Consider the following 56,144-nt stretch of genomic DNA (forward strand, 5'->3'; position numbering starts at 1 on the left):
AATCCCGCAGCCCAGGCAGCCCGCGTGTCCGAGTACGACGCGCAGTTCGGCGATTATTTCGCCCTGCTCAAGCCGCGCGTCATGACGCTGGTGGTCTTCACCGCCTTCGTCGGCCTGTTGGCCGCTCCGGTTCCGGTTCACCCCTTCATCGGCTTCTGCGCGATCCTCTTCATCGCCGTGGGTGGCGGCGCCTCGGGCGCGCTGAACATGTGGTGGGACGCCGACATCGACGCGGTGATGAAGCGCACCGCCAAGCGTCCGATCCCCTCGGGCCGCGTGCAGGCCGGCGAGGCACTGGCCATCGGGCTCGCGCTCTCGGGCTTCTCCTGCGTCTTCCTGGCGCTCGCCACCAACGTGCTCGCGGGGGGGCTGCTGGCTTTCACCATCTTCTTCTACGTGGTGATCTACACCATGTGGCTGAAGCGCTCGACGCCGCAGAACATCGTCATTGGCGGCGCCGCGGGCGCCTTCCCTCCGATGATCGGCTGGGCCGCCGCGACCGGGTCGGTCAGCGTCGAGGCCGTGCTGATGTTCTGCCTGACCTTCATGTGGACCCCGCCGCACTTCTGGGCGCTGGCGCTGTTCATGCGCTCCGATTACGACGACGCGAAGGTGCCGATGCTGACCGTGACCCATGGCCGCCGCTCGACCCGCATGCATATCCTCGTCTACACCATCTTGCTGGCCGCGCTGGCCATCGGCACCGGCTTCACCTCGGTGGGCGGACCGATCTACCTTGCGGTGGCGCTGGTGCTGAACGTACTCTTCCTCAAGGGTGCCTGGGACATCTTCCGCCGCGACGAGACCATGTCCGAGGCGGACAACTTCAAAACCGAAAAGAGCTTCTTCAAACTCTCGCTGCTCTACCTCTTCGCGCATTTCGGCGCGATCCTGGTCGAGGCGGGGCTGGCCCGTTTCGGCATCGATCTTCTGGGGGCTTTCTGATGGGCATTGCGCACGAACACGAGCTGCACCAGCGCCGCCGCGGGCGCAATATCGGCGTCGGGCTGACCCTGGCTGCCTTCATCGCGATCGTCTTTGGGCTGACCATGGTGAAGATCGGCTCGGGGGACTTCGGCGCCGCCAACGCCCCGCAGCAGGAAGAGGTCCAGAATGGCAACTAAGGGGACCACAAAAACCCTCTGGTCGCTGATCGGCGTGGTGGTCTTCATGGGCGCCATGGCCTGGGCAGCGGTGCCCTTTTACAACTGGTTCTGCCGGGTCACCGGGTATGGCGGCACCACCAACGTGGCCACCGGGGAATCCTCGCAGATCCTCGACCAGACCATCAAGATCCGCTTCGATGCCTCCAAGGATCGCGGCTTCCCCTGGGAGTTCAAGCCGCTGCAGACCGAGATGACGCTGCGCATCGGCGAGGACGGGCTGGCCTTCTACGAGGCCTACAACCCCACCGACCGCCCGATTGCCGGACAGGCCGCCTACAACGTGGCCCCCTATGACGCGGGCGCCTATTTCAGCAAGATCGAGTGCTTCTGCTTCACCGAGCAGGTGCTCATGCCCGGCGAGCGGGTGGAAATGCCGGTGAGCTTCTACGTCGACCCGGAGATCGTCAACGATCCCGACGCGAAGTTCGCCAAGCACATCACGCTCAGCTACACATTCTACGAGATCGACCTGCCAGAGGAGACGCAGGCCGCTCTCGCCAAAGAGGAAGCGGACACCAGTTCCGTGAACTGACCGCCTGACCAACGAGGGAATCGAGATGGCGCATGCAAAGAACCACGACTACCACATCCTGCCTCCATCAGCCTGGCCGCTGATCGGCTCGGCCTCTGCCTTCGTCATGCTCTTCGGCGCGGTGCTGTGGATGCACGACCACGGGCCGTGGATTTTCCTCGCGGGCTTCGTCGGCGTGCTCTACACCATGTTCGGCTGGTGGTCGGACGTGATCGCGGAAAGCCGGGTGGGCGACCATACCCCGGTGGTGCAGATCGGCCTGAAGTACGGCTTCATCCTCTTCATCATGTCCGAGGTGATGTTCTTCTTCGCCTGGTTCTGGTCGTTCTTCAAACACGCGCTCTACCCGATGGGTCCCAACTCGCCGGCCGTCGACGGCGTCTGGCCGCCCGCGGGGATCGAGACCTTTGATCCTTGGCACCTGCCGCTGATCAACACGCTGATCCTGCTCTGCTCTGGCGCCGCGGTGACCTGGGCGCACCACGCGCTGGTGCATGAGAACAACCGCCAGGACATGAAGTGGGGCCTGATCATCGGCATCGCGCTCGGCGTACTCTTCACCGTCTTCCAGGCCTATGAGTACACCCACGCGGCCTTCGGCTTCTCGGGCAACATCTACGGCGCCAACTTCTTCATGGCGACGGGCTTCCACGGCACCCATGTGATCATCGGCACGATCTTCCTCTTCGTCTGCCTGCTGAGGCTAATGAAGGGCGACTTCACCCCGACCAAGCACATCGGCTTCGAGGCCGCCGCCTGGTATTGGCACTTCGTCGACGTCGTGTGGCTCTTCCTCTTCGCCTCGGTCTACATCTGGGGCGGCTGAGCCAGGCCCCCACGCTTCGTCCTTCGGGACCGCAGACGCCCGCCCCTTTCGGCGGGCGTTTCGCATCTGCCCGACGCCGCGCGCGACGGCAGGGCTTCGGCAAACGTGCTTGCAGAAGAGAAGACGCAGCGGCAGCGCGCGTCTTCTCTTTCCAGATATGCCGGGGTGACTGCGGCGCATCCGCAGAAGAGCGGACGCCCTGCTCTTTGGCTGCAGTTCCCGCCCCTCTTGCAAGGCCGCTCAATCGCGCCTTGATGTGCCCCGCGCAGAGGCGCTAAAGCAGGCGGGACGCACAGGCGCCCCGACCCTCGACTGAAAGCTGGACCCGGACCTACGTGACCCGCTACCTCGCTCCTCTCCTCTTTGGCCTGATCGGCGCCGGGATCCTGGTCTCCCTGGGCAGTTGGCAGCTGCGCCGGCTCGAATGGAAAGAGGCCGTGCTGGCCGAGATCGACAGCCGCATCTCCGGCCCGGCCGAGCCCCTGCCGCAAATGATCTCGCCCGACGAACAGCGCTACCAGCCGGTCGCCCTGCAGGGCGAAATCCTGCCCGGCGAAATCCGCGTGCTGGTCAGCCAAAAGCAGGTCGGCGCGGGCTATCGGATCATCTCGCCCTTTCGGGTCGAGGGGGCGCCGAGCGGGCCGCGGCGGCTGCTGCTCGACCGCGGCTTCACCGCCGATGCCGACAAGGACGCCGCGCGCAGCACCGGTCCGGTCACTGTGACCGGCAACCTGCACTGGCCGGACGACCGCAACAGCGCGACTCCGGAGAATGACCTCAAGGCGAACATCTGGTTCGCCAGGGACATCGGCGCCATGGCCGAGGTGCTGCAGACTGAGCCGCTGCTCGTCGTCGCGCGCGAGATCGACCCCGCCGACCCCAAGATAGAGCCGCTGCCGGTCAGCCCCAGCGGTATTCCAAACGATCACCTGCAATATGCCATCACCTGGTTCTCGCTGGCCGTGGTGTGGCTGATCATGACCGGCTATTACATCCGTCGGCAGTCTAAGACAGGAAAGGCCTGAGCCCTCATGCGCTACATCTCGACCCGCGGCAAAGCCCCGGCGCTCAGCTTCGAAGAGGCCATGCTCTCTGGCCTTGCCCGTGACGGCGGCCTCTATGTGCCCGAGACGGTGCCGGTGATGACCCCTGGCGACATCCGCGCGCTGAACGGGCTATCCTACGAGGAAGTCGCCTTTCGCGTCATGCGCCCCTTCGTCGGCGACACGTTCAGCGACGAGACCTTCGGCGATCTGATCTCCAGGGCCTATGCCGGTTTCGGCCACAACGCCCGCGCGCCGATGGTGCAGCTGGCACCGAACCACTTCCTGCTGGAGCTGTTCCACGGCCCGACGCTGGCGTTCAAGGACTTCGCCATGCAGCTCATCGGCCAGCTCTTCCAGGAAGCGCTGACCCGTCGCGGCGAGCGCGTCACCATCGTCGGCGCAACCTCGGGTGACACCGGCTCGGCGGCGATCGAGGCCTTCAAGGGGCTCGACGCGGTGGATGTGTTCATCCTCTTCCCGCATGGCCGCGTCTCGGAGGTCCAGCGCCGCCAGATGACCACGCCGCCCGAGGCCAATGTCCACGCCCTCGCGCTCGACGGGCATTTCGACGACTGCCAGGCCAAGCTCAAGGACATGTTCAACGACTTCACCTTCCGCGACGACGTGCGGCTGGCGGGGGTCAACTCGATCAACTGGGCCCGGGTGCTGGCGCAGGTGGTCTACTATTTCTCGTCGGCGGTCTCGCTCGGCGCGCCGGACCGCAAGGTCAGCTTCACCGTGCCCACCGGCAACTTCGGCGACATCTTCGCCGGCTACATCGCCAAGAAGATGGGTCTGCCCATCGACCGGCTGGTGGTGGCGACCAACCAGAACGACATCCTGCACCGCTGCCTGTCGACCGGCGACTACCAGACCTCGGAAGTGCACCCGTCGATCAGCCCCTCGATGGACATCCAGGTGAGCAGCAACTTCGAGCGCGCGCTCTTCGATGCCTACGGCCGCGACGGTGCGGCCGTGGCGCAGCTGATGGACGAGCTGAAAGCGGGCGGCTTCCACGTCAGCCAGGGCGCGCTGCAGGCGCTGCGCGAGCATTTCGAGAGCGGCCGCGGCTCGGAAGACGAAACCCTGGCCACCATCGCGCAGGCGCGCGAGACCATGGGCGAGCTGCTGTGCCCGCATTCCGCCATCGGCGTGAAGGTCGCCGAGGAGCATCGCACCCCCTCGGTGCCGATGATCACCCTCGCCACCGCGCATCCCGCCAAGTTCCCCGACGCCGTCGAGAAGGCCAGCGGCATCCGCCCGCCCCTGCCCGCGCGCATGGCCGACCTCTTTGACCGCCCCGAGCGTGTCACCCGCGTGCCCAATGACCTTGCGGCACTCGAAACCCTCATCCGGGAGCGTATCTCCAAGTGACCGTGCAACTCACCACCCTTACGAACGGCTTTCGCGTCGTCTCGGAAAACGTCCCCGGCCTGCAGTCGGCCTCGCTTGGCATCTGGGTCACCGCCGGGGGCCGCAACGAGCGGCTCGAGCAAAACGGCATTGCCCATTTCCTCGAGCACATGGCGTTCAAGGGCACCAAGACCCGCAGCGCGCTGCAGATCGCCGAGGCGATCGAGGACGTGGGCGGCTACATCAATGCCTATACCTCGCGCGAGGTGACGGCCTATTACGCCCGCGTGCTGGAGAACGACACCAAGCTCGCCATGGACGTGATCGGGGACATCCTGCTCAACCCGATCTTCGAGCCCAAGGAGATCGAGACCGAACGGCACGTGATCCTGCAGGAAATCGGCCAGGCGCTCGACACGCCCGATGACGTGATCTTCGACTGGCTGCAAGAGCAGGCCTATGGTGGACAGGCGCTCGGGCGCACCATCCTCGGCGAGGCAGCCAACGTGAAGGGCTTCGGGCGCGACGATCTCGCCAACTTTGTCACCGAGCACTACGGGCCGGGCCAGATGATCCTTTCGGCCGCCGGTGCGGTCGATCACGAGGCGCTGGTGGCGCAGGCCGAGGCGCTCTTTGGCCACATGGCACCGCGCCTTGCGCCGATCGCCGAGAACGCGCGGTTCACCGGCGGAGAGTTCCGCCGCGAGAAGACGCTCGAGCAGGCGCATCTGGCGCTGGCCTTCGAGGGGCCGGGCTATCGCGACCCCGCCTTCTACACCGCGCAAATCTACTCGATCGCGCTGGGGGGAGGCATGTCCTCGCGGCTGTTCCAGGAGATCCGCGAAAAGCGCGGCCTGTGCTACACGATCTTCTCGCAGACCGGCGCCTATGCGGAAACCGGGCTCAACACGATCTACGCCGGAACCTCCGGCGAGGAAGTCGGCGAGCTTGCCCGGCTGACCATCGACGAGATGAAGCGCGCCGCTGACGACATGTCGCCCGAGGAGGTCGCCCGCGCCCGCGCGCAGATGAAGGCCGGGCTGCTGATGGGGCTGGAAAGCTCGTCCTCCCGCGCCGAGCGCATGGCGCGCATGGTGCAGATCTGGGGCGAGGTGCCGCCGATCGAGGAGACGGTCGAGAAGATCGACAATGTCACCACCGGCGACGTGCGCGACTTCGCCGAGACCGTCGCCGCCGAGGCGCCTGCGGCGCTGGCGCTCTACGGGCCGGTCTCGGGCGCGCCGGGGCTGGACGAACTGCAGGCGCAGCGGGCCGCGTGATGCTGGGACGGCGGCGGAAGTTCAGGCTCGACAGCGAGCGCCTGATCCTGCGCCCGCCGCTCCACGGCGATTTCAACGCCTGGGTCGCGCTGCGGTTGCAGAGCAAGGAATACCTCACCCCCTGGGAGCCGTCCTGGGCCGAGGATCACCTGTCGCGGCGCGCCTTCACCAACCGCGTGTACTGGGCGCAGCGCTCGATCAACGCGGGCTCAGCGGTGCCGCTCTTCATTGTCCGGCGCGAAGACCAGCTGCTGATCGGAGCGATCACCCTCGACAACATCCGGCGCGGCCCGGCGCAGTCGGGCACGCTCGGCTACTGGACCGGCCAGCCTTTCGCCCGTCACGGCTACATGCGCGAGGCGATCGCGGCGCTGGTACATCACGCCTTCACCGCGATGGACCTCAGCCGCATCGAAGCTGCCTGCCTGCCGGAGAACGTTCCCTCGCGAGGGTTGCTGGAAAGCTCGGGCTTCAAGTACGAGGGCGTGGCGCAGAGCTATCTGCAGATCAATGGCCGCTGGCGCACCCATGTGCTTTACAGCGCGCTGCGGCTGGACCGGCGCGGGCGGACACAGGTCGGCTGATGGCCCGCCCGGGAGGGGCGCTGCCGCGCGTTCGCGGAGCGCCCAAAGCTTACCCCACGTAAATTTTAACTTCGCGCGGGGCCATCCGGCTTAGGCTGCTTCCCGAAAGGAGCCCCGCCATGCCGCGTCCTGTTCTTGCCTCAGCCGCCGCGCTGATTCCTCTGCTGACCGCCCCCCTGCCCGCCGAGGCGCAGGAGCGCCGCGCGTCTCATTGCATCGCCATCGCCGACGCCGCACCCGGCATGCAGTATCTGCACAAGGCGGCCTGGACCGACCCGGTGCCCGAGTATTCGGTGCGCATCCAGTATCTCTCGCATGCTTCCTTCCTGATCCAGACCCGCGGTGGGCTGAACGTGGTGACCGATTTCACCGGCTACATCGGCAACGTGCCGATGATCCCCAACGTCGTCACCATGAACCACGCGCACACAAGCCACTGGACCCCCAATCCCGATCCGGCGATCCCGCACATCCTCGAGGGCTGGGGACCTTTCGGCGAGGGCATCGAACATCACCTCGACCTCGGCGAGATGCTGGTGCGCAATGTCTCCACGGACATCCGCTCGGTCTATGGCGGAACCGAGGAAAACGGCAATTCGATCTTTGTCTTCGAGGTCGAGGGGCTTTGCATCGGCCATCTCGGCCACCTTCACCACGAGCCGAGCGACGCGCAATACGCCGCGCTCGGCCGGATCGACGTGCTGATGGTCCCGGTGGACGGCGGCATGACGATGCCGCTCGAGGAAATGGAGCGCGTTGTCGAGAGGCTGCGCAGCTCGCTGATCCTGCCGATGCACTGGTTCTCCGGCGCCTCGCTGGAGCGCTTCATCGCGGATGTGTCGGACACCTTCGTGGTCCAGCGCCGCGACAGCTCCGAGCTGGTCATCGGCCTGAACACCCTGCCCCCGCAACCGACGGTCATGGTGCTGCCGCCCGAATGGCTCGGCGAATGAGATTCCAGTCGTGCTGGACGTCGTGCCCCGGCGGCGCCAGTATGGCCGCGCACCGCGCTCCCGCGGCGCCGATACAGGAGCCCCGCGCCATGCCCTTCTCTCACGCCCTTTTCGCCCAAGGCCGCGCAACATGCTGAAATCCGTGGTCTTCGATCTCGACGGCACGCTGATCGACAGCGCCCCGGACCTGCACCGCGCCGCCAATGTCGTTCTGCGCAGCGAGGGGCTGCCCGAAATCACCTTCGAACAGGCCCGCAGCTTCATCGGCAAGGGCGCCTCGGTGCTCATCGAGCGGATGGTCGAAGCCGTGGGGCTCAGCGATGATCCTAACGCCCACGCCCGGCTGCTGGGCAAGTTCATGCACGAATACGAGCGCGATCCGGCGCTGACGGTGCTCTACCCCGGGGTGATCGACGCGCTGGCGCGGCTCGAGCTGCTCGGCTGCGCCATGGGGCTGTGCACCAACAAGCCCGAGGCCCCCACCCACATCGCGCTGAAGCACTTCGGGCTCGACCACCACCTGCGCGCCGTCGCCAGCGCCGACACCCTGCCGGTGCGCAAGCCGGATCCCGCGCCTCTGATCAAGGTCATGCATGATCTGGGCGGGCCGGGGCTTTACGTCGGCGACAGCGAAGTCGACGCCGAGACCGCCGAGCGCGCTGGCCTGCCGTTTGTTCTCTTCACCGAGGGCTATCGCAAATCCCCGGTGGCGGAGCTGCCGCATGCCTATGCCTTCGACCACTGGGACCAGCTTCCCGGGATCGTGGCGCAGCACTTCGCCGCGCAAGAGGCGTGAGCCGCGCAGTGTTCAGCGCTTGACGGCGATCATGTCGATCAGCGCCGAGCGCCCGTTGTGGCCCCGACCCTCCTGGATATTGAGCTCATAGTCCTCGAGCACTTGCACCTGCATGTCGGCAAAGGCTTTGCGAAGCATGCCAGCGGTGTAGAGGTTCTCGGCCACGCCCGGGCCGCCGGTGCCGTAGCGCAGCTGCTGCGGCGTGTAGCCGTGCAGGAGCAAGACGCCTCCGGGCTTCAGCACCGCCTTCATCTTGTCGAACAGCATGGCGCGCCCGGCGGGGCCGACGAACTGGATGAAGATGCCGACAACGAGGTCGAATTCCGCCACCGGCCAGGACCAGTCGAAGACATCCTGCACCGCGTAGTCGACCTCGACTCCGCGCTCGGCGGCCAGCCGCCGCGCCTTCTCGACCGCGGGTGCCGCGCCATCAAATGCGGTAACCTTCAGACCCTGCCCCGCAAGGTAGACAGAGTTGCGCCCCTCGCCATCGGCAACGCAGAGCGCCCGCGCGCCCGGCTTCAGCCAGTGGTTTCGGCGGATCAAAACGCCCGAAGGCTCGGTTCCATACACGTAGTCCTCGACGGCATATCGTTCGTCCCACATGGGCGATGCTCCTCAAAAATACATATGGCTCAGATAGAAAGGCGCCCGAAGGCGACAAGCGCGCGGCAATCGTTCACAGCCTTTTGCCATTGACCCCGGGGCGGCGCACTTGCGAAAACATGACTCCCTATAGCACGAAATTGCCGCATCTTGCGGCACAGCAGGAAAGACCCGCGCGATGATCCGCCGTCCGATGCGCAACTGGCTGCCGTTCGGCCTTGCCGCTGCCCTCACTGTCACAGCTCCTACCCTTGCCTTTGCCGAGGCGGACCCCGCCGACTGGAACGCCGTCTTGGTCGAGGCCAAGGGGCAGACCGTCTACTGGAACGCCTGGGGCGGCGCCGAGAACGTCAATGCCTTCATCGACTGGATGGGCGAGCTCGCGCAGGAGAATTACGGCGTGACGCTGGAACACGTGAAGCTCTCGGACACCGCCGAGGCGGTGAGCCGTGTGCTGGCCGAAAAGAGCGCCGGGAAGGACGCGGGCGGGGCCATCGACCTCATCTGGATCAACGGGGAGAATTTCGCGGCGATGAAGCGGCAGGGGCTGCTCTTTGGCCCGTGGTCCGAGGCGCTGCCGAACTGGCAGCTCACCGACCCCGAGGCCAATGCCGCGCTCACCGCCGATTTCACCGTGCCGACAGAGGGCTTGGAAAGCCCTTGGGGCATGGCGCAGTTGGTGTTCTACCATGACACCGCCCGCCTGCCCCGGCCACCGCGCAGCATGGCGGCGCTGGCGGAGTGGGCAGAGCAGAACCCCGGCCGCTTCACCTATCCGCAGCCGCCGGACTTTCTCGGCTCGACCTTCCTCAAGCAGGCGCTGATCGAGCTGACCCCGGACACGGATGCCCTGTCGCAGCCGGTCGAAGAGGCCGATTACGCCTCTGCAACCGCCCCGCTCTGGGATTGGCTCGACGCGCTGACCCCGAATCTCTGGCGCCAGGGCAAGGCCTACCCGCAGAACGCCCAGCGGATGATCCAGCTTGTGGCCGACAGCGAGATCGACATCGGCTTCGAGTTCAACCCCAACGCCGCCTCCAACGCCATCGCGAACTTCCAGCTGCCGGACACGGTCCGCAGCTTCGTGCTCGAGGGCGGCTCGCTCGGCAATGCCAGCTTCGTCGCCATCCCCTACAACGCCAATGCCAAGGCGGGGGCGATGGTGATCGCCAACCTGCTGCTCTCTCCCCAGGCGCAGGCGCGCATGGCCAGCCCCGACGAGCTGGGCTTTGGCACGGTGCTGGCGATGGACCGGCTTTCGGACGATCAGGTGCGGCTCTTCGACGAGATCCCGGTCGGCATCGCGACGCTGACCCCCGAAGAGCTGGGGCCGACCCTGCCCGAGCCACATCCGTCGTGGATGGAAAAGCTCGAAGAAGATTGGACCTCGCGCTACGGCGTGGCCCCCTGAGTGGGCCTCTCGCCGACCCGCGCGGCGCCGGCCCTGACGCTCTTGGCGCTGCTCGGGCCGGTGGCGGCGGGCCTGGCGGGCACGCTCGCCCCGGCCTTTGGCCTGATGCCTGCCCTCAGCGGAACCGACGTCAGCCTTGAGCCCTTCCGCGACTTGCTGGGATGGCCGGGGCTGCCCCGCGCGGTGGCCCTCTCGCTTTTCACCGGCCTCGCGGCGACGCTGGTCTCGCTGGCACTGACGGTGCTGATCTGCGCCGGCTGGCAGGGCACCCACGCCTTCAGAGCCCTCGAACGCGCGCTCTCTCCGCTTTTGTCAGTTCCCCATGCCGCCGCCGCCTTCGGGCTGGCCTTCCTTATCGCTCCCTCGGGCTGGATCGCCCGGCTGATCGCGCAGCCTTTGGGGTGGGAGCGCCCGCCGGACCTCTTGATCCTGCAGGACCCTTTCGGCCTGTCGCTGATCGCCGGGCTGGTGGTGAAGGAGATGCCGTTCTTGTTGCTGATGACCCTCGCCGCCCTGCCCGCGCTGCGCCCGGCGCAGAGTCTCGCCACCGCGCAGGCCCTGGGGTACGGCCGCGTCGCCGCCTGGTTCAAGGTGATCCTGCCGCGCCTCTATCCACAGATCCGCCTGCCGGTCTACGCGGTGCTGGCCTTCTCGGTCTCGGTGGTTGACGTGGCGATGATCCTCGGGCCGGGCACGCCGCCGCCACTGGCGGTGCAGGTGCTGAGATGGATGAACGATCCCGACCTCGCGATGCGTTTCCGCGCCGCCGCCGGGGCATTGCTGCTGCTGGCGTTGACCTTGGCCGCATTGCTGCTCTGGCGCGGCGCAGAGATCACGCTCGCACGGCTCGCGGCGCGCTGGTTGGTGGCCGGAGGGCGCGGCCACTGCGAAGGGCTGCTGCGCGCATTGGGGCTCGGCTTCGGCGCGCTTTCGGCGGCGCTGGTGCTGCTGGGGCTCATCGGGCTGGCAGTCTGGTCCTTCGCCGGGCTGTGGCGCTTTCCCGAACTGCTGCCACAAGGCTGGAGCCTGCGCAGCTGGATGCGCCACGGACCCGAACTGCTGGCGCTTTTCGGACGGACCCTGCTGATCGCCGCCACGTCCTCTGGCATCGCCATGGTCCTGACAACCGCCTGCCTCGAGGCCGAGCAACGCCATGGGCTGCGGCCCGGCACGCGGGCGCTCTGGCTGCTCTATCTGCCGCTGCTGGTGCCGCAGATCGCCTTTCTGCCAGGGCTGCAGGTGGCCGGGCTGCTCACCGGGCTTGATGGCACGCTGGCGGCGGTGATCGCCGTGCATGTGGTCTTCGTGCTGCCTTATGCCTTCCTGTCGCTCTCTGACCCCTACCGCGCGCTCGATCCGCGCTACGCCGCCGTCGCCCACGCGCTGGGGCGCGGACCCGGTGCCACCTTCTGGCGCGTGCGCGTGCCGATGCTGCTGCGACCCTGGCTCACCGCCGCCGCGGTCAGCGCTGCCGTCAGTGTCGGGCAGTACCTGCCGACTTTGCTGATCGGCGGAGGCCGCGTGCCAACCCTGACCACCGAGGCGCTCGCCCTCGCGTCCGGCGGCGACCGGCGGGTCATCGGTGTGACCGCCCTGGCGCAGACCGCCGCGGCCTTCCTGCCCTTCGGTCTGGCATTGCTGATCCCGGCGCTGGCCTGGCGCAACCGGCGGGGAATGCGGCATGGATAGGGGGCTGGTCTTGGATCACCTGCGCATCCTCCATCACGGCGCCCCCCTGCTGGCGCTCGACGCCACCGTCGTGCCGGGCGAGGTGCTGACGGTCATGGGGTCCTCGGGCTCGGGCAAGTCCACGCTGCTCGCCGCGGTCATCGGAACATTGGCGCCCGGGTTCACGCTGGAGGGGCGCATCACGCTCGACGGCACCGAGATCACTTACCTGCCACCCGAGCAGCGGCGCGCCGGCATTCTCTTCCAGGACGAGCTGTTGTTTCCCCACCTTTCGGTCGGCGGCAACCTCGGCTTCGGCCTGCCGCCGCGGCTGCGCGGCAGGGCCCGGCGCGAAAAGATCGACACCGCGCTGCGCGACATCGGCCTCGAGGGCTATGCCAAGCGCGACCCCGCCACGCTTTCGGGCGGGCAGAAGGCCCGCGTCGCCCTGATGCGGATGCTGCTCGCCGAGCCCCGCGCGCTGCTGCTCGACGAGCCCTTCTCGAAGCTCGATGCGGCCCGCCGCGGGCAGATCCGCGCGCTGGTCTTCGAGCGGGCACGGGCGCAGGGCCTGCCAGTCCTTCTGGTGACCCACGACCCCGAGGATGCCAAGGCCGCTGGCGGACGGGTGATCACCCTCGGCTGAGCCCCCTTGCGGCCTGCGCCGATCCGCGAAAAGGTTGGGCGAAAAGGGGTTCATGGGAGGAGACGCAGCTTGGAAATCGGACTGGATCTCGGCACCAGCTCGGTGATCGGCCTGCTGTGCGAGGCAGGCAGGCCGCGCGCCGAAGCGCGCCGCACGCTCACCACCGCGTCGCCCACGCCCTACGCCTCCGAGCAGACGCCCGAGGACTGGTGGCAGGCGGCCCGCGCGGTTCTCGCCGAACTGATCGCGCCCCTGCCCGAGGCCAAGCGCCAGAGCATAAGAGCCATTGCCCTGTCGGGACAGATGCACGGTGCCGTGCTGCTCGATGCAGCGGGCGCAGTGCTGCGCCCGGCTATGCTGTGGAACGACGGCCGTGCCCATGCCGAATGCGCCGCGCTGCAGGAGGCGCTGCCTGGGATCGGCACCCTCGCGGGGGTTCCACCGCTGCCCGGCTTCACCGCTCCGAAGCTGCTCTGGCTGGCGCGGCACGAGCCCGAGATCCACGCCCGCATTGCCCATGTACTTCTGCCCAAGGACTACCTTGGCCTGCGCCTGCACGGCGGCTACGCCACCGATCCCTCGGATGCCGCCGGAACCCTTTGGTTCGACCAAGCGGAGAGGCGCTGGTCCGAGGCCCTCTGCGCCGCCTCCGCGACCGATCCGGACTGGCTGCCGCCGGTGCTCGAGGGCGCACAGGTCGCCGGAGAAATCCTCCCGCAGATGGCCGCCGAGCTTGGTCTCTCGCCCAAGGTGCAGATCGTCACCGGCGGCGGTGATGCGGCAACCGGTGCGGTTGCCGTGGGCGCGGTGGAGGATGGCACCGGGCTCATCTCTCTCGGCACGTCGGGGCAGTTCCTCTTGGCGGGGAGCGCCTATCGCCCCAACCCTGGGGCCTTCGTGCACGCCTTCGCCCACACGCTTCCGGAACGCTGGTACCAGATGGCGGCGATGCTCAACGGCGCACGTCCGATCGCCTGGTTCGCCGGGGTGTCCGGCGCCGAGATCGGCGCGCTGTTGCAGGAAGCGGCGGAGGTGCCCGAAACCCGCGTGCCGCTCTTCCTGCCCTATCTCACCGGCGAGCGCAGCCCGCATGGCGACCCGCACATCCGCGGCGGCTTCTTCGGACTCGAGGACAGCACCAGCCGCGCCGCGATGATGCGCGCGGTGGTCGAGGCAGTGGCCTTCTGCTTTGCCGACGCGGTGCGCAGCTTCGGGCCTGCCGCGCAGGGGCTGGCGCCTTTGCCCGCGCTCGGCGGCGGGGCCCAAAGCGACTTGCTGCTGCAAAGCGTCGCGGATGCCAGCGGACTGAGCCTCTTCCGTCCCGAAAGTGCCACCAGCGGGCCCTCTCTGGGCACCGCCAAGCTCGCGGCGCTGGCCACAGGCGCGCTGTCGCGCAGCGACCTGGCCCGGCGCCCCGAGGCGCGCGAGATCTTCGGCCCCCGCCCCACTGCCGCATTGCAGGATCGTCTCGAAGCCTGGCGCGCGCTCTACCGCGTGCTGAAGCCGCTCGCTGTCCCGCGCTGATCAGGCGCGATTCAGCCGGTCCTCGATCGCATGGGCGTAGTCCGCCATGCGCAGCCGGAACTTCTTTTCGAGATTGGCCCGCGCCAGCTTCAGCGACTGCACCATGAGCCGGGCCGAGAGCGTCTTCGGCTTCAGCTCGAGGTCCATCGCCACCCGCGTGCGGCTGCGCGACAGCGCCACGAACTCGATCCGCGTCATCACCTCGAGCCCATCCGTCAAGCTGCGATAGACCAGCAGGTTCGGCGCCGCCTCCTCGACCAGCGTGATATCGGCCGACCGCGCCTTGCCGCGGAAGTTGAACACCGCGTGCCAGGCATGGCTGCCCGCGCCCTCCGGGTTCACCCGCCGCAGCTCGACCCCGCGCCGCATGATTTGCCGCTCGAGATGATCGAAATTCGTCGCCTCCGCGTAGACCCGCTCGACCGGAACCGCGATGTCTTCCTTGGTGGAGATGTCCATTGCCTGCCTCGTTACCCAGTTCTCACCATTTGCCGCCGCATCTTGGCCTATTCAAGGCGGTCCGCAAGCCAGTTGCGCAGCAGGTGGTTGGCGATCGAGCCGCGTCGCGCCGGCACGATGCCCGGCTCGAGCCCGGCAAAGGCATCGGCGAGCCGCTCGCGGCTGACCCATTGCGCGGCCTCGATCTCGACCGGGTCGATGGTGATCGCCTCGCTCGTCGCCTCGCCGTGGCAGCCGAGCATCAGCGACGAGGGCCAGGGCCAGGGCTGGCTGGTGAGCAGCGAGACCGGACCGACCTCGACCCCTGTCTCCTCCATCACCTCGCGGCGCACCGCCGCCTCGACCGTCTCGCCGGGCTCGATGAAGCCGGCAAGGCAGGAGTACATTCCCTCGGGCCAACCCGGCGACCGGCCCAGAAGGCAGGCATTGCCGCGGGTGATCAGCATGATGACCACCGGATCGGTGCGCGGGAAATGCTGGCCGCCACAGGATCTGCAAACCCGCTGCCAGCCCGCCTGCGTCACGTCAGAGGCCGACCCGCAGCGCGCGCAGAACCCATGCGTATCGTGCCAGCCGAGGATCGCCTTGGCGGTGGCGGCGAGTTCGGCGTCGCGCGGGGTGAGCGCCATCAGCAGCGTGCGCAGCTCGACGAAACGCGCGCCCTCCGGCGCATCCGGGTGGACCTGCACGCTCGGGTCGACAAAGCCCTCTTCTTGCGGCGCGTCGGGCTCCCACGCAGAAATGTCGTAGGCCAGCACAACCTCGTCCGCCTCGCGCCCAAGGAGCACCGGCCGCGCCCGCGCCGCGCCGAGCAGCGGATGATCCACCGGCAGCCGGAGCAGCTCGGCACAGGACGTGCCGCGCGACGCGTCATCGGCAATGAGAGGTTTGCCGCGCCAAAACACCACGCCGCGCGCGCCGGGGCGCTGCATCAACGCCGCAAGGCCCGGGACGTCGCCGCGCAGCTCCGCCGCCCGATCGAGCCCCGAGCCGCCAAATGTCACCTCTTCCGCCTGCCGCATGCCGTGTCTCCTGCTGGGTCGGGCAAGGGATGGCACGCGGCGCGCGGACTGGCAACCGATGCGCCCTCCGAGCCGTGCCGGAGGCGCGATGCACAGCCCCCGGCGCATGTCGCAGCGTCATCTGCCAATACGCGATGCCGCGCGAGGCAATCGTTGCAAGACCGTCTTGAAGCTGCACTATTCCCGCAGCGACGAGACTCGAAGGAGAGCAAGATGCGCAAACTTCCCCAAACCCCGATCAGCCGCCGAGGCTTTCTTGCCGGCAGCGCCGCGAGTGGCGCGCTGATCGCGCTGCACCCCTATTCGGCCCGGGCCGCGGCCAATCAGGCGCACCTGCGCATTATGGAAACCACAGACCTGCACGTGCACGTCTTCCCCTACGACTATTACGCCGACAAGCCGGTCGACACCGTGGGTCTGTCACGCACCGCCTCGATCATCGAGAGCATCCGCGCCGAGGCCACCAACACGCTGCTCGTCGACAATGGCGACTTCCTTCAGGGCAACCCGCTGGGCGATTACATCGCCTACGAGCGCGGCATGAAGGACGGCGACATGCACCCGGTCATCACCGCGATGAACACGCTGGGCTATGACGCGGGCACCATCGGCAACCACGAGTTCAACTACGGGCTCGGCTTCCTCGAGAAATCCGCCGCGGGCGCGAATTTCCCCATCGTGCTTGCGAATATTGCCAAGAAGCAGGGCGCGAACCCGCGCGAGGACGAGACCCTGTTCAAGCCCTACGTGATCCTCGACCGCGAGGTCACCGACGGGGCCGGCACTACCCATCCGATCCGCGTCGGCATCATCGGCTTCACCCCGCCGCAGGTGATGAACTGGGACCGCAAGCACCTCGAGGGCAACGTCGAGGCGCGCGACATCGTCACTACCGCCGAGGCTTTCGTGCCGCAGATGAAGGAAGAGGGCGCCGAGATCATCATCGCGCTCTCGCACTCCGGTATCGGCGCGGCGCAGCACGAGGACGGGATGGAGAACGCCTCGGTGCCGCTGGCGGCCGTCGACGGGATCGACGCGCTGATGACCGGTCACAGCCACCTTGTCTTCCCCTCGGCGGATTACGACGGGCAGGACGCCATCGACCTTTCGGCCGGTACCATCCACGGCAAGCCCGCCGTCATGGGGGGGTTCTGGGGTTCGCACATGGGGCTCATCGACCTGCTGCTCGAGCGCGACGGCAACGCGTGGAAGGTGGTCTCGACCACTTCAGAAGCGCGCCCGATCTACGAGCGCGGCGAAGACCGCTCGATCACGGCGCTGGTCGAGGACGACGCGGAGGTGCTCGACTCGATCCGCCCCGAGCACGAGGCGACGCTGGACTACGTGCGCCGCGCGGTGGGCGAGACCTCGGCGCCGCTCTATTCCTACTTCGCGCTGGTGGCGGATGACCCCTCGGTGCAGATCGTCTCGATCGCGCAGAGCTGGTACATCGCGCAGATGCTGAAGGGCACCGAATACGAGGGCCTGCCGATCCTGTCGGCGGCAGCGCCGTTCAAGGCCGGTGGCCGCGGCGGGCCGGAGTATTACACCGACGTGCCCGCGGGCCCTGTGGCGATCAAGAACGTCGCTGATCTCTACCTCTATCCCAACACGGTGCGCGCGGTGAAGGTCACTGGCGCTCAGATCAAGGGCTGGCTGGAGCGGTCTGCGGGCATGTTCAACCAGATCGAGCCCGGCGCCAGCGATGCACCGCTGCTCAACGCCGACTTCCCGAGCTACAACTTCGACGTGATCGACGGGGTGACCTATCAGATCGACCTGTCGCAACCAGCAATGTTCGACCGCGATGGCAATGTGGTGAACGAGGAGACCAACCGGATCGTCAACCTCGCCTACGAGGGAAAGCCGATCGATCCCGAGGCCGAGTTCATCATCGCGACGAACAACTACCGCGCCTCGGGCGGTGGCAGCTTCCCGGGCACCGGCGACACCATCGTCTTCGAGGCGCCGGACACCAACCGCGACGTGATCGTTCGCTACATCGTCGAGCAGGGCACCATCAACCCGAGCGCGGACGACAACTGGAGCTTCGCCCCGATGGACGGCACCACGGTGCTCTTCGAGACCGGACCCAAGGCACGCGACTACATGGAAAGCGTCGCCCTCGACATCGAGGACGCGGGCGACACCGAGGAGGGCTACGCGCAGTTCCGCATCAAGCTCTGAGGATCACGCCGGGGGCGCCGCGCGGCGCCCCCGGCAGCACCTCGACGAGCCCCTCGGTGCGGCGCAGCAGCGGGATCGCGACGACCTGGAAGACACGCATAATCATCGAACCACCCTCCGTGGTGCACGAGGTTTCCGGGGCGCCTGCCTGACTCAAGCCTGATCCAAAGGCAGACAGCATGGCACGACACCGCGGCCTCGACATTCCCCCGCGCGATGGGTCACATGGCGGCGCCCGATGCAGAAAGGCCCGCCATGACCACCCCGCTCCCCTTCGCCGCCGTCATCTTCGATCTCGACGGAACGCTCGTGGACAGCGAGCGGGTCGCGCTCGAGGCCGGGCGGCGCGCCTTCCTGCGTTTCGGCGAGACCGTGGCGCCGGGGTTTCTCGAAGCGCTGATCGGCCGCGACCGAAACGCCGTGGCAAGCGCCCTGCGCGACGCCTACGGGCACCTCGACCAGCCGATGCTGCTGCAGGCGATCCGCGAGGAGAGTATCGCCCTGCGCGCGGCCGGCGGCTTGCCGCTAAAGCCCGGCGTGCAGCTGTTGGTCGAGGAGATCGCCGCACTCGGCCTGCCCATGGCGGTGGCCACCAGCTCGGGTGCGGAGGAGGCCGAGCGCAAGCTTACCCTCGCCGGGCTGCGCGCACATTTCACTGCGGTGATCGCCTTCGACCACGTCGAGAGCCCCAAGCCCGCGCCCGATCCCTACCTCCTGGCCGCCGAGGCGCTCGGCCATGCGCCGGAGCTCTGCCTCGCCTTCGAGGACAGCGACACCGGTGCCGCCAGCGCCCGCGCTGCGGGCATGCGCGTGGTGCAGGTGCCCGACATGCTGCCCAGCGACGGGCTCCATGCGCACCACCTCGCGGCTTCGCTGATCGAGGGCGCGCTGGCCGCCGGCCTGCCACTGCGCAAGAGCGCCGAGGACCTCTCTGCCTAACTTTTGATCATTCGATCAAAAATCAGCAGGGCCGGCGCGCAACTTCTTCCGATCAGGTCTTCCCACCGCCGCATTTCCGGGCAAGCTCGCCGCAAGACGTGACGAACACGCCGAAAATCCTGGCGGCCCGACCGCCGCAACACGGAGGAAGACACCCATGACCCCCCGCGCCTTCGCGCTGGCCGCCACCCTCGTGGCCGCCGCCACCGCCGCTTCGGCCCAGACCGCCCTGCCCTTCGCACTCGACTGGAAATTCGAAGGCCCTTCGGCCCCCTATTTCGTCGCTATCGACAAGGGCTATTTCGCCGATGCCGGTCTCGAGGTGGAGATCTCCGCAGGGTCCGGCTCGCTTGACGCCATCCCCAAAGTGGCCACCGGTGCCTTCCCCGTGGGCTTTGCCGACATCAACTCGCTGATCAAGTTCCTCGACCAGAACCCCGGTGCGCCGGTGACCGGCGTCATGATGGTCTACGACAAGCCGCCCTTTGCCATCATCGGCCGCAAGTCGCTGGGCGTCGAGGCCCCCAAGGACCTCGAGGGCAAGGTGCTGGGTGCGCCGCCGCCGGATGGCGCATGGGCGCAGTTCCCGATCTTCGCCGCCGAGAACAATCTCGACACCTCGAAGATCACCATCGAGCCCGTCGGCTTCCCGACCCGCGAGCCGATGCTGGCCGAGGGCAAGGTGGCCGCCATCACCGGCTTTTCCTTCACCTCCTATCTCAACACCGCCCGTCTCGGCGTGGATGAGGCCGACATCTCGACCCTCCTGATGGCCGATTACGGCGTCGACCTCTACGGCAACGCGATCATCGTCAACACCGACTGGGCCGCCGAGAACAGCGACCTGCTCAAGGGCTTCCTCGCCGCCGTCGCCACGGGCTGGAAAGATGCGGTGGCCGATCCCGCCGCCGCGGTGGAAAGCCTCGTCTCGCGCAACCCCGCTGCGGATGCTGAGCTGGAAACCCGCCGGCTCGAGTTGGCGCTCGACGCCAATGTGGTCACCGACTGGACGAAGGCGAACGGTTTCGGACCGATCGACGACACCCGCATGCAGAGCGCGCTCGAGCAGATCAAGCTGACCTACGAGTTCCAGCACGAGCCCGATGCCGCGCTCTACTTCACCGGCGACTACCTTCCCGAGGGCGGCTTCCCGCTCGAGTGAGACCCTGACGAAGACCGTGCCGGGACGGCTCTACCGCCCCGGCGCACCCATGCAAGGCAAGACATGACCAACCTCATCGAGATCAAGGGCGTGCGCCACGCCTACAAGACCGCCAATGGCCCTCTGCCGGTGCTGGACGGGCTGGAGCTGTCGGTGCCCGAAGGCGGTTTTGTTGCCGTCGTCGGCCCGTCCGGATGCGGCAAGTCCACGTTGACCAAGTTGGTGGCGGGCCTGCTGAAACCCGACGAGGGCGAGGTCTGGCTGCACGGCGAAAAGGTGAAGAGCCCGCGCGCGACCGTTGGCATGGCTTTCCAGAACCCGGTGATGCTGGAATGGCGCTCCATCCTCCGGAACGTCATGCTGCCGCTCGAGATCGTGCCGACGAAACTCAACAAGGCGCAGCAGGAAGAGCGTGCCCGCTACCTGCTCTCCCTCGTCGGTCTCGAGGGCTTCGAGGACAAGCGTCCCTCCGAGCTCTCGGGCGGCATGCGCCAACGCGCCTCGCTCTGCCGCGCGCTTGTGCATTCGCCCGAGGTGCTGATCCTCGATGAGCCCTTCGGCGCGCTCGACGCCTTCACCCGCGAGGACCTGTGGCAGATCATGCACCAGGTGAAGGAGAAAGAGCCCTTCACCGGCGTTCTCATCACCCACGATCTGCGCGAGTCGATCTACCTCGCCGATCAGGTGGTGGTGCTCTCCGGCCGCCCGGCCCGCACCCAGTTCACCCTCGACACGGGGATGAGCGGCGCGCGCGACATCGAACACCTCTATACGCCGCAGGCTGCCGAGATGCTCGCCACGCTGCGCCATCAGATCGAAATCGCGCAGGGCCGCGCCCCCGCCGAGACGGCGCCCGCCTGATGGAACCCGCGGCTTCTTCTCTTTCCAAATACGCATATCCCGCCGCCGAGACCCGCGCCCGCGCCGGTCAGGCCGCGCAGCGGAGCCCCTCATGACTTTCCGCCAGTTCGCCGTCCCCTGCCTTGCCATCGTGATCTTCCTCGCGCTCTGGGAGGCGCTGGTCTGGGCCATGGGCTGGCCCAACTACAAGATGGCCTCGCCCTCCGATCTGCTGCCCGCCTACGAGCGCTACTGGAGCCTGTTCCTCACCATGGGCTGGCAGACGCTCTGGCGCACCGTGGTGGGGCTGCTCTTCGCTGTGGTCTTCGGCACCGCGCTCGGCATGGTCATGGGCTTCTCACGCACCATGCGCGATGCGCTCTACCCGCTGCTCGTGGGGTTCAACGCCGTGCCCAAGGCCACCGTCGTGCCGATCGTGGCGCTGATGTTCGTCGGCATGCACGATTTCAACACCGTGCTCATCGCCTTCATGATCTCCTTCTTTCCGATCGCCGTTTCGGTCTCGATCGGCCTGTCGACGTTGGAGCCCGAGTACCGCGACATCCTGCGCTCTCTCGGCGCCAGCCAGTCGACCATCTTCTGGAAGATCGCGCTGCCCAAGACCCTGCCCGAGTTCTTCGGCGCGCTGAAGGTGGCGGTGACCCTGGCCTTCATCGGCACCAACCTGATGGAGATCGTCAGCCCGCACGGGCGCGGTCTCGGCGCGCTGTTCGACTCGGGCAAGACCAACTCCGATTACCCGCTGATGTTCGCGGTGCTGATCGCCTTGGCCTTCCTCGGCATCGTGCTCTACTACGTGGTGGTCGCGCTCGAGAAGGTCTTCGCGGGCTGGGCCGAACGCCCGCAGGGCTGAGCGCTGCTCAGCCCGTCTCCATCCGCGCCAGCAGCCAGTCGCGCATGTCCGGGTCCTCGAGCGCGTAGCGCCCCCGGCCCGGCCTCCAGACCAGCTGCCTGTCGCGCAGAGCGTCCAGCGCCTTTTGCACCGCCTGCGCAGAGGTCTTGCGACCGGCGATCCCGGCGATGCGCTGCACGGTCTTCTCGTGGAAGGGCGCGAAATTCGCTCCGTCGCGGATCAGCACCTCGAGCACTGCGCGCTGCAGCGTCGTCAGCCCGTCGAAATCCGAACCGTATTGGTCCCAGACCCGCGCCCGCAATTCGTCCGCGCGCTCCTGCAGCGTGCGCTTCAGCCCGGCGCTGCCGGGCAACCAGGCGGCATGTTGCTGCACCACCTCGACCAGCTTCTCGGGACGGTGACCCAGCAAGCGGAAGGCCTGCGCCACATCCTCGGGATCGAGCTTGTTGTCCTCGGCCAACCGTGGATTGATCGCCGCCACCAAGGCCTCGACGTAGGGCCGGCCAAGGGTCGGGAAATCCTCGACCCGCGCGCCGTAGAACGGCTGCTGGTTGGTCGACAGCAGCCCTGCCAGCCCGTCGCGGTTGGAGCCAGTGCAGAGCACGAAGAGCCGCGCGCCCTCGGGTCGCTGGTTCATTGCATCGCGCGCCGCCTTGAGCGCGAACATCGCGTCGAGCCCGGCCTCGGAGGTCACCGCCTGCTGCGCCTCGTCGATGATGAAGACCACGTCCGCCTTCGCCCGTGCGCCGATCTCCAGCAGCGCCTCGGTGAGCGTGAGGTTGCGCCCGTCCGCGACGCCGCCGATCTCGGCCCGCAGCCCGCCAATGCTGATCGACTTGATCGGCACCGCGTTCGCGGCACGGGCGACGCGCTCGGCGGGGGTCGGCATCCCGGCGATGTCGGCGGCGAGCGCGTCTGCGATGAGTTGGCCCGGGTCGGCCTTGCGATCCGACCAGAGGTCGACCAGCACGGCGTGATCGCCGCGCGCCTTGAGCACCGGCAGAAGGTCGCGCCGCAGGAAGGTGCTCTTGCCGGTCCGCCGCGGGGCGGCGAGCATGAGCCCCGAGGGGCTGCCCATCAGCGGGTCGAGCGACAGCCGCCCGGCAATGGTCTCCGCCAGTTCTCTGCGCGGGACGTAGAAGGCGCCCCGGTTGCTCCTGTCGGTCATCTGTGGATCCCCATGTGTCGCCGACACCTTTATAGCCATGTCGATAAAGCAAGATAGAATGCGACCGCACCCCGACAAGGGCCGCGCTGTCCGCCGACTTTATACCGATCAAGGTAAAGCTTGGAAAAACCCAGAAAGGGCCGGACAAAAAATCTCTGCCCTGCCCCCCTTGCAGTCCTGCCACCGGGCAGCCTATATCAGGCTCGAGAGGTTGGCGCGGGCGAGCGCCTCGCCAACCCGGTCAGGTCCGGAAGGAAGCAGCCGTAACGAGCCCCGCTTGGGTCGTTGTCCAGCCTCTCACCTTACCCCCCTCAGGACGACCAGACCCTGCGAGAGCGCCCGCAATCCACCGCGGCTCGATCGGCACCCGCCGACGATCGACCTCGGAAGTCGGCACGCGCACCGCAGCAAGGGTGGCAGGTCCGGCAGAGGAGCGCAGGCCGCATTCCGGACCACCCTCTTGTCGAAAACACAAGAACCCGGACCCCTGCTGGAGGGACCCGGGTGAGTGCAGGAGGCCAGATCAGGGTCTGTTCAGGCGCTCAAGTCGGCTCGGGCAATGGCGCCCTGCGAAACTCGATTCCGCATTGCTTTTGGGTGCTGGCACTCTGCAGCGCATCCAACTGCCCCTTGAGACGCGCAAGCTCATCCGCGTTCGCGCCGTTTCCGCTCACGAAAAACGCCGCGGGCCAAAACAGCACGATCGCGACGCCGGTCGCGACAGCGTCGGTGCTTGCGGTCTGGTTCTGAACACGCATCGCTCGAGCCGAATACTCGGAAACGCGCTGCGCTTCCTCGGTGATCTGGCGACAGGAGTAGGATTGGAACTGCATTGGAGAAACATATTGGGCTGAAATGTCTTGGGACTTCTTTGCACAACCAGAAATTGCAATACTCGCTACAAGCCCAAAGGCGACAATCTTAAGACTCATATCAATATTCCTTAAAATAATGCATCGCACAAAATGAAGGCGGCTCAATACCCGCCTTTTCAAGGTCTTGCGAGTCCATTATATTCTGTCTTCGCCATAATTGCACCCCAATTTACGCCGGGTGTCCCGGTAAGGCACCACATCTCACTGAGACAAAGCGAGCCGGCCGGCGCCCAAATCCACGCCGCCTGCCAAAAGAAAAGACGCGCCGGGAAACCCGGCGCGTCTTTCGCGGATGTCAGCGTCGGGAGGCGCCGCTCAGAACAGGCCGGCCTCTTTGGCCAGCAGCGCGGCCTGGGTGCGGTTCGACGCGCCGATCTTGCGGTAGAGCGTCTTGACGTGCAATTTCACCGTCGGTTCGCGAATGTCGAGATCGCGGGCGATCTCCTTGTTCGACTTGCCATGGGTCAAGCCCTCGAGCACTTCCAGCTCGCGCGGCGACAGGCGCTCGGCCATCGGGTGGCTCGGCGTGGCCTCTTCCTGGCGCATGAAATCCAGCGGCGCGTATTGCTCGCCCATCGCCATGAAGCGCACAGCGTTGACCAGCGACTTGGCCGAGAGCGTCTTGGGCAGGAAGCCCGCGGCGCCAGCCTCGAGCACCTGCTCAGCGACGTCGCGATTCGCAGTGCCGGAGATGATCGCCACCCGCTGCGAGCCCTCGAGCGCGCGCATCTTGTTGAAGCCCTCAAGCGCGTTCATGCCGGGCATCGAATAATCGAGCAGCACGAGGTCGAACTGCTCCCCCGCCTTCACCAGCGCTTCGGCTTCGGAGTAGCTTGCGACGCAGACGGTCTCAAAAGTGCCTTCGCCTTCAAGAAAAATCTGGAGCGTGTCGCGCAGCAGATCATGGTCGTCGGCGATCAAAACGCGGAGCATATTGGCCGGTCTGGTTACCGCCTGTGCCGCCTGCTGTGCCATCATCGTCCATCTCCCTGCAACCTCACGGCGAATCGCCGATCATCATTCTCTAAACAAATAGCAAAGTTATTGGCGGATTGCGGTTAAATTATGGACAAAACAGGGCCTGTGGCACGCTTGCACTTCCCTGCCGGGCCTTAGTCTTCTCGTTTTACGTGCATTTTCGCCGCCAATGCCCGCCTGAGTATCGGTATCGCATCCCGGATCGCGCAACGGCAAGGCTGCACCTGCGGCAATTCCCACCTATCAGGCGTCGGATCCGTCCCTACCCGGACGGATAGGGGACCCTCCGATTGCCCCGATACCGCTATTGTCGCGTATGTGACACTATGGGTTCAGCCACCAAGGAGTCGCTTAACATGCTCGGTCTTCCGCCCCTGCGCACGCTCATCGCCCTCGCTCTTTTCGTCGCGCCCGTGGCAGCTGCGGCGGCGCAGAACCTGCCGGTGCCCGAGGAGAAACCCCTGCTTGTGGTCAGTGGAGCGATCTCGAACACCAATGTGGACGACACCGCCTCCTTCGATTTCGAGATGCTCGAGGGGCTGGACACAGTGACCTTCACCACCAAGACCATATGGACGGACGGCGACCAGACCTTCACCGGTGTGCAGCTGAGCGACCTGATGGACCTGGTCGGCGCCACCGGCGACGAGATCAAGGCAACGGCGATCAACGACTACGCGGTGAACATTCCCCGCGCGGATTGGGTGGACGGCGGACCGATCGTTGCCTTCCTCAACAGCGGCGAGAAGATGGCCGTGCGTGACAAGGGCCCCCTCTGGATCGTCTATCCCTTCGACCAGCGGCCCGAGTACCAGACCGAGCAGATTTACTCTCGTGCAATCTGGCAGTTGGACCGCATCGTCGTGCTTGACTAGCACGCCCGCTTCATGCCCATGGAAGCATGATCAACTTGAACCTGCCCGACGAAAATTCGACCCACAGCCGCGCGACCTTGGTGCAGACCGGGGGCGCGGCCTCGGCGCTCCTGCTTTGTGTCGGCCTTGTGGTCTGGCTCGGGTGGCTGGTTCTGAGAGAGATCGACGACTTCTCCGTCGCCAACTCCGACAACCTGCAGTGGAGCCTCGCGCAGGCGGACGTCGAATTCCTGCAGTTCCGTCTCTCGATGAAAGAGGCGCAGGACGATCCCGCCGCGATGGAGGACGTACGCCGACGCTTTGACATCTTCTACAGCCGCATGGTGACGATGAGCAGCGGGCGGGTGTTCCATGCCCTGCGCGAGTCGGTGCAATCTTCTGCGCCGCGGATGCGGGTGCTCGACTTCCTCGAGCAGACCGTCCCGCTGATCGACGGGCCGGACGAGGACTTCCTCGCCGAACTGCCCTCGCTGCTCGAGCAGTCCGAACAGGTCACCGCCGATGTTCGCGCCTTCTCGCTCGCGGCGCTGGCGGCCTTCGCCGAGGTCTCGGATTCCCGCCGCGAGGGCATCACCGAGCTGATGATCTACATCGCCGCGGTGCTTCTGGCGCTGTTCATCGGCCTGACCCTGCTGGCCTATGCGATGTTCCGGCTCTTCCGTCTCGCGCAGAAGCGCGCCGACGCGCTGCAGTTCGCCAGCACACGGATGAAGACCATCGTGCAGACCTCCCCGAACGCCATCGTCGTGACCGACGAAGTGGGCGTGGTGCGCGAGTTCAACACCGCTGCAGAGGCGCTCTTCGGCTTCACCCGCGCCGAGGCGGTTGGCCGGCTGGCGCTGGAACTCATGGTCCCGACTGAATCGCTCGCTCGCCACCAGCTCGGCGCGCTGGCCTTCCTCGACGAGCACCGCCGCCCGCGCCCCGAGGAGCAGCATTTCGAGATCACCCTGCAGACCCGCGACCTGCATCTCTTCCCGGCCGAGATTTCCGCCGACAGGGCCGAGGCCGACAACCCGCTCTACGTCTTCTACATCCGCGACATCTCGAACTGGAAAGAGGCCGAGGAGCAGATGACCGAAGCGCGCGACCGGGCCCTCGCCGGTGAGCGCACCAAGTCCGAGTTCCTCGCGGTGATGAGCCACGAGATGCGCACCCCGCTGAACGGGCTGCTGGGCGCCATGCAGCTGATGCGCGACCAAAGCCTCAGCGCGCGCCAGGGCCAACTGCTCGACCGCATGCAAAGCTCGGGCCGGCTGCTGCTGGAACTGGTCAACGACGTGCTCGATCTGGCCAAGTTCGAGGCGGGCAAAATGAAGGTCGAGGAAGCCCCCTTCTCGATCAACCGCCTTCTCGACGGGCTGGTCGAGACGGCGCAGCCGCTGGCGCAGACCTACGGCAACGAGCTCAACTGGCGCTGGTCCGGCCCCAGGGGCGACGGCGCCATCGGCGACGCCCGTCGTCTGCGGCAGGTGCTGCTGAACCTCGTCGGCAACGCGCTGAAGTTCACGCGGAACGGCAGCGTCGAGATCGAGGTGGAATACGTCAATGCCGCGAAGACCGAGGTCGAGTTCCGCGTCATCGACAATGGCATCGGCATCGCCGAGGAAGACCTTACCCGCATCTTCCAAGACTTCGAGACGCTCGATTCCTCCTACGCGCGCGAAGCGGGCGGCACCGGCCTCGGGCTCGGCATCGTGCGGCGCTTCATGCGCTTGATGGGAGGCGAGATCGGCGCTGAAAGCGAACCCGGCGAAGGCAGCCTGTTTTGGATCCGCGTGCCGCTGCGCCCCTCCGAGGACCTTGGCATCGAGCCGGAAGAGCCGCGCGACTGCCCCGAGAAGCCGCAGCGTCCGCTCGACGTTCTGCTGGTCGAGGACAATGAGATCAACCGCTTCATCGTTCGCGAAATGCTCGAGGGAGAGGGCCACAAGGTCACCATCGCCGAGAATGGCGAGGCTGGCGTGGATTCGGCGGCCCTGCACCGCTACGACGTGATCCTGATGGATATCTCTATGCCGGTCATGGACGGCACCACCGCGTCGGCTCACATTCGCGGCGGCACCGGCGCTTGCGCCGAGGTGCCGATCGTCGCCCTCACAGCCCACGCCCTACCCGAGGAGCGCGAGCGCTTCCGCAAGGTCGGGATGACCGCCTGCCTGACCAAGCCGATCGAGCGCCCGCTGCTGCTGCGCACCTTGGCCGAGGTAACCTCGGGGGCCATCCCGGCGATCCCGCCGGAGACCTTCGCCGCGGCTGCCGCCGCCCCCTCGCTCACCGTGGTCAAGCCGCGGCCGGAGGGCGCAGGCGCGCCCGACACGGAACTGCTCGACGAGGAGCGCCTCGGTGCCTTCCTGTCCGAGGTGCCGCGCCCCACGGTCGACAAGCTGCTGGAGCGCTTCTACGCCGAGATGGATCGCAACATTGCCGCACTCTCGGAAACCGCGCCCGACGATCCCGATCTCGGTCCGGTCGCGCATCAATGCGCCGGCTCCTGCGGTCCCTTCGGCGTCGAGGCGCTGCGCCGCGCGCTCGGACACATCGAGACGCAGGTGAAACGCGGCGATCAACCGTCGAGGGCCGAACTCGCCGCGCTGGCCGATCTTTGGCAGCAGAGCCGCAGCGCGCTGGAGAGCCGACTCGAGGCGGCCTAACCGCCTTGCGCAGCGCCTGAAAACCGGGTCGGCAGGGCCCTGCCGCAGCCCGCTTCGGGCTTCCGCGCCGTTTTTCCGCCCCGCTTTGTCACAGTCTTGCCGCGCCCGTCCCGGGCGCGGATTAGTGCGCCTATCCTAGTGGATAGGTCTCTCGCCGCTTGCCCCATCCGACTCCCCTCTGGTGCGGGCGACAGGGTCGCGGGAGCGAAGGTAGAAATGGTGTATCGGACGCCAAGCGCCGATCCCGTTCCAACGTTCCTCGATCCTGTCCCCGGCAGAGAAGGATGCCCGAAGATGCCCCGCTTTTCCGTCGTCATTCCCTGCTACAACGCCGAAGACACCCTCGCCGAGACGCTCGAGAGCCTGCTCGCGCAGACCGAGCAGGACTGGGAAGTGCTGATCATCGACGACGGCTCGAGCGACGACACCCGGTTGATCGCCGCCGCCATGGCCGGGATCGATATGCGGTTCCGCCTGATGAAGAGCAACGGCACCGGCCCCAGCGCGGCGCGCAACATGGCGCTGGCAGAGGCCGATGGCGAGATCATAGCCTTCCTTGATGCCGATGACACCTGGCATCCCGAGAAGCTCGAGAGGCTCGACGCCTTCTTCAAGGAAGAGAGCGCCGACGCCTGTTTCGGCCGCGTCACCCTTTCGGATGGGCGCACCATTGGCACCCCCACCGGTCCCTTCGAGGGCACGCTGACGCTGGATGCCCTGCTGTCCGAGAATCCGGTCTGCACCATGTCGAATTTCGCGATCCGCCTCGAGAGCTTCCTTGCCAGCGGCGGCTTCAACACCGACATCACCCATAACGCCGACCTCGAGTGGCTGGTCCGGCTGATCGGCGACGGTGCCAAGGTCGTGGGCATCGACGCCCCGCTGGTCACCTACCGCGTCTCTGACCGCGGCCTGTCCTCCGATCTCGAAGGCATGAAGGCCGGCCGCGCGATCGCGCTGATCAGCGCCGCGCGCTACGGCTTCAGCAGCACCGCCCGCAGCGAAGCCGCGCATCTTCGTTTCCTCGCCGCCCGAGCCCTGCGCATCGGCGCTGCGGGCCGGCAGGTGCTGCGCCTTGGTCTCATCGGCTGCACCACCAGCCCCAGGGGCTGGTTCTCGAACCCGCGCCACGGCACCCGCGTGCTGACCGCCGCGCTGTTTTCCACGCTGCTGCCCCGCCTGCTGCGCAACGCGCTCTTCTCGCGCTGAACCCCGGGGAGGTCCCCCTATGCCCCGCGCCTCTATCATCGTTGCGACACATAATTCCGCGCAGCGGCTGCAGGAGACTCTGCGCAGCCTCTGCGCGCAGAGCTTTCCCGACTTCGAGATCATCGTGGTCGACGACGGCTCCGCCGATCACAGCGCCGAGCTGGCAGAGGACTTCGGCGATCTGCGCATCCGCGTGCTGCGCCAGCGCACCCGCGGGCTTCCGGCCGCGCGCAACACCGGCATCGCCGCCGCGCGCGGGTGCCTGGTGGGCTTTTGCGACGCGGGCGATCTCTGGGCGCCGGAGAAGCTGGCCGAACACATGGCACTGATGCAGTCCGCGCCGAGCGTCGGCCTGAGCTTCTCGGCCTGCGACATGATCCGCGACGAAGGCCCTCGGTACAGCCTGTGGAAGACGCCCCGGAAGCGCCTTTACGGAGCAGCGGCGATCTTCAAGCGCAACCCCATCGGTCCCGTCTCCACGGCCCTGTTCCGCCGTGCCGCCCTGCAGCGCATCGCCTTCCGTCCGCCGCAGGAGACCGAGCGCGACTGGTGGTTCGACGAGACCTTCCTGCAGGGCGAGGCTCTGGAGCTCTGGTTGCGCTTCGCGCTGGTCACCGACTGGGAGATCGCCGCGATCCCGCGCACGCTCTGCAGCTGCCGCCACGCCGAGCCCCACACCTCGGTGGGCAAGCAGCTCGCCGCCTGGGAGCGTATGGTGACCAAGCTCTCGGCACAGGATCGGCAGTTCTTCGGCCGGTACGCGGCCGCCGCCCGCGCCTACCACCTGCGCCACCTCGCGCGCTGTGCCATCGCCAGCGGTGATGCGCCGGGTGCTGCCCAGCTTCTGCGCGGGGCGCTTGTCTCCTCGCGGAGGCCGTTGACCGAAGAGCCCGGCCGGACGCTGGCGATTTGCGCCACTAGCCTGTTTCTTTCCATGACCAGCATCCCGCTGCTGAGCCGGCTTTCGCGTCGGCACGGCCGCTCGGCGTGACCCCTCATCGCATGGAGATTTAGCCAATGCCGCGCATCGCCCATCTTCACGACGACCACACGTCGGGCGACCTGTCTCGCTATCTTGCGTTTCTGGGCCGCGATGCCGCGCTTGGCGCCACCGCCGAGCACCACGCGGTGCGCGTGTCACGCTTTGCCGCGGGGGCGGTCTCGCTCAGGGCAGAGGTGATCGTCTCGCACCTGCCGCTGCGCCTGCAAAGCCTGCCGGGTCTCATGGCCCTGCGCGCGCGCCACCCGCGCGCCACGCTGATCCATGTCGAGCATCTGCATTGCGAGGGGTCGGCGGCGGCGGCGCGGAACCGCGGCCGGCAGCGCGCCATTCTGCGCAGCGCCTATGCGCTGTTCAATCACGTCGTCGCCCTGAGCACCCCGCAGGCCAACTGGATGCGCCGGCACGCCCTCGTCAACCCGGGCCAGCTCTCGGTGATACCGCCCTGCGCCGATCTCGCGCCTTTTGCCGCCCTGCCCGACCCCCGGTGCCCGGTCCGGCACATCGCCGCGATTGGCCGCCTGCACCGGCAAAGCGGCCTCGATATGCTGATCGAGGCGTTCAGCGTCGTCTCCAACCCCGACGCCCGGCTCGACATCTTCGGCGACGGCCCGCAGCGCGGCGAGCTGCGCGCGCTGGCCCGCCACGACCTGCGCATCCGCGTACATGGCAGCACCACCCGGCTGGCGGCGCTGCGCCGGGCCGACGCCATCGCCATCCCGGCCCGCTGGCAACCCTCCCCGCTGGCCGCGCAAGAGGCGCTGGCCGCCGGGCGCCGGGTCCTGCATTCGGGCCGCGACAGCCTTTCCGAACTCCAGGGACCTGGGCTGGTGACCGTCGCCGACCTCTCGGTCGCCGCCTGGAGCCGGGCCCTCAGTGACGTTCTGGCCGAGACCGATTCCGTGCCGCGCCTCGCCGTGGCGGGCGCGCGCGAGCCCACGGTGCAGGGCTGGCAGGCGTTGCTCGGCCGACTCGGCTGCCGCAAGACCGCCAAAAGCAGTACCTTCGCAACGATCTGATGCCGCCGCTCAGCGGGCGCAGAGCGCCGCCTGCCGCCGCCCCTGCGCCACCAGCCAGTCGCGCAGCGCCCGGCCCATGGGTTTTTCGAGACTCGCGCGGTCCCACGCCAGCCCGTAGGGCACCGAGAGCGGCATGCACAGATCGAACGGCGCGACAAGCCGCCCGCGGGCCAGTTCTTCGCCGATCATCGCCAGCTGCCCGAGCACGAACCCCCGCCCCGCCACTGCCGCGTCGATGGCGCTGGAGGACAGCGCGAAGCTGAGCGCCGAGCCGCCCGGGTCCGGCGGCGGGGCGACGCCGCACTGCGCCGCCCACTCTGCCCAGCCCGGCACCTGATGCGCGGCAAAGCTCTCCATCCAGGAGATCTGCAGCAGCGGGTAGTCGTAGACCTCCTCGGGCCGCTGCAGCTTGCGCCCCTCTAGCAGCGACGGCGCGCAGGCGGGCAGGATGCAATCGGTGAAAAGCTCGGCATACTGGCCATGGGGCGGGCTGTCGTCGAAGTAGAGCCGGAAGTCGACGTTGTCGCGGGTCAGATCCGGCTCTATCTCGGTGCCGACCAGCCGCACCGGCGCGCCGGGGTTCTCGGCGGTCCATTCGAAGAGCCGAGGCCCGAGCCACTTGTTGGTCACCGTGGTGAGCGAGCTGATCACGAAGCCCCTGCTGTTGCGCGCCCGCGCCAGCGCCTCGCCCGCGTGGGCAAGCTGCGCGAACCCCTTGCTCACCTCGGCATGGTAGACCCGGCCCCAGCTGGTCAGCTCGAGCTGCCGTCCGCGACGTTCCAGCAGGGCGACGCCCAGATGCTCCTCGATCCGCCGCACCTGCTGGCTGATCGCGCCGGAAGAGACGCCCAGGTCCTCGGCGGCGCGGCGCACCGAGCCGCAGCGGCCCACGGCCTCGAAGGCCTGCATCGCGCGCAGATGGGGCAGTCCGGGCATGGCGGTCCTTTGAGGGGCTGTCGGCGTCGGCGGAGTGAACCACGCGCCCCGCCCCTTGCCAAGCCGTTGGCCAGGCGGAATGGCTCAGAGCAGGAAGTCGTCCTCGGTCAGCTCCTCGTCCGCGTGGATCAGCAGGGTCTGCGCGGCGCCGTCGATGTCGAAGCTGAGGCTGGCGGTCCCGTCCTCCTGGCTCAGCGCCGCCATCAGCGCCTCGCCATCCGCCCATTGCCCGACCTGCGAGAGGTCGATGCGGTCGGCCCCAGAGAAATCGGTGATGGTGACATTCCCCGCCGCCGCGCTCACGCCGAAATCGTCGGCGCCGTCGCCGCCGGTCAGCGTGTCATCGCCCCCGCCCCCCCAGAGCGTGTCGTCGCCGCCGCCGCCCTCGAGAAGCTCGTCTTCCTCTGTGCCGTGCAGCTCAAGATGCGCCTCGCCCGTCTCGTCGAGCCACCAATGGCTGCCCTCCTGGGTGATGCTGGCGTCGCTGATCTGCCCTTGCAGCGCGCTGTCGCCGCTGCCACCGAGCAGGTTGCTGAGCCGGGCGCTGCCATTTGGCACCACGCCCTCACCCTCGGCGATCTGCACCCCGTCCTTCTCGACGTACATGAGGCCGGTCTCATCCACGCCCACCGTCCAGCTTGCCGTCTCACCCTCGGTGAGCGCATCCTCGGCCACGATGTAATGGGTGTATCCGCCTTGGCTGACCGAAAAGACCACGGCATCGCTCGGACCGAGCTGGCCAAAGGCGATGCGGTCCTCGCCCGCCCCGCCGAATTCAAAGACCTGCTGGCCGCGTGCATCGGTGAGATCGTCGAAGCGCAGCTCTGCCTCGAACTCGAAGGCCCCGCCGATCTGCGGCAGGTCGTTGTCGGTTGGCTCGGGAAGCACGGGATCGACCGCACCGCCTCCGTCCTCCGCATCCGTCTCACCGGGATCATAAACTTGCGTGCCCTCTTCAGGCGTCCAGATCTCGCCTCCCTGCACCAGGCTGACGTCGCTCATCTCGCCCTGCAGCGTCGTGGAGCCGGAGCCGCCGAGCAGGTTCTCGAGCCGGTCACTGTCCGCCGGCACGATCCCGTCGCCCTCGGCGATCTGCACCCCGTCCTTCTCGATGTACATGAAGCCGGTCTCATCGACGCCCACGGTCCAGGTCGCGGTCTCGCCCTCGGAGATCGCATCCTCGGCGACGATGAGCGCAGTGACACCGTCCTGCACGATCTCGAAGAGCACCGCGCTGCTTGGGCCGAGCTGGCCAAAGGTGATGCGATCCTCGCCCGCCCCGCCGAATTCGAAGATCCGCTGGTCGCGCGCGCCGGTGATGTCGTCGAACCGCAGCCTCGCTTCGAACTCGAAGGCGCCGCCAATCTGCGGGATCGCGTCGCTGTCCGGATCGGGGCCTGCTGGATCGGTCGGCTCGGCAGGGTCAGGGTCGGTGGGGTCGGTGCTGCCGCCAGTCTCTCCACCAGTCTCTCCCCCAGCCTCTCCGCCGTCACCGCCCGCATCCGCTCCGCTGCCGCCGGCCGGTACCCAGGTGCCGCTCGCCTGGGTGACAGACACCCCCGAGATCGCGCCGACCAGTGCCGTATCGTCGCTGCCGCCAAGCGTGTTGGTCAGACGCTCGCTGTCGGCGGGCACGACGCCGTCGCCTTCCGCGATCTGCAGCCCGTCCTTCTCGACATACATGAAGCCGGTCTCGTCGACGCCCACGGTCCATGTGGCACTTTCGCCCTCGACGATGGCGTCCTCGGCGACGATGAGCCAGCTCGCCCCGTCCTGCACGATCTCGAAGAGCACGGCCGTGCTCGGGCCGAGCTGGCCGAAGCTCAGCCGGTCCTCGCCCGCACCGCCGAATTCAAAGACCTTCTGGCCCGGCGCGGCGGACAGATCATCGAAGCGAATTGTGGCCTCGAACTCGAAAGCCCCGTCGATCTGCGGCAGCTCCCCCGTGGTCTCGACCGGGTCAACGGGGTCGCTCGGGTCAACCGGATCGACAGGATCGACAGGATCACCCGGCTCCACCGGATCGGCCTCTTCGCTGGCCGCCGGAATGCCCATAGCCTGAAGCTGCGCCGCCGAGGAAACCTCGGAGGCCAGCACGCCCACCAGCGTCAGAGAGGCGCCGCCGGGAAAGCTCAGTACCGCGTCGCCTGTGCCGTCGCCGACTGTATCGCTCACCGCAACGTCGCCGACGTCCAGCGGATTGCCTTCGGCATCGGTCAGCCCCGAGACGTCCAACAGGTCGTTGCCCGCGTAGGTGCCATCGCCAAGAGCGCTCGGCGGCGCGAAACCCTGCACCGCATCGTGCCCACCACCGTTCGACAGCGCCAGCGTATCCTCCCCGGCGCCAAGGATGATGTGCTCGACCTCGTCGTAGATCAGCGTGCTCGTCCCATCAGAGACACGTCCATTTTCGGGGTTGATGTCGCCCAGGTCGAGGCGCAGCGCGTCGGTGACCAGCGACAGGTCGAGCGTGTCGCCCAGCACCTCGTCCACACCCTCGGCGTCCACCGTGTCGTTGCCGAAGCCGTTCTCGATGTGGAAGGTGTCGTCGCCCCACCCGCCCCAGTAGCTGTCGTCGCCGGTGCCGCCCCAGAGAGCGTCGTTGCCGTAGGAGCCGCGCATCCAGTCATTGCCCGCGCCGCCAACGATCGTATCCGCGCCCTCGTTGCCCTCGAGCGTGTCGTCGTCGTCGCCGCCGCTGACGTAGTCATCGCCTTCCTGACCATAGAGCGAGTCGCTGCCCGCGCCGCCCTCCAGCACGTCGTTCCCCTCGTTGCCGGACAGGGAATCATCGCCCCCGCCGCCGATCACCGTGTCGGCGCCGATGCCGGCATGCACCGTGTCGCCACCGTCGCCGCCGTAAATTAGGTCGTCCCCTGCGTAGCCGAGAATGCTGTCCTCCCCCGCCGCGCCCCAGAGCGTGTCATCGCCCTCGCCGCCACCGAGCGTGTCGTCGCCCGCGCTGCCGGTGAGCAGGGTGAAATAGCTCCAGTCGGTGCCCGCGCCGAGTTGCGCCTCGAAGACCGCTGGGGCCGTGGTGTCGCCGATCAGAAAGCTGCCGCCCTCGTAATGGAGAAAGAGCACAAGGTTGGCCTGGTCGAACTCGGCCTCGACCCCGTCCGGCAGACCCGCGAGGTCGAGCTGGTGCCCCGCGGAGCTTTCGGAGATCTCCGCCCAGAAGGCCGGATCGTTCCAATTCTCCTGCGTCACCGCGTAGACCGTCATCGCACACACCCTGACATAGATCCCCAACACCCGGGGAATCGCACACGGGGGCTGGTCTGCGCCCCGAATTAAGACTGGATAGGGACAAGATGCGACAAGTTTAAGGCGTCGCGCGCGATCACGGCCCGACTTGTGAAACAGCAAGTCCCATCAGGCAAAATTGTCTTGAATATATCAGCAATGCCGAAGGTTTTTGCGCACAGGCGGCGCCGCCCGACCCAGATCAAACCGCAGCCGGTAAACCCCGCGCGTTCAGCGAGGCAGACTTGTCCCGCGAACGGCAGCAGGGCGGGTGCGGAACCTCATTCACTGCAAAAAAGGCGAGGCACAGCCTCGCCTTGCCGCAAGCCGCGCCTGAGATGGCTCTCAGGCCATGCCCTTCTTGCGTTCGACCAGTCCGCGCAGGTCCTCGGCCTCGTGCCGCGCCTCGCGCAGACCCTCCATGGCCGCAGAGAGCTCGGCCTCGGTCTGCGCCAGTTGGTTGGTCAGCTCGGCCTCGCGCTGCTGCAAGTAGGTGATCGCCTGGTCGCGGGTCTCCTCGGCTTCGTGCAGCTCGCGGCTCATCTTCTCCAGCTGGTCGACATCGGCCTGAGCAACGCGCTTGAACCGGTGCACCAGCCAGTTGGCGAACCAGCCCATGCAGAAGGCCACGAAGAGGATAACCGCCGTTGCGATCACGAATTCCGTCCGGTTCATTCTTCTGCCCCTTCCATGCCTGCCTCGCCCGTCCCTGCCTCGTCCTGCGCCGCGTTGTCCCGCGCGGCGTCACTTTCTTCCGAGGCCTCCGACTCGGCGGTGGCTTCGGCGCCTTCCTGTTCGATCTGCTCGAGCGCGGTCGGCTCTTCCTCGGTCGGCTCGGGGCGGATCAGCTTGAATTCGATCCGGCGGTTCGCCTCGCGTCCCTCTTCGGTACTGTTATCCGCAATCGGCAGTGTTTCGCCATAGCCTTTCACGCGATAGCTTGAGGTCAGCACGCGGCGGTTGCGCAGTGCGTCGAGCACCGATTGCGCCCGGTCGCGGCTCAGCGCCTCGTTCATCGACTCGCGGCCCTGGCTGTCGGTGTGGCCCTGGATCTCCAACGGGATGTCGCCGCAAAGCTTCAGCAGATCGGCGAGCTCGTCCATGATGTCCTTGGCCGAGGCGTCGAGATTGGCCGAGCCCGGCTCGAAGCTGATCTTCCGGTCGCCGATGATCTCGACGATCTGCGCCTCGCATTGCTCGGGGGTTGGGATGCCCAGCTCGGGGTCGAGCTTTTCCTGGTAGGTGACGTCGATCTCGTAGTCGGCGCCCTCGCCCAGCTTGTCCGAGAGTAACCCGGCGATCTCGGCGTTCGCGTCCTTGTTGCCGGTGTTGCCCGAGACCCGGACCAGTTCGGGGGTCACCCGCAGCGCGCCGTTGCTGAGCTGTCCGAGCGCCTCGAGCCCGGTCAGCACGCGGGTCGACCAGCCACTCGGCAGCCCCTCGACGACGCGCGCGGCGGTATAGACACTGTCCGAGCCGAAGAGCGCCTTGGCCAGGCTGTCCGCGGTCTCGCGCGAGAGGTCCGAGTTGATCCGGCCGCGCAGCTGCACCGAGCCCTCGGGCGAGAGCGTGGCGGTGAACTCGGGCGGGCCCTGGTCGGTTTCCTGCGGCGTCTCGGGCAGCGTGGCGTGCAAGGCAAAGACCTGCGGCAGCGCCGTGTCGAGCTCGCCCACCACCCGGTCGAAAAGCCCCTGGCTGGTGCCTTCCAGCGCCACAAGCGAGACGTCAGCATTGGAGAAGGTGACCGAGCCCCCGCCCAGCTCCTTCACCGCCGAGATCGCCATCGCCCCGGCCTCGCCCCAGCGCCGCGAGGGCACGCCCAGTCCGAGGCGGCAGTTGGCCGTGCCCTCGAAACCCGTGTCCTGCGCGGCCTTGAGGATACGCTCGCGCGCAGCCTCGGTATCGGCGGAACAGGCGTCGAAGCGCGGCCCCTCCTCGTCCATCAGGAAGCGCAGGGTGAAGGGGGTGATCACCGGCCGCGGCGCGGACAGATCAAGCGTCAGATCCACGCCCTTCGGTGCCCGGCGGCGCAGGGTGCGCTCGATCTCGCGCCGGTCGCTCTCGCTGTCGGTCATCGCCTTGATGTGCACCCGACCCGCCGAGACCGAGATCTTCGAGCGCGGCAGATCCTCGAGCGCACGGCCGGCAAAATCCACGGCAGCACCCCAACCCTCGGGCTTGGGGAAATCGGCCTCTTCGAGTAGGTCGGCCACCTGCTGATCACCCTCGGTCATCTCCGAAAGCACGCCCAGCAGACGCTCACGGTCGGTTTCGCCGGGCACCAGCCCGATGATCGAGATGCCGGACTCGTTGCGCAGGATCTCCATCGAGAAGCGCGGCGCCTGGATTTCCTCGGCATCGGCGACCAGCATCTGGTCGATGACCCGCGCTGAATCCACCGCGGAGCCTGCCACCGTCATCGCCCGGAACCGCGCCGCCTCGTCGGGCGCGGTTCCGATGAGAAAGACCTGCAAACCGTTCACATCGACCTCGGCCCAGTCCTGCCCATCGCGCAGCAGCGCATCGGCGACATCCTGCCGCGAGGCGGTCTCGACCATCTGCATCGAGAAATAGGCGGTCCCGGCGCAGAGCGCTGCAGCAGCAGCAAAGGCGGTAGCCGGAAGGAGATAGCCGGAAAGGCGCATCAAAGCGTCCCTTTCTTGATCAATTTTTCATCTCTGATACGCCCGCCCCCGGGTCGGCGCAATCATGCCAAAAGCGCGGCGGCGAAAAACAGCACGGGCAGCAGACCGGCGTCGCGGTTGGACCGGAACAGCCTGAGCAGCACGGCATTGTCGTTCACGTCGAGCTTGCGCATCTGCCACAGCATATGCCAGCCAAAGGCCCAGGGGCCGGCGATCAGGATCACCAGCTGCAGGATCTCGCCGCGCGGCGCGGCCAGCACCACCGCAAGCCCCATCAGCGCGACCGAGATCACCAGGAAACGCGCCAGCATCGCCGGGGTGCGTGCGTCGCCGAACAGCCGCGCGGTGGATTTCACCCCGATCAGCGCGTCGTCTTCCTTGTCCTGGTGGGCATAGATCGTGTCGTAGAACAGCGTCCAGGCCATGCCCGAGAAGTAAAGCGCCACCGCAGGCCAGCCGAGGCTGCCGCTATGCGCCGTCCAGGCCAGCAGCGCGCCCCAGTTGAAGGCGATGCCAAGGAACACCTGCGGCCACCAAGTGAACCGCTTGGCGAACGGGTAGATCGCAACTGGTCCCAGCGCCACGACCCCCAGCAGGATCGCCATCGGCGGGAACGTCAGCAGGATCGCGAAGGAGATCAGGCATTGGACCACCGCCCAGGCCAGCGCCTGCTTCACGCTGACCTGCCCCGAGGGGATTGGCCGCGAGGCGGTGCGCGCCACCGAGCCGTCGAAATCGCGGTCGGTAATGTCATTCCAGGTGCAGCCCGCGCCGCGCATCAGGAAAGCGCCGATGCCGCAGCCGACAAAGATCCACAGGTCGAACCAGCGCGCCTGCCCGTCCGCCACCATCGACAGCAGCAGGCCCCACCAGCAGGGCAGCAGCAGCAGCCACGTCCCGATCGGCCGGTCGGCGCGCGACAGGCGCAGGTAGGGGCGCGTCCAGGCCGGGGCGTGGTGATCCACCCAGTTGCCCCGGACGGCGTCGGAAACCTGTCCTTCGGGATCTGGCGCTGCGCCGGGATGGGTCATATGGTCCGCCTCATGACTGCTAAGGTACGCCTGTATGTAGACGACCCGCTGGGCGCGGGACAACCGGTCGCTCTCGAACGCGAGCAGGCCCACTATCTCTTTTCCGTGATGCGGCTGCCCGTCGGCGCGCCGGTCGCCCTGTTCAACGGCCGCGACGGCGAGTGGCTGGCCGAGGTGGCCGAGGCCGGTAAGAAGGGCGGCACGCTGACTTGCGTGGAACAGACCCGCCCGCAGGGCACGCCGCCCGACCTCTGGCTGCTCTTCGCGCCGATCAAGAAGGCGCGCACCGATTTCATCGTCGAAAAAGCGGTGGAACTGGGCGTGCGGCGCATCGTGCCGGTGCAGACCGCCTTCACCAATTCCGAGCGCATCCGGCAGGACCGGCTGCAGGCCCACGCGGTCGAGGCGGCAGAGCAATGCGGCGCCACCTTCGTGCCCGAGGTGGCCGAGTTGCAGAAGCTGGACCGGCTGCTGACCGATTGGACCGACCGCCGCCTGCTCTTCTGCGACGAATCCTCTGCCGGGGCCGGCACCGATTATGCCGCCGCCCTGTCGGGCGCTCCCGCCCCCTGGGCGGTGCTGATCGGCCCCGAGGGTGGCTTCTCGGAGCCCGAACGCAAGAAGCTGCACGGCATGGACCAGGCAACGGCCATCGCCCTCGGTCCGCGCATCCTGCGCGCCGATACGGCGGCCGTAGCTGCGCTGACTCTCTGGCAGGCGCATTGCGGGGATTGGGCATGATCCGGCGCGCCCTGCCCGGCGATGTCGCGGCGCTCGACGCCTTCCTCGCGACCCATGCTGAAACCTCGATGTTCCTGCGCAGCAATATCGCCGCGCACGGACTCGGCGACAGTGGTCACCGCCTTGCCACCACGGTGCATATCTGGTCCGAACGCGGCGCGATCCGCGCGGTCTTTGGCCGAACACGGCGTGGCGACGTCATCTGCCAAGCGCAGGGCGCTCCCGCAGAGGCGTTCCGTGCCTATGCCGAAATCATCGCCCCCCTGCCGGTGACCGTGGTCAGCGGCCCCCCGGAGCAGACCGCCGCACTCATTTTGGCGCTGGGGCTCGGGGACGCCGCCTTCAGGCTGAACCAGGTGGAGCCGCTCTACAGGCTCGATCTGGCCAGGCTGCCAGACTGCGCGGATGTCATCCGACCGCCCGGCCCCCAGGACGCGTCGCTGCTGGCGGACTGGTTCTTCGACTACGGGGTCGACATCAAGGCGACGGCCGCCGACGAACCGGCCCGTCAGGCCGCACGCGAGCGCGCCGCGTATTGCATCACCAAGGGCTCGCTGCGCCTGCTCATCGACCAGGGCCGGCCCGTGGCCATGAGCGATTTCAATGCCGAGGTTGCAGATCTCGTTCAGCTCGGCGGGGTCTTCGTGCCGCGCGCCCTGCGCAACGCTGCGCGCGGGCGCCGGGTGGTCCACGCCCAGCTCCGCGAGGCGCAGGACCGCGGCATTCGCACCGCGGTGCTCTTCGCCAACAACCCGGCGGCCGCGCGCGCCTATGAGGCGCTCGGCTTCGAGCATATCGGCGGCTACCGCGTCGCGGTGCTGCGTGAGCCGCAAACGGCGAGGACGCCCGCATGAGCTTCCTGCGACCCGAGGCCGAGGCCACGCTGATGCGCTGGCGCGAGGTTCTGGTGGGGGCCGGTGCCTTGGCGCTCGGCCTCTACTGGGCGCTCTTCACCGGCGGGCTTCTGGCGCTGCTGGGATGGGCCGTCGCGCTGGCCGGCGCGGCGCTCACCTTCGCCGGGGTACAGCGCGCGCGCTTCCGCACCGGCACTGGCGGGCCGGGCATGGTACAGGTGGTCGAGGGGCGGATCAGCTATTTCGGCCCGCTCACCGGCGGCTTCGCCGACTTGTCGAGCCTCACCGCCCTCAGCCTCGATCCCTCCGCCAAGCCGCCGCATTGGCTGCTGCGCAGCGAGGACGGCACCACGCTGGCGATCCCCCTCACCGCCGAGGGCTCGGAGCAGCTCTTCGACATTTTCGCGCAATTGCCCGGGCTGCAGACCGAGCGGATGCTGTCGAAGATGCAGGCGCGTGGCTCCGCACCGGTGCTCATCTGGCAGCGCGCCAGCGCACAAAACCACCCCCTCCGTCTGCATTGACAAGGGCTTCGGTTGCGCCCATCCCTGACCTTCGACACCAAAGGCGAGCAAGATCGGAGCCCAAGCCATGTCCATCCCTCAATCCGGCGGCGGGCCGATCGAGCATCACGCGCAGCTTGCCGAGTACCTCGAAGAGGGCATCAAGCCCAAGGACGACTGGCGCATCGGCACCGAGCACGAGAAGTTCGGCTACCTGACCGACACGCACGCCCCGCTGCCCTATGACGGGGAGCGCTCGATCAAAGCGGTGCTGGAAGGTCTGCGCGACCGTCACGGCTGGGCCGAGGTCACCGAGGGCGGCAACCTCATCGGCTTGACCAAGGACGGGGCGAACGTCTCGCTTGAGCCCGGCGGCGCGCTGGAACTGTCGGGTGCCCCGCTCGAGACCATCCACCAGACCTGCGACGAGGTGAACGAGCACCTGCGCGAGGTGAAGGGCATTGCCGACGAGATCGGCGTGGGCTTCATCGGTCTCGGCGCCGCGCCCGAATGGAAGCACGAGGAAATGCCCCTCATGCCCAAGGGCCGCTACAAGCTGATGGACGCCTACATGGGCAAGGTCGGCACCACCGGCACCACAATGATGCGGCGCACCTGTACCGTGCAGGTGAACCTCGATTTCGGCTCTGAGCTCGACATGATCAAGAAGATGCGCGTGGCGCTGGCGCTGCAGCCGGTCGCCACCGCGCTCTTTGCCAACTCGCCCTTCCTCGAGGGCAAGCCGAACGGCCTCAAGAGCTACCGCGCTTACGTCTGGCGGCATCTCGACGCCGCGCGGACCGGCATGCTGCCCTTCGTCTTCGACGAGGGCTTCGGATTCGAGAGCTACGTGGAATACGCGCTCGATGTGCCCATGTACTTTGTCTACCGCGACGGCAAGTACATCGACGCACTCGGCCAGTCCTTCCGCGACTTCATGGCCGGACGCCTGCCCGCCCTGCCGGGCGAAAAACCGACTCTCTCGGACTGGGCCGACCACCTGACGACGCTCTTCCCAGAGGCGCGGATGAAGAGGTTCATCGAGATGCGCGGCGCCGATGGCGGCCCCTGGCGCCGGCTCTGCGCCCTGCCCGCCTTCTGGGTAGGCCTGACCTACGATCAGGGTGCGCTCGACGCCGCCTGGGACCTGGTGAAAGGCTGGGACGACGCAACCCGCGAGGGTCTGCGCGTTGCCGCCTCCGAACAGGCTCTGCAGGCCGAGGTGAACGGCATCCGGATGCACGATCTGGCCGCGCAGGTGCTGGAGATCGCCGAGGCCGGGCTCAAATCCCGCGCCCGCCCCGGCGCGGGTGGCCTGCTGCCGGACGAGACACATTTCCTCAACGCGCTGAAGGAAAGCATCGAGAGCGGCACGGTGCAGGCCGACGAGATGCTGGCACATTACGAGGGCGACTGGGGCGGCGATCTTTCGAAGATCTACGGCGCCTACAGCTACTGAGGCCCGCCGCCCTGCCACCGAGACTCCAAGCCGCCCGGTCCGAAAGACCGGGCGGCTTGCGTCAGGGCGACCGCGTGCCGACACGGACAGGGGTGCGGCACGGCGATGGGCTCCGCCATGTCGCAATCTGTGCGGTCGGGATCTGCGCAGACCAGATCTGTGATGTCGGGGAAATCGCTGCGCTTTAGAGTCCTCGACGCCACGCACTGGGTGGGGGCTGAAACGGCGTGGCGCCGAGGGAAGCCATATGCAGCTACAGCTCCATGTATCCCGCTCAAATCAGGCAATACTAAGGTCGCTCTGAGACCTTAGTGCAGCAGGCCGGGCAGATTGTCCCGGGTCGGCGAAAGCCCGCGCAGATCACCCCCTTCAACGGCAGAAAGACGCCCATCGCACGGAAATCCAGGAAAGCGTCAGGACTTACCGGAAATTCCACGCGACCGCGTCAACGCCGCGCCCTCCCGCCGAACCGGCACAGGGCGCTGCGGCAGCAGGGCACAGTTTTTACCGCCCGTGCGCCCACGGCCATCAACACTGGGACGAAAATGCGCAGCCACTGAGACCCCGGCTTGGCGGGGCATCGCGCTCAGCCCCGCTCGCCGGACTCCGGCCCGCTGACCAGAACCAAACGCAGGACGTTTTCACGGCCGTCGCGCCGGTAGCTGACCTCCGTCGCGAGACGCCGGATCAGATACCAGCCGAAGCCGCCCTCGGCCAGATCGCCGTCATGGCCTAGAGGCTTCAACCGCCCCTCGGGTAGGGCGAGGCCCGGCATCGGCCGTCCGCGATCGCGCAGTTCCAGGTGGATTTTTCCGGGCGCCCCCTGCAGCCGCAACGTGATGCGCCCCAAGTCCTGCCCGGCATAGGCATGTTCGACGATGTTGTTGAGCGCCTCGGCCAGCACCAGCTCGGCGCAGCTTCGCGCGCGGGCGTCATGACCTCCGCGGCCAAGCGCCTCTGTCACCTGCCCGAGCGCCGCGCGCACCTCCGTGGCGCTGCTGGAGATCTGCAGCCTCAGCCCCGCGCCGCCCGGCTCCGGCCCGTCGGCCCCCATGGCCGAGCGCAGCGCCATGGATCCCATCTCCCTTCAGCCCTCGGAGCCATCCACCGGGGACCGCTGGGCGCCCAGCGGGGCTTGCGCGACCTCCGCCTCGGCCAGCGTCGGGTAGAGCGCAAAGATCGTGTCCATCCGGGTGAGACGGAACAGCTTGTCGACCATCGGCGTGAGCCCGGCGAGGTCGAGCCGCTGCGGCGGCGGCATGGCCTTCTTCACCGCGACCACAGCGCCGAGCCCGCTGGAATCGATGAACTCCACCTGCGAAAGGTCGAGGATCACCCGGCCCGCCTCGGATGAGAGCGCGGCGCGCATGGCGTCCTTGAATTGGATCGCCACGGCCGCATCGATGCGCGGCTCGCCAACGGCGATGATCTGCGGCTCCGTTCCCCGGCACGTCAACTTCATTACGTCCTTGCCTCCTGAAGTTCGCCCCTCTGCGGGCGGCAACGCCTCCGGCAGGTGACCGGCCCAGCCTGCCACGGCCGCTCACGGCCCCTCACAACGCATCACCACGCATCACCGGCCGCCCTGCCAACTCTCTGCCACCCTGCCCGATCCGCGCGCGCTGCCGGGCCGACACCGCCGACGCATTGCCGAGGCGGCGACAAGCGCCCATATTCTCAGCACGCTAGACGGCAATCCTTACCATTCGGTATTCAGGTGTCGTGACCCTGGGAGGAGAGAGCATGCAGGATGTGGTGATAACCGGTGCCGCGCGCACCGCGATGGGCGGGTTCCAGGGGATGCTCTCCGGGCTCAGCGCGGCGCAGCTCGGCGGCGCCGCGATCCGCGCGGCGCTGGCCGAGGCCGGGCGTCCGGCGGTGGACGAGCTGCTGATGGGCTGCGTGCTGCCCGCCGGCCAGGGCCAGGCCCCGGCGCGCCAGGCGGGCTTCAAGGCCGGTCTTGGCGAAGAGGTGCCCGCCACGACCCTCAACAAGATGTGCGGCTCGGGAATGAAGGCGGCGATGATGGCCTGGGACCGGCTGGCGCTCGGCCAAGCCGAGGTCATGGTCGCCGGCGGCATGGAGAGCATGTCCAATGCCCCCTACCTTCTGCCCAAGATGCGCGGCGGCGCCCGTCTGGGTCATGGAGAGGTGATCGACCATATGTTCCTCGACGGGCTCGAGGATGCCTACGACAGGGGAGAAAAGGGCGGCGGTCGCCTCATGGGCACCTTTGCCGAGGATTGCGCCGAGGCCTTCCAGTTCACCCGCGAAGCGCAGGATCAATACGCGCTCGCCTCGCTGTCGAACGCGCTCGACGCCGAGCGCAGCGGCGCTTTCGAGACCGAGATCACCCCGGTCACCGTGCACGCCCGCACCGGCGAGGAGGTGATCACCCGCGACGAGCAGCCCTCCCGCGCCCGCCCCGAGAAGATCCCGCATCTGAAGCCCGCCTTCCGGCCCGGCGGCACGGTCACGGCCGCCAATTCCAGTTCGATCTCGGATGGCGCCGCGGCGCTGGTGCTGACCACCCTCGCCAATGTCGAACGCACCGGCGCCCTGCCCCGCGCCCGCATCCTCGGGCACGCCAGCCATGCGCAGGCCCCCGGCCTTTTTCCCACCGCGCCGATTCCCGCCGCCCGCAAGTTGCTCGAGCGCATCGGCTGGCGGCTTTCCGACGTGGATCTCTGGGAGGTGAACGAAGCCTTCGCGGTCGTGCCCATGGCCTTCATGAAGGAGATGGGCCTGCCGCGCGACGTTGTGAACGTGAACGGCGGCGCCTGCGCGCTCGGCCATCCTATCGGCGCCTCGGGCGCGCGGATCATGGTCACCCTGCTGAACGCGCTCGAAACCCGCGGGCTGAAGCGCGGCGTGGCGGCGATCTGCATCGGCGGCGGCGAAGGCACGGCCATCGCCATCGAGCGGCTCTAATCCGCCATTTCGCGCCCTGCGCGGCCTTCCGCGGCGGCGCGGGCCCTTGCGGCCAGCACCGCCGCCTGCCATGAGCAGGCCCCATGAGCGCTGAATACACCCCTCCGCAGGGCGAGATCCCGATCCTGCACGCGGACCACGAGATCCTCGTGGTCGACAAGCCCGCCGGGCTGCTCTCGGTGCCCGGCAAGGGCCCGGAGCTGGCCGACTGCCTGATCGAACGGCTCAAGCAAGCCTTCCCGCAGGTTCTGCTGGTGCACCGGCTCGACCGCGACACCTCCGGCGTGATGGTCTTTGCCCTGACGCCGCACGCGCAGCGCCACATCGGCCTGCAGTTCGAACATCGCCGCACCAAGAAGACCTACCTCGCCCGCGTCGCCGGCAAGCTCGAGCCGAAGACCGGCCATATCGACCTGCCGCTGATCGTCGACTGGCCCAACCGCCCCAAGCAGATGGTCTGCCATGAGACCGGCAAGCCGGCGCAGACCGACTGGCGGGTGATCAAGTCCAGCGACGAGGAGAGCCGGGTGCACCTCATGCCACTCACCGGCCGCAGCCACCAACTGCGGGTGCACATGCTGGCGCAGGGTCACCCGATTCTCGGCGATCCCTTCTACGCGCCGGAGACCGAGGCCAACTATCCGCGCATGATGTTGCACGCCGAAGAGCTGCGCCTGCGCCACCCCGACGGCGGCCTCGGCCTCAAGTTCCGCGCCCCCGCCCCGTTCTGAGCACGGCACGCTACGCGTCTTCGAGGTGAAGATACCCCCCGCCGGAGCCGGACGCCGCGCACCGGCGGCAGAGGGTCACTCGGCCGCAAGCCGCTGCTCGCGATGCCCGATCGCGGCGATCTCGGCGATCACCCCGCGCAGCAGCCTGCGGAAGGCGTGGAAGTTGCCGTTCGGCTTGATCGCCGCCTCATCCATGTAGAGCCCCCGATCGATCTCGATCTGGATCGCGTGCTGACGCCGCGAGGGGCGCCCGTAGTGCATCGTGGTGTAGGCCCCGGCAAAGGGCGAATTGCGCGCCACCACGAGCCCGGCCCGGCTGAAAGCCTGCTCCACCAGCTCGACGATCTCCGGCGCGGCAGAGGCCCCGAAACGATCGCCCAGCACGATCTGCGGCCGCGCCCCGCCCTTGCGCAACATGCTCTCCACCGCCTCGTGCGGCATCGAGTGGCAATCGATCAGGATCGATTCGCCGAACTGCGCCTTGGCGGTGTCGAGCAGCGCCTGCAAGCGGGTGTGGTAGGGCTTCCAGTAGAGCCCGATTCGCCGCTCGGCCTCGGCCAGCGGCAACTTGCCACTGTAGATCGCCCGACCGTTGGCGACCACGCGCGGCACCACTCCCAACCCGCTCGCCACCCGCGGGTTGTGGCCAGTGCGGCGCACCCCCTCGATGAGCGCGGGATCAAGCTCGTCCGACGACCGATTCAGGTCGAGAAAGGCCCGTGGCGCCCCGGCCCGCAGCAAGGGCGCGCCGAATTGCGGCGCGCAATCGAACAGGCGATCGACAAAGGCGTCCTCGGAAGATCGAATCAAGGTCTCGTCGAGGATGGTCCCGCGCAGGAAGCTCCATGGGTAATCCCGGCCCGAATGCGGAGAGGCAAAAACCACCACCGAACTGGGCGTTTCAGGCAGGTCGAGGTGATACGCGACTTTGGGCATAAGGGCTCCTTGCGAAAACAAGATAGCCGGAACCGATTTCTGCCAAAAGCCCTTGATCCCCCCTCCGACTCCTTTTATAGAGCCCTCCACCGGCGCTGCTCACCGCGGACTTCCACAGAGGAAAGCGGAGCGAAAGCAAAGAAAAGCGCAGGCCATACGGGCGGTTAGCTCAGCGGTAGAGCACTACGTTGACATCGTAGTGGCCACTGGTTCGATCCCAGTACCGCCCACCACTATTCACCGCTTCGGGATGCGTCCCGGGGCACAACGCAACGCCAGGCGCTCGCGCGCCGCGAAAGAGGAGAGACTTGATATGAAAGTCGCAAACTCGCTCCGCTCGCTCAAACAGCGCCATCGCGACTGCCGCGTCGTGCGTCGTAAGGGCCGCGTCTACGTGATCAACAAGACCCAGCGCCGTTTCAAGGCCCGTCAGGGCTAAACGAAGCGCAGGACGAGATCCGGCTGAGGGCCGCCCATATGGGTGGCCTTTTTGCTGTCTGGGGGCCTCACATCCCCCCTGCCGCGCCTTAAGAAAAAGCCCCGCAGATTGCGGGGCTTTTCCAGTTTCTAAGCCGGAACAGGCGGGCCTCAGAATCGAGGCACCGCGGGCTCGGCCCCGGCGGCCTGCGCGGCGCGGACGAAGGCGCGAATCAACTCGGGCGATTTCTCGCCACGTGCGCGCTCCACGCCCGACGAGACGTCGATCTGGCGCGCCCCGGTCAGCCGCACCGCCTCGGCGACATTCTCGGGGGTCAGCCCACCTGCCAACATCCAGGGCACCGGCCAGCGGCGACCGGCAACAAGCCGCCAGTCGAAGGCCAGCCCGTTGCCGCCCGGCAGCGCCGACTCCTTCGGCGCCTTGGCATCGACCAGCAACTGGTCCGCCACCTTGCCATAGGCCTCCAGCGCCGGCAGGTCGGCCTCCGAGGCGACGCCCACCGCCTTCATCACCGGCAGCCCGTAGCGGGCGCGAACCTGCGCCACGCGCTCGGGCGACTCGTGGCCATGGAGCTGCAGCATGTCGAGCGGCACCTCGGCGACGATCTCGTCGAGCAGCGCGTCGTCCGCATCCACCACCAGCGCCACCTTTGCGAGCCCGACGGGGGCCAGCAGCGCCAGCGCGCGCGCCTCTGCGACGCTCACGGAACGCGGGCTTTTGGGAAAGAAGACGAAGCCTGCGTAGCGCGCCCCGGCCTCGGCGACGACGGCCACGTCCTCGGGCCTGCGCAGCCCGCAAATCTTCACCTGAATGTCCATGTCGGCCCTCCGGCTCGCGTTGCGGTTCCGCCGCGAAAATATCCCCGGGGGACGCGAGCGCAAGCGAAAGAGGGCACGCGGCCCCCTTCCCTTCAAGCCAAAGTTGCGGCGCGAGTCGCGTTCAGGCGCTCTGGTCGAGGATTGCGAGAACCTCGTCCTTGTCCTTGTCGCGTTCGTCCTGGGTCTTCTTGAGCTGGCGCTCCAGGCGCTTCACCTCGGTCTTGCGCTGCGCTGCCACGGCGCGGTGCTTGTGCTCGCGCAGCCATTCCCAGACGAAGCCGATCAGCAGCCCGGCGATGATCCCGCCAAGGATGACGATGAACACCGGCACGGTCGCCGAGAGCTGGAAATTGAGCAACGTGGCAAGCTCGGCCGGCAGCAGGTTGAGCGTCACCGGGCCACGGTTGGCCAGAGACACGCAGATCAGCACAACGGCCAGCACGGCCCAGAAGGCGTAGCGAATGTATTTCATCGAGGTCACTTCCCGTTCAGTCGGTCCCGCAGGAGTTTGCCGGTCTTGAAGAACGGCACGCATTTCTCCTCGACGTCAACCGCTTCGCCGGTACGGGGGTTCCGTCCCTGCCGCGCGTCCCGCTGTTTCACCGAAAACGCCCCGAAGCCGCGCAGCTCGACGCGGTTGCCATGCGCCATAGCCGATGTGATTTCTTCGAAGATCGTGTTCACGATCCTCTCGACGTCCCGCTGGTAGAGATGCGGGTTCTCTTCCGCGATCTTCTGGATCAATTCCGATCTGATCATCCTCGCCCATCCCTGTATCGCATTTTCGGAGCCTCCCCCGTTGTACGACCTTTGCCCGGGGCGCGCCAAACACAAACCGCGCGAATCAGAGAAAAACCCATGGAAAGCAGCGTATTGCGCGGCTTCACGCCGGTGTAACCCCTTCGATACCCCAAAGCAGGCCCATTGCTGCGTCGCGGCTAGGCGAAAGCACCCCCCCGCGATTCGGCCCGCAAATGCGTCCGCAAAGAGGCAGAGCGGTCTCTAGATACCTCTCGAAGCCGCCCGGACCGGCGCTAGTCCAGCGCGTCGATCTCTGCCGCTACAAGCTGCTGAAGGCGCCAGAGATTCGGGTCGTGAATGCCCTGCGCAGCCAGCGCGGTCACCGTGCGGTGCAGGTACTCGGTGTTTGACCCAGCGTGACCGCAGGCGCGCGCGATGATCGCCGCGGTCTGCTCGAGCGACAGGTCGCGGCGCAGGTCCTGTCCCTTCGGCGGCGCATAGAAGGTGAGCGCCCGCACCGGGCCTTCGGCGGCCTCGACCTCGATCCAGGCGTAGGACTCCGCCACCTCGGCAAAGGGCACCTCGCGGCGCACCAGCGCCTCGAGCGCAGGCAGCACCTCCGGCTCGGCGATCTCCTGCAGCAGCGCCGTGCAGTCGCCGCCCGGCATCAGCGCCATCATCAGCCCCGGCGCCTCGGGGGTGCCGCGCCAGGAGGTCAGCTCGATACAAAAGGCGCGGTGCCAGCCGATCGCCCGCCCCGGCCGCGAGGTCACCGGGCGGAATTCCGGCTTCCACAGCAGCGAGCCATAGGCAAAGACCTGCAGTGGCCCCTCGGGCCGCTGCGCGAGGATCTCCCGCGCCTTGGCGGAGATGGCGGCCTCGTCGAGGCGGGTCCAGCCCCAATGCAGCGCATCGTCGCCCTCGGGGACGTCGCGAAACACCCGGCTCACATGCTCTTCGGTAAGGTGAAGCTCTCTATCCATGCTCCGCATATCGTCCCTGAGACCAGTTCCGCGCAAGAGCGCGGGTCGCCCTGCACAGTCCCCTGTGCGCTGCTGCGCGGGTCAGAGCAAAGGCGCAGGACCGGAGGGGACAAACGAAAAAGGCCCCGGTCTCCCGGGGCCTTCCTCAATTCAGCAAGCGCGAGGCTTACTCGTCGCGCTTCAGAGCTGCGCCGAGGATGTCGCCCAGCGATGCGCCGGAGTCGGAGGAACCGTACTGTTCCACGGCTTCCTTCTCTTCGGCGATCTCGCGTGCCTTGATCGACAGGCCCAGACGACGGGTCTTGCTGTCGATGTTGGTGACGCGGACGTCCAGCTTGTCGCCGACCGAGAAGCGCTCGGGGCGCTGGTCTGCGCGGTCACGCGACAGGTCGGAACGGCGGATGAAGGACTTCATGCCTTCGTATTCCACCTCGATGCCGCCGTCTTCGATCGCGGTGACTTCGACGGTCACGATCGAGCCGCGCTTCACGCCGCCAACCGCGTCAGCGAACTTGTCGCCGCCGAGAGCCTTGATCGAGAGCGAGATGCGCTCCTTGTCGGTGTCCACTTCGGTGACAACGGCCTTGACCACGTCGCCCTTGCGGTACTCCTGGATGGCTTCCTCGCCGCGCTGATCCCACGAGAGATCCGAGAGGTGAACCATGCCGTCGATCTCGCCGGGCAGTCCGATGAACAGACCGAATTCGGTGATGTTCTTGACCTCGCCCTCGACCTCGGTCCCTTCCGGGTGGGTCTCGGAGAACACTTCCCACGGGTTGCGCATGGTCTGCTTAAGGCCGAGCGACACGCGACGCTTCGCGGGATCGATCTCGAGAACCATGACTTCGACTTCTTGCGAGGTCGACACGATCTTGCCCGGGTGGACGTTCTTCTTGGTCCAAGACATTTCCGACACGTGAACCAGACCTTCGACGCCCGGCTCCAGCTCCACGAAGGCGCCGTAGTCGGTGATGTTGGTCACGCGGCCGGTGTGCACCGAGCTCAGCGGGTACTTCACGGCCACCAGATCCCACGGATCTTCCTGCAGCTGCTTCATGCCGAGGCTGATACGGTGGGTGTCCTTGTTGATCTTGATGACCTGGACCTTGACGGTCTCGCCGATCGACAGGATCTCGGACGGGTGGTTCACACGGCGCCATGCCATGTCGGTGACGTGCAGCAGGCCGTCGACGCCGCCCAGGTCAACGAACGCACCGTATTCGGTGATGTTCTTGACCACGCCGTCGACCGTCTGGCCTTCGGTGAGGTTGGCGATGACTTCCGCACGCTGCTCGGCGCGCGATTCCTCGAGGATTGCACGGCGCGAGACAACGATGTTGCCACGGCGACGGTCCATCTTGAGGATCTGGAACGGCTGCTTGAGACCCATGAGCGGGCCGGCGTCGCGCACGGGGCGGACGTCGACTTGCGAGCCGGGCAGGAAGGCCACGGCGCCGCCGAGGTCGACGGTGAAGCCACCCTTGACGCGGCCGAAGATCGCACCTTCGACGCGGGCGTCGTCGGCATAGGCCTTCTCAAGACGGTCCCATGCCTCTTCGCGGCGGGCCATCTCGCGGCTGATCACGGCTTCGCCGCGGGCGTTTTCTGCAGCGCGCAGGTAAACCTCGACTTCGTCGCCGACCGAGATCTCGGGGGCTTCGCCGGGGTTTGCGAATTCCTTCAGCTCGACGCGGCCTTCCATCTTGTAGCCGACGTCGATGATGGCCTGGCCCGCTTCGATCGCGATGACCTTGCCTTTAACAACGGACCCCTCTTCGGGGGTGTCCATTTCGAAGCTTTCGGAAAGGAGGGCTTCGAACTCCTCCATGGTTGCGTTTGCCATGTGGCGTATATGTCCTTTACATCGATTTTTCTGGCCGGGTGGTTGTCTCCACCGGTCTTCGGATTGGTCTTTCGGGCGCTCCGCATATGACAAAGAGGGCCGGTTGTCCGACCCTGCCCGTCTCGATGTCCGCGGCGTTGGTTGCCTTGCTTGACGCGCGCGATATAGACCCGCAGGCTCCGCAGATCAAGGCCGAAGGCTTGGCGGTGCGCCGTCATACTGGCCGCGGGGCCGCTTGGACGACCTCCGGCGGGCCTATCGGGAAAGGAAAGAGGCGCCCGTGCCCCCCCCTCTCCAGCCTGGCGCGAACGAAGGATTTGGCGCCGAAGCGAATTGCTGTATCGTCGGCCTCCGGAGGACACCCGCATGACCCGATCCCGGCCTTCCGCCGACCGCCACGCCGCCCGCGTCGTCGAGACGGCGACCGACCCGGCCGCCGCGGCCCGCTCGCGTCTCGCTGCCTCCTGGCGGCGGTCGCTGGCGCATCACGGGCTCGACCCGGCACGGCAAGACGGGGTGCACCGGATCACGGAACAGGCGCTCTCCGAGCGGCGCGAACAGGCCGAGCGGCTTCTGCATATCGCCGCGCCGAAACTCGACGCGCTCTACCAGATGGTCGGCAGCTCGGGCTGCGGCGTGCTTTTGACCGATGCCGAGGGCGTGGTGCTCGACCTGCGCGCCGGCTCGGGCGATCTCGGGGTGTTTCGCGCCTGGGGGCTCTGCCCGGGCTCGGACTGGTCCGAGGCCTCGGAGGGCACAAACGGCATCGGCACCTGCATCGCCGAGGCCCGGCGGGTGGTGATCCACCGCGACGAGCATTTCCACGCCCGCAACACCGCGATGAGCTGCATGGACGCGCCGATCTTCGGCCCCCAGGGCGAGCTCATCGGCGCGCTCGATGTCTCCTCGGCCCGCGCCGACCAGACCGAGGCCTTCAACCGGCTGATCGCCGCCATGGTCGCCCAAACCGCCCGGCAGATCGAGGCCGACACCTTCCGCGCCGCCTTCCCCGAGGCGCGGATCATCGTCGCCGATGCCGAGGAGAGCGAGGCCTCGGTGCTGCTGGCGGTCGATGGCGACGACCTGGTGCAGGGCGCCACCCGCGCCGCGCGCCGCTCCTTCGGGTTGGAGAGCAGCGGGCCGCTGGTCGCCCGCCCGGCCAGCGACCTCTTCGGCCGCGACGATGGCACCTCGGGGTTCGATCGCGCCGAGCGCGCCGCCATGGTGCGGGCGCTGGCGCGGGCCAGGGGCAATGTCTCCGAGGCAGCGCGCACGCTTGGCGTCGGTCGGGCGACCTTCTACCGGCGGATGAAAAAGCTCGGGCTGTCGTAGCGCCCAGCGCCGCCGCGCGCCATCTCCCTGCCAAAATCTGTCTCAGGGCTGAGACAGATCCGCCCGTCCCGTGACTTCCCCCGGGCTGACGCGGCCTTCGCGCACCGCCACACTCTTCTCATCCCCGGTGGAGGACCGGGCCCTGAGGAGGACAGACATGAACGAGATGACCCAAGTTGCGGCCGGCTACCAATCGCCCTTCCGCACCCGCTACGACAACTTCATCGGCGGCAGGTTCACCGCCCCGGTGAAAGGCCAGTACTTCGACAACATCACGCCGATCACCGGCGCCAAGGTCTGCGAGGTGGCCCGCTCCACCGCCGAGGACATCGAGCTGGCGCTCGACGCCGCCCATGCCGCGCGCGAGGCCTGGGGCAAAACCTCGGCCGCCGAGCGCTCGAACATCCTGCTGAAGATCGCGGACCGCATCGAGGAAAACCTCGAGTTCATCGCCACCGCAGAGACTTGGGACAACGGCAAGCCGATCCGCGAGACCATGGCCGCCGACATCCCGCTGGCGGTCGACCACTTCCGCTACTTCGCCGGCGCGCTGCGGGCGCAGGAAGGCAGCATGTCCGAGATCGACCACGACACCGTGGCCTATCACTTCCACGAGCCGCTCGGCGTGGTCGGGCAAATTATCCCGTGGAACTTCTCGGTGCTGATGGCGGCCTGGAAGCTTGCCCCCGCCCTTGCCGCCGGCAATTGCGTCGTGCTGAAACCGGCCGAACAGACCCCCGCCGCGATCATGGTCCTTATGGAGTGCATCGCCGATCTGCTGCCGGACGGCGTGCTCAACATCGTCAACGGCATGGGCGCCGAGGTCGGCGCGCCGCTCGCCCGCAGCCCGCGCATCGCCAAGATCGCCTTCACCGGCTCCACCGAAACCGGGCGCAAGATCATGCAGGCGGCGACCGAGAACCTGATCCCGGTGACGCTCGAGCTGGGCGGCAAGTCCCCCAACATCTTCTTCTCGGACGTGATGGCCGAGGATGACGCCTATCTCGACAAGGCGGTCGAGGGCTTCGTGCTCTTTGCCTTCAACCAGGGCGAGGTCTGCACCTGCCCCAGCCGCGCGCTCATCCAAGAGGACATCTACGAGGAGTTCATCAAGCGCGCCATCGCCCGAGTCGAGGCGATCCAGCGCGGCGATCCGCGCGACATGTCCACCATGGTCGGCGCGCAGGCGAGCCAGGAGCAGCAGGACAAGATCCTGAGCTACCTGACCATCGGCGTCGAGGAAGGCGCCGAGGTGCTCACCGGCGGCAAGGCGGCAAAGATCGAGGGGTTGGAGAACGGCTTCTACATCGAGCCGACGATCCTCAAGGGGCACAACAAGATGCGCGTCTTCCAGGAGGAGATCTTCGGCCCGGTCGTGTCTGTCACCACCTTCAAGGACGAAGCCGAGGCGCTCGCCATCGCCAATGACACGATGTACGGGCTCGGCGCCGGCGTCTGGACCCGTGACGGCACCCGCGCCTACCGTTTCGGCCGCAACATCGAAGCCGGCCGGGTCTGGGTGAACAACTACCACGCCTACCCGGCCCATGCGGCCTTTGGCGGCTACAAGCAGTCGGGCGTCGGGCGGGAGAACCACAAGATGATGCTCGACCACTACCAGCAAACCAAGAACATGCTGGTCAGCTACAACCCCAACAAGCTGGGCTTCTTCTGATCAGAATTTCCTGATCCCCGGCCACCTGGCCGGCGCGGGCGTATCCCCAAGCGCGCGTCGGCAAGGGGTCCACCGGCCAGGCCCTCCCGCCTGGCCGGTGGTTCTTTTCGCACCCATAGCCCTCCAGGCCATCGCTTGCCCGTCATTTTCCGCGTGCTACCCTCCGCCTCAATCCAAGATTGGCAAGGCTCAGGAGGCACTCGCATGAACATCATCTGGCTCGGACACGGCTCCTTCCGCATCGAGATCGAGGACCAGGTCCTGCTGATCGACCCCTGGGTCAAGGGCAACCCGGCCTTCCCCGAGGACCGCATCGAGGACGCCCTGAAGGACGTCACGCAGATTCTCATCACGCACGGCCATTTCGATCACACCGACAATGTGGTCGAGGTCTCTCAACGCACCGAGGCGCCGGTCTCGGGCATCGTCGAGCTTGCCGGGCAGCTGCACGGCAAGGGCGCGATCGAGGGCCACGCCTTCAACAAGGGCGGCACCATCTCCTTCGGCAAGGTCAGCGTCAGCATGGTGCCCGCCTCGCACAGCTCCTCCCTGCCGACCGACGAAGGCCCCAGGTGTGCGGGCATGGAAACGGGCTTCATCATCAAGGGCGAAGGCAAGACCATCTACTTCTCGGGCGACACCACGATC

Annotated in this window: 53 protein-coding genes, 1 tRNA gene and 1 other RNA gene (2 of these 55 running past the window's edge); 36 read left to right on the forward strand and 19 right to left on the reverse strand. The window is 67.3% G+C overall.

Going from position 1 to position 56,144, the window contains the following annotated elements; all coding sequences use genetic code 11:
* The 10 genes from cyoE to gph all read left to right on the forward strand — a co-directional run.
* Positions 1–945 carry the 3' portion of a heme o synthase gene (gene cyoE, locus CEW88_RS10715; RefSeq protein ID WP_108966655.1) on the forward strand. It extends 18 nt beyond the left edge of the window, so 945 of the gene's 963 nt are visible here — the last part of the coding sequence; its start codon lies beyond the left edge, outside the window; the stop codon is at positions 943–945.
* Positions 945–1,124 (forward strand): hypothetical protein, encoded by a 180-nt coding sequence (locus CEW88_RS10720; protein WP_108966657.1) that lies wholly within the window; start codon positions 945–947, stop codon positions 1,122–1,124. Before cyoE ends, CEW88_RS10720 begins: the two co-directional genes overlap by 1 nt.
* Positions 1,114–1,698, forward strand: a complete 585-nt coding sequence (locus CEW88_RS10725; protein ID WP_108966659.1) for a cytochrome c oxidase assembly protein — start codon at positions 1,114–1,116, stop codon at positions 1,696–1,698. The genes CEW88_RS10720 and CEW88_RS10725 overlap by 11 nt, the downstream gene beginning before the upstream one ends.
* Before the next feature lie 25 nt (positions 1,699–1,723).
* The gene (locus CEW88_RS10730; protein ID WP_108966661.1) at positions 1,724–2,524 is read left to right on the forward strand and encodes a cytochrome c oxidase subunit 3; all 801 of its coding nucleotides are present in this window, start codon (positions 1,724–1,726) and stop codon (positions 2,522–2,524) included.
* Between the two features lie 335 nt (positions 2,525–2,859).
* Complete coding sequence (locus CEW88_RS10735; RefSeq protein WP_108966663.1) at positions 2,860–3,549, forward strand: SURF1 family protein; 690 nt, start codon at positions 2,860–2,862, stop codon at positions 3,547–3,549.
* 6 nt (positions 3,550–3,555) lie between these two features.
* The gene (thrC, locus tag CEW88_RS10740; RefSeq protein WP_108966665.1) at positions 3,556–4,944 is read left to right on the forward strand and encodes a threonine synthase; all 1,389 of its coding nucleotides are present in this window, start codon (positions 3,556–3,558) and stop codon (positions 4,942–4,944) included.
* Positions 4,941–6,203 carry a M16 family metallopeptidase gene (locus CEW88_RS10745; RefSeq protein WP_108966667.1) on the forward strand — a complete coding sequence of 421 codons (1,263 nt, stop codon included), beginning with the start codon at positions 4,941–4,943 and terminating at the stop codon, positions 6,201–6,203. The genes thrC and CEW88_RS10745 overlap by 4 nt, the downstream gene beginning before the upstream one ends.
* Complete coding sequence (locus CEW88_RS10750) at positions 6,203–6,787, forward strand: GNAT family N-acetyltransferase (protein WP_108966668.1); 585 nt, start codon at positions 6,203–6,205, stop codon at positions 6,785–6,787. The genes CEW88_RS10745 and CEW88_RS10750 overlap by 1 nt, the downstream gene beginning before the upstream one ends.
* A 119-nt stretch (positions 6,788–6,906) precedes the next feature.
* Positions 6,907–7,740 carry an MBL fold metallo-hydrolase gene (locus CEW88_RS10755; RefSeq protein WP_108966670.1) on the forward strand — a complete coding sequence of 278 codons (834 nt, stop codon included), beginning with the start codon at positions 6,907–6,909 and terminating at the stop codon, positions 7,738–7,740.
* Between the two features lie 130 nt (positions 7,741–7,870).
* Positions 7,871–8,536 (forward strand): phosphoglycolate phosphatase, encoded by a 666-nt coding sequence (gene gph / locus CEW88_RS10760; protein WP_108966672.1) that lies wholly within the window; start codon positions 7,871–7,873, stop codon positions 8,534–8,536.
* A gap of 12 nt (positions 8,537–8,548) precedes the next feature.
* Here the strand turns inward: gph and CEW88_RS10765 are convergent, their stop codons facing one another.
* Complete coding sequence (locus tag CEW88_RS10765) at positions 8,549–9,142, reverse strand: SAM-dependent methyltransferase (RefSeq protein WP_108966674.1); 594 nt, start codon at positions 9,140–9,142, stop codon at positions 8,549–8,551.
* A 178-nt stretch (positions 9,143–9,320) separates the two neighbouring features.
* On the opposite strand from CEW88_RS10765, the gene CEW88_RS10770 reads away from it, so the two are divergent.
* The 4 genes from CEW88_RS10770 to xylB all read left to right on the forward strand — a co-directional run bounded on the left by CEW88_RS10770 (position 9,321) and on the right by xylB (position 14,391).
* Entirely contained in the window at positions 9,321–10,553 is a 1,233-nt protein-coding gene (locus CEW88_RS10770) for an ABC transporter substrate-binding protein (protein WP_438839465.1), read from the forward strand.
* A complete protein-coding gene (locus CEW88_RS10775; RefSeq protein WP_254694391.1) occupies positions 10,554–12,242 on the forward strand; it encodes an ABC transporter permease in 1,689 nt (562 codons plus the stop codon).
* Complete coding sequence (locus CEW88_RS10780) at positions 12,235–12,867, forward strand: ATP-binding cassette domain-containing protein (protein ID WP_108966676.1); 633 nt, start codon at positions 12,235–12,237, stop codon at positions 12,865–12,867. The genes CEW88_RS10775 and CEW88_RS10780 overlap by 8 nt, the downstream gene beginning before the upstream one ends.
* Positions 12,868–12,936: 69 nt before the next feature.
* Positions 12,937–14,391: a xylulokinase gene (gene xylB, locus CEW88_RS10785; protein ID WP_159099591.1), complete on the forward strand. Its 1,455-nt coding sequence runs from the start codon at positions 12,937–12,939 to the stop codon at positions 14,389–14,391.
* Here xylB and CEW88_RS10790 read toward each other — a convergent pair whose 3' ends face one another.
* The gene (locus CEW88_RS10790; protein WP_108966680.1) at positions 14,392–14,850 is read right to left on the reverse strand and encodes an SRPBCC family protein; all 459 of its coding nucleotides are present in this window, start codon (positions 14,848–14,850) and stop codon (positions 14,392–14,394) included.
* A gap of 47 nt (positions 14,851–14,897) precedes the next feature.
* On the reverse strand, positions 14,898–15,872 hold the full coding sequence (gene nudC / locus CEW88_RS10795; protein WP_108966682.1) for an NAD(+) diphosphatase: 975 nt from the start codon (positions 15,870–15,872) through the stop codon (positions 14,898–14,900).
* Between the two features lie 213 nt (positions 15,873–16,085).
* Here nudC and CEW88_RS10800 point away from each other — a divergent pair, with 213 nt between their 5' ends.
* From CEW88_RS10800 to CEW88_RS10820, 5 genes are all read left to right on the forward strand, one after another.
* On the forward strand, positions 16,086–18,059 hold the full coding sequence (locus CEW88_RS10800) for a bifunctional 2',3'-cyclic-nucleotide 2'-phosphodiesterase/3'-nucleotidase (RefSeq protein ID WP_108966684.1): 1,974 nt from the start codon (positions 16,086–16,088) through the stop codon (positions 18,057–18,059).
* Positions 18,060–18,314: 255 nt separating this feature from the next.
* Complete coding sequence (locus CEW88_RS10805; protein ID WP_159099592.1) at positions 18,315–18,998, forward strand: HAD family hydrolase; 684 nt, start codon at positions 18,315–18,317, stop codon at positions 18,996–18,998.
* Positions 18,999–19,155: 157 nt separating this feature from the next.
* Positions 19,156–20,160 (forward strand): ABC transporter substrate-binding protein, encoded by a 1,005-nt coding sequence (locus CEW88_RS10810; protein WP_108966688.1) that lies wholly within the window; start codon positions 19,156–19,158, stop codon positions 20,158–20,160.
* Positions 20,161–20,223: 63 nt separating this feature from the next.
* A complete protein-coding gene (locus CEW88_RS10815) occupies positions 20,224–21,021 on the forward strand; it encodes an ABC transporter ATP-binding protein (protein ID WP_108966690.1) in 798 nt (265 codons plus the stop codon).
* A gap of 91 nt (positions 21,022–21,112) precedes the next feature.
* Positions 21,113–21,874, forward strand: coding sequence for an ABC transporter permease (locus CEW88_RS10820; protein ID WP_108966691.1), 762 nt, complete (start codon positions 21,113–21,115; stop codon positions 21,872–21,874).
* A gap of 7 nt (positions 21,875–21,881) precedes the next feature.
* On the opposite strand, the gene CEW88_RS10825 is transcribed toward CEW88_RS10820, so the two are convergent.
* Positions 21,882–23,042: a hypothetical protein gene (locus tag CEW88_RS10825; RefSeq protein WP_108966693.1), complete on the reverse strand. Its 1,161-nt coding sequence runs from the start codon at positions 23,040–23,042 to the stop codon at positions 21,882–21,884.
* Positions 23,043–23,247: 205 nt separating this feature from the next.
* Here CEW88_RS10825 and ffs point away from each other — a divergent pair.
* Positions 23,248–23,344: signal recognition particle sRNA small type (gene ffs, locus CEW88_RS10830), an RNA gene on the forward strand.
* Between the two features lie 240 nt (positions 23,345–23,584).
* On the opposite strand, the gene CEW88_RS10835 is transcribed toward ffs, so the two are convergent.
* Positions 23,585–23,974 (reverse strand): hypothetical protein, encoded by a 390-nt coding sequence (locus tag CEW88_RS10835; protein WP_108966695.1) that lies wholly within the window; start codon positions 23,972–23,974, stop codon positions 23,585–23,587.
* A gap of 258 nt (positions 23,975–24,232) precedes the next feature.
* Complete coding sequence (locus CEW88_RS10840; RefSeq protein ID WP_235940389.1) at positions 24,233–24,895, reverse strand: response regulator; 663 nt, start codon at positions 24,893–24,895, stop codon at positions 24,233–24,235.
* Between the two features lie 356 nt (positions 24,896–25,251).
* Between CEW88_RS10840 and CEW88_RS10845 the strand changes: the two genes are divergently transcribed.
* From CEW88_RS10845 to CEW88_RS10870, 5 genes are all read left to right on the forward strand, one after another.
* Entirely contained in the window at positions 25,252–25,770 is a 519-nt protein-coding gene (locus CEW88_RS10845; protein ID WP_108966699.1) for an oxidoreductase, read from the forward strand.
* Positions 25,771–25,796: 26 nt separating this feature from the next.
* Positions 25,797–28,424 (forward strand): hybrid sensor histidine kinase/response regulator, encoded by a 2,628-nt coding sequence (locus tag CEW88_RS10855; RefSeq protein ID WP_159099593.1) that lies wholly within the window; start codon positions 25,797–25,799, stop codon positions 28,422–28,424.
* Between the two features lie 294 nt (positions 28,425–28,718).
* Positions 28,719–29,633, forward strand: a complete 915-nt coding sequence (locus tag CEW88_RS10860; RefSeq protein WP_108966705.1) for a glycosyltransferase family 2 protein — start codon at positions 28,719–28,721, stop codon at positions 29,631–29,633.
* A 19-nt stretch (positions 29,634–29,652) separates the two neighbouring features.
* Complete coding sequence (locus CEW88_RS10865) at positions 29,653–30,624, forward strand: glycosyltransferase family 2 protein (RefSeq protein ID WP_108966707.1); 972 nt, start codon at positions 29,653–29,655, stop codon at positions 30,622–30,624.
* A gap of 26 nt (positions 30,625–30,650) precedes the next feature.
* The gene (locus tag CEW88_RS10870; protein ID WP_108966709.1) at positions 30,651–31,652 is read left to right on the forward strand and encodes a glycosyltransferase family 4 protein; all 1,002 of its coding nucleotides are present in this window, start codon (positions 30,651–30,653) and stop codon (positions 31,650–31,652) included.
* A gap of 9 nt (positions 31,653–31,661) precedes the next feature.
* On the opposite strand, the gene CEW88_RS10875 is transcribed toward CEW88_RS10870, so the two are convergent.
* From CEW88_RS10875 to ubiA, 5 genes are all read right to left on the reverse strand, one after another.
* Positions 31,662–32,588 (reverse strand): LysR family transcriptional regulator, encoded by a 927-nt coding sequence (locus CEW88_RS10875; protein WP_108966711.1) that lies wholly within the window; start codon positions 32,586–32,588, stop codon positions 31,662–31,664.
* 84 nt (positions 32,589–32,672) lie between these two features.
* A complete protein-coding gene (locus CEW88_RS10880) occupies positions 32,673–35,813 on the reverse strand; it encodes a calcium-binding protein (protein WP_108966713.1) in 3,141 nt (1,046 codons plus the stop codon).
* 366 nt (positions 35,814–36,179) lie between these two features.
* Complete coding sequence (locus CEW88_RS10885) at positions 36,180–36,509, reverse strand: hypothetical protein (protein WP_108966714.1); 330 nt, start codon at positions 36,507–36,509, stop codon at positions 36,180–36,182.
* Positions 36,506–38,479, reverse strand: a complete 1,974-nt coding sequence (locus CEW88_RS10890; RefSeq protein ID WP_108966716.1) for an OmpA family protein — start codon at positions 38,477–38,479, stop codon at positions 36,506–36,508. Before CEW88_RS10890 ends, CEW88_RS10885 begins: the two co-directional genes overlap by 4 nt.
* Before the next feature lie 62 nt (positions 38,480–38,541).
* Positions 38,542–39,510, reverse strand: coding sequence for a 4-hydroxybenzoate octaprenyltransferase (gene ubiA / locus CEW88_RS10895; protein WP_108966718.1), 969 nt, complete (start codon positions 39,508–39,510; stop codon positions 38,542–38,544).
* Positions 39,511–39,522: 12 nt separating this feature from the next.
* Here ubiA and CEW88_RS10900 point away from each other — a divergent pair, with 12 nt between their 5' ends.
* The 4 genes from CEW88_RS10900 (at position 39,523) to CEW88_RS10915 (ending at position 43,067) form a co-directional block, all read left to right on the forward strand.
* Positions 39,523–40,251, forward strand: coding sequence for a 16S rRNA (uracil(1498)-N(3))-methyltransferase (locus CEW88_RS10900; RefSeq protein WP_108967762.1), 729 nt, complete (start codon positions 39,523–39,525; stop codon positions 40,249–40,251).
* Positions 40,248–41,105 (forward strand): GNAT family N-acetyltransferase, encoded by an 858-nt coding sequence (locus CEW88_RS10905; protein ID WP_108966720.1) that lies wholly within the window; start codon positions 40,248–40,250, stop codon positions 41,103–41,105. Before CEW88_RS10900 ends, CEW88_RS10905 begins: the two co-directional genes overlap by 4 nt.
* Positions 41,102–41,629 carry a hypothetical protein gene (locus tag CEW88_RS10910; protein WP_108966722.1) on the forward strand — a complete coding sequence of 176 codons (528 nt, stop codon included), beginning with the start codon at positions 41,102–41,104 and terminating at the stop codon, positions 41,627–41,629. Before CEW88_RS10905 ends, CEW88_RS10910 begins: the two co-directional genes overlap by 4 nt.
* A 67-nt stretch (positions 41,630–41,696) precedes the next feature.
* Entirely contained in the window at positions 41,697–43,067 is a 1,371-nt protein-coding gene (locus CEW88_RS10915; protein WP_108966724.1) for a glutamate--cysteine ligase, read from the forward strand.
* 586 nt (positions 43,068–43,653) lie between these two features.
* On the opposite strand, the gene CEW88_RS10920 is transcribed toward CEW88_RS10915, so the two are convergent.
* Both CEW88_RS10920 and CEW88_RS10925 read right to left on the reverse strand, forming a co-directional pair.
* Positions 43,654–44,139: an ATP-binding protein gene (locus CEW88_RS10920; RefSeq protein ID WP_159099594.1), complete on the reverse strand. Its 486-nt coding sequence runs from the start codon at positions 44,137–44,139 to the stop codon at positions 43,654–43,656.
* A 15-nt stretch (positions 44,140–44,154) separates the two neighbouring features.
* Positions 44,155–44,529, reverse strand: a complete 375-nt coding sequence (locus CEW88_RS10925; RefSeq protein WP_108966727.1) for an STAS domain-containing protein — start codon at positions 44,527–44,529, stop codon at positions 44,155–44,157.
* 281 nt (positions 44,530–44,810) lie between these two features.
* Between CEW88_RS10925 and CEW88_RS10930 the strand changes: the two genes are divergently transcribed.
* Positions 44,811–45,998: a thiolase family protein gene (locus tag CEW88_RS10930; RefSeq protein ID WP_108966729.1), complete on the forward strand. Its 1,188-nt coding sequence runs from the start codon at positions 44,811–44,813 to the stop codon at positions 45,996–45,998.
* Positions 45,999–46,081: 83 nt separating this feature from the next.
* A complete protein-coding gene (locus tag CEW88_RS10935) occupies positions 46,082–46,729 on the forward strand; it encodes an RluA family pseudouridine synthase (RefSeq protein ID WP_108966731.1) in 648 nt (215 codons plus the stop codon).
* A gap of 75 nt (positions 46,730–46,804) precedes the next feature.
* On the opposite strand, the gene CEW88_RS10940 is transcribed toward CEW88_RS10935, so the two are convergent.
* Positions 46,805–47,665 (reverse strand): N-formylglutamate amidohydrolase, encoded by an 861-nt coding sequence (locus CEW88_RS10940; protein ID WP_108966733.1) that lies wholly within the window; start codon positions 47,663–47,665, stop codon positions 46,805–46,807.
* Positions 47,666–47,823: 158 nt separating this feature from the next.
* Here CEW88_RS10940 and CEW88_RS10945 point away from each other — a divergent pair.
* Positions 47,824–47,898: transfer RNA gene (locus tag CEW88_RS10945), tRNA-Val, on the forward strand.
* Positions 47,899–47,978: 80 nt separating this feature from the next.
* Positions 47,979–48,104 carry a type B 50S ribosomal protein L36 gene (gene ykgO, locus CEW88_RS10950; RefSeq protein ID WP_008884645.1) on the forward strand — a complete coding sequence of 42 codons (126 nt, stop codon included), beginning with the start codon at positions 47,979–47,981 and terminating at the stop codon, positions 48,102–48,104.
* 149 nt (positions 48,105–48,253) lie between these two features.
* Here the strand turns inward: ykgO and CEW88_RS10955 are convergent, their stop codons facing one another.
* The 5 genes from CEW88_RS10955 to rpsA form a co-directional block, all read right to left on the reverse strand.
* The gene (locus CEW88_RS10955) at positions 48,254–48,922 is read right to left on the reverse strand and encodes a phosphoribosylanthranilate isomerase (RefSeq protein WP_108966735.1); all 669 of its coding nucleotides are present in this window, start codon (positions 48,920–48,922) and stop codon (positions 48,254–48,256) included.
* A gap of 121 nt (positions 48,923–49,043) precedes the next feature.
* The gene (locus CEW88_RS10960; RefSeq protein ID WP_108967766.1) at positions 49,044–49,394 is read right to left on the reverse strand and encodes a lipopolysaccharide assembly protein LapA domain-containing protein; all 351 of its coding nucleotides are present in this window, start codon (positions 49,392–49,394) and stop codon (positions 49,044–49,046) included.
* A 5-nt stretch (positions 49,395–49,399) separates the two neighbouring features.
* Positions 49,400–49,681 (reverse strand): integration host factor subunit beta, encoded by a 282-nt coding sequence (ihfB, locus tag CEW88_RS10965; RefSeq protein WP_092425075.1) that lies wholly within the window; start codon positions 49,679–49,681, stop codon positions 49,400–49,402.
* A 275-nt stretch (positions 49,682–49,956) separates the two neighbouring features.
* Complete coding sequence (locus CEW88_RS10970) at positions 49,957–50,646, reverse strand: gamma-glutamylcyclotransferase (protein ID WP_159099595.1); 690 nt, start codon at positions 50,644–50,646, stop codon at positions 49,957–49,959.
* Between the two features lie 166 nt (positions 50,647–50,812).
* A complete protein-coding gene (gene rpsA / locus CEW88_RS10975) occupies positions 50,813–52,489 on the reverse strand; it encodes a 30S ribosomal protein S1 (protein ID WP_108966738.1) in 1,677 nt (558 codons plus the stop codon).
* Positions 52,490–52,855: 366 nt separating this feature from the next.
* Between rpsA and CEW88_RS10980 the strand changes: the two genes are divergently transcribed.
* The 3 genes from CEW88_RS10980 to CEW88_RS10990 form a co-directional block, all read left to right on the forward strand.
* Positions 52,856–53,821, forward strand: a complete 966-nt coding sequence (locus CEW88_RS10980; protein ID WP_108966740.1) for a GAF domain-containing protein — start codon at positions 52,856–52,858, stop codon at positions 53,819–53,821.
* Between the two features lie 157 nt (positions 53,822–53,978).
* Positions 53,979–55,496, forward strand: coding sequence for an aldehyde dehydrogenase (gene adh, locus CEW88_RS10985; RefSeq protein ID WP_108966742.1), 1,518 nt, complete (start codon positions 53,979–53,981; stop codon positions 55,494–55,496).
* Between the two features lie 204 nt (positions 55,497–55,700).
* Positions 55,701–56,144, forward strand: partial view of a metal-dependent hydrolase gene (locus CEW88_RS10990; protein ID WP_108966744.1) — the 5' portion only. The gene runs 249 nt beyond the window's last position; the window shows 444 of its 693 coding nt (coding positions 1–444); it begins with the start codon at positions 55,701–55,703; its stop codon lies beyond the right edge, outside the window.

Origin of the sequence: Alloyangia pacifica, from assembly GCF_003111685.1 — a bacterium.
Taxonomy (GTDB): domain Bacteria; phylum Pseudomonadota; class Alphaproteobacteria; order Rhodobacterales; family Rhodobacteraceae; genus Salipiger; species Salipiger pacificus_A.

Coding starts and splice junctions, on each gene's coding strand:
- CEW88_RS10720 (WP_108966657.1), top strand. CDS start 945: ATGGGCATTGCGCACGAACACGAGCTGCACCAGCGCCGCCGCGGGCGC.
- CEW88_RS10725 (WP_108966659.1), top strand. CDS start 1,114: ATGGCAACTAAGGGGACCACAAAAACCCTCTGGTCGCTGATCGGCGTG.
- CEW88_RS10730 (WP_108966661.1), top strand. CDS start 1,724: ATGGCGCATGCAAAGAACCACGACTACCACATCCTGCCTCCATCAGCC.
- thrC (WP_108966665.1), top strand. CDS start 3,556: ATGCGCTACATCTCGACCCGCGGCAAAGCCCCGGCGCTCAGCTTCGAA.
- CEW88_RS10750 (WP_108966668.1), top strand. CDS start 6,203: ATGCTGGGACGGCGGCGGAAGTTCAGGCTCGACAGCGAGCGCCTGATC.
- CEW88_RS10755 (WP_108966670.1), top strand. CDS start 6,907: ATGCCGCGTCCTGTTCTTGCCTCAGCCGCCGCGCTGATTCCTCTGCTG.
- gph (WP_108966672.1), top strand. CDS start 7,871: ATGCTGAAATCCGTGGTCTTCGATCTCGACGGCACGCTGATCGACAGC.
- CEW88_RS10765 (WP_108966674.1), bottom strand. CDS start 9,142: ATGTGGGACGAACGATATGCCGTCGAGGACTACGTGTATGGAACCGAG.
- CEW88_RS10770 (WP_438839465.1), top strand. CDS start 9,321: ATGATCCGCCGTCCGATGCGCAACTGGCTGCCGTTCGGCCTTGCCGCT.
- CEW88_RS10780 (WP_108966676.1), top strand. CDS start 12,235: ATGGATAGGGGGCTGGTCTTGGATCACCTGCGCATCCTCCATCACGGC.
- CEW88_RS10790 (WP_108966680.1), bottom strand. CDS start 14,850: ATGGACATCTCCACCAAGGAAGACATCGCGGTTCCGGTCGAGCGGGTC.
- nudC (WP_108966682.1), bottom strand. CDS start 15,872: ATGCGGCAGGCGGAAGAGGTGACATTTGGCGGCTCGGGGCTCGATCGG.
- CEW88_RS10800 (WP_108966684.1), top strand. CDS start 16,086: ATGCGCAAACTTCCCCAAACCCCGATCAGCCGCCGAGGCTTTCTTGCC.
- CEW88_RS10805 (WP_159099592.1), top strand. CDS start 18,315: ATGACCACCCCGCTCCCCTTCGCCGCCGTCATCTTCGATCTCGACGGA.
- CEW88_RS10810 (WP_108966688.1), top strand. CDS start 19,156: ATGACCCCCCGCGCCTTCGCGCTGGCCGCCACCCTCGTGGCCGCCGCC.
- CEW88_RS10815 (WP_108966690.1), top strand. CDS start 20,224: ATGACCAACCTCATCGAGATCAAGGGCGTGCGCCACGCCTACAAGACC.
- CEW88_RS10820 (WP_108966691.1), top strand. CDS start 21,113: ATGACTTTCCGCCAGTTCGCCGTCCCCTGCCTTGCCATCGTGATCTTC.
- CEW88_RS10825 (WP_108966693.1), bottom strand. CDS start 23,042: ATGACCGACAGGAGCAACCGGGGCGCCTTCTACGTCCCGCGCAGAGAA.
- CEW88_RS10835 (WP_108966695.1), bottom strand. CDS start 23,974: ATGAGTCTTAAGATTGTCGCCTTTGGGCTTGTAGCGAGTATTGCAATT.
- CEW88_RS10840 (WP_235940389.1), bottom strand. CDS start 24,895: ATGATGGCACAGCAGGCGGCACAGGCGGTAACCAGACCGGCCAATATG.
- CEW88_RS10845 (WP_108966699.1), top strand. CDS start 25,252: ATGCTCGGTCTTCCGCCCCTGCGCACGCTCATCGCCCTCGCTCTTTTC.
- CEW88_RS10855 (WP_159099593.1), top strand. CDS start 25,797: ATGATCAACTTGAACCTGCCCGACGAAAATTCGACCCACAGCCGCGCG.
- CEW88_RS10860 (WP_108966705.1), top strand. CDS start 28,719: ATGCCCCGCTTTTCCGTCGTCATTCCCTGCTACAACGCCGAAGACACC.
- CEW88_RS10865 (WP_108966707.1), top strand. CDS start 29,653: ATGCCCCGCGCCTCTATCATCGTTGCGACACATAATTCCGCGCAGCGG.
- CEW88_RS10870 (WP_108966709.1), top strand. CDS start 30,651: ATGCCGCGCATCGCCCATCTTCACGACGACCACACGTCGGGCGACCTG.
- CEW88_RS10875 (WP_108966711.1), bottom strand. CDS start 32,588: ATGCCCGGACTGCCCCATCTGCGCGCGATGCAGGCCTTCGAGGCCGTG.
- CEW88_RS10880 (WP_108966713.1), bottom strand. CDS start 35,813: ATGACGGTCTACGCGGTGACGCAGGAGAATTGGAACGATCCGGCCTTC.
- CEW88_RS10885 (WP_108966714.1), bottom strand. CDS start 36,509: ATGAACCGGACGGAATTCGTGATCGCAACGGCGGTTATCCTCTTCGTG.
- CEW88_RS10890 (WP_108966716.1), bottom strand. CDS start 38,479: ATGCGCCTTTCCGGCTATCTCCTTCCGGCTACCGCCTTTGCTGCTGCT.
- ubiA (WP_108966718.1), bottom strand. CDS start 39,510: ATGACCCATCCCGGCGCAGCGCCAGATCCCGAAGGACAGGTTTCCGAC.
- CEW88_RS10900 (WP_108967762.1), top strand. CDS start 39,523: ATGACTGCTAAGGTACGCCTGTATGTAGACGACCCGCTGGGCGCGGGA.
- CEW88_RS10905 (WP_108966720.1), top strand. CDS start 40,248: ATGATCCGGCGCGCCCTGCCCGGCGATGTCGCGGCGCTCGACGCCTTC.
- CEW88_RS10910 (WP_108966722.1), top strand. CDS start 41,102: ATGAGCTTCCTGCGACCCGAGGCCGAGGCCACGCTGATGCGCTGGCGC.
- CEW88_RS10915 (WP_108966724.1), top strand. CDS start 41,697: ATGTCCATCCCTCAATCCGGCGGCGGGCCGATCGAGCATCACGCGCAG.
- CEW88_RS10920 (WP_159099594.1), bottom strand. CDS start 44,139: ATGGCGCTGCGCTCGGCCATGGGGGCCGACGGGCCGGAGCCGGGCGGC.
- CEW88_RS10925 (WP_108966727.1), bottom strand. CDS start 44,529: ATGAAGTTGACGTGCCGGGGAACGGAGCCGCAGATCATCGCCGTTGGC.
- CEW88_RS10930 (WP_108966729.1), top strand. CDS start 44,811: ATGCAGGATGTGGTGATAACCGGTGCCGCGCGCACCGCGATGGGCGGG.
- CEW88_RS10935 (WP_108966731.1), top strand. CDS start 46,082: ATGAGCGCTGAATACACCCCTCCGCAGGGCGAGATCCCGATCCTGCAC.
- CEW88_RS10940 (WP_108966733.1), bottom strand. CDS start 47,665: ATGCCCAAAGTCGCGTATCACCTCGACCTGCCTGAAACGCCCAGTTCG.
- ykgO (WP_008884645.1), top strand. CDS start 47,979: ATGAAAGTCGCAAACTCGCTCCGCTCGCTCAAACAGCGCCATCGCGAC.
- CEW88_RS10955 (WP_108966735.1), bottom strand. CDS start 48,922: ATGGACATTCAGGTGAAGATTTGCGGGCTGCGCAGGCCCGAGGACGTG.
- CEW88_RS10960 (WP_108967766.1), bottom strand. CDS start 49,394: ATGAAATACATTCGCTACGCCTTCTGGGCCGTGCTGGCCGTTGTGCTG.
- ihfB (WP_092425075.1), bottom strand. CDS start 49,681: ATGATCAGATCGGAATTGATCCAGAAGATCGCGGAAGAGAACCCGCAT.
- CEW88_RS10970 (WP_159099595.1), bottom strand. CDS start 50,646: ATGGATAGAGAGCTTCACCTTACCGAAGAGCATGTGAGCCGGGTGTTT.
- rpsA (WP_108966738.1), bottom strand. CDS start 52,489: ATGGCAAACGCAACCATGGAGGAGTTCGAAGCCCTCCTTTCCGAAAGC.
- CEW88_RS10980 (WP_108966740.1), top strand. CDS start 52,856: ATGACCCGATCCCGGCCTTCCGCCGACCGCCACGCCGCCCGCGTCGTC.
- adh (WP_108966742.1), top strand. CDS start 53,979: ATGAACGAGATGACCCAAGTTGCGGCCGGCTACCAATCGCCCTTCCGC.